This is a genomic window from Bacillus sp. Marseille-P3661, assembly GCF_900240995.1.
Lineage (GTDB): Bacteria > Bacillota > Bacilli > Bacillales > Bacillaceae_J > OESV01.
The window spans coordinates 150101-207771 of the sequence record NZ_LT965958.1; the positions used below are offsets into that span (position 1 = coordinate 150101).

The following is a 57671-nucleotide window of genomic DNA, read 5'->3' on the forward strand; positions in this document are numbered from 1 at the left end:
AAGTTGCAATGTATAAATAAGATTATAGAAGCTTTATTCCCTTTGATCCAAGCAGAAGCATTGCTTTCTAATAAAATCGTTCTGCTGCAGTTAACAGATTGTCCTGAAATTTATTTAGACGAAAAAGAAATAAGGCAAATGGTTTTAAATATCGCACTAAATGGAATTGAAGCGATGTCCATTGGTGGAGAATTAATGATTAAAACGTACGATGAGCAGGATGCTGTTGTATTAGAAATAAAGGACCAAGGCAATGGGATTGAGCCAGAGGTACTTGAAAAAATTGGAACCCCATTCTTTACTACAAAAGATAAAGGAACAGGTATGGGATTAGCGGTGTGTTATAGTGTTGCAGCGCGACATAATGCAGATATCGATATTCAAACATCTCAAGAAGGTACGGCTTTTTATATTCGTTTTAAGAAAACAAAATAGTTTTTGAGTATATTATATAATCATAAGTAGTTTGGTAATGAACTCATTATTAATCATCATATTTTCTCATATAACCCAAAATTTATGTCACTAAGTCATATAAGAACCTAAAAAAATTGAACTGTACCCTATTGTTTGTTGTATAACGAACAAATTGGGGTGCAGTTTTTATTAGGCTAAATTTTATTTCTGTTCAATTACATACATATTCGTGTGCACAATAAAACAACTTAATGAAAGATAAGTGCTCCATGTCGTCAAAATAAATATATTCTGGGAAGATTTAACTAATAGATAATTAAACTGATTTTGGGAAAACTTTAAAAAAATAGTTGGTGGTGATTAGGTGAAAGAAGCATATCAAAAAAGATATTGCGAGCAGTGTAGAAAAGAAACTTTACACAAAGCAACCGAGTACTCTCTTGAGATCGAATATCGATGTAATGAGTGTAATCATCAAGAAGAGATGGTAAAAACATTTTTCTGAGTAGGGATTTTGAATGTATGGCAGTTAGTTGAAGGAAGGCAACTCTTGTGTTGACAATAGGCTTAGACATTCTATTGCAGGCAAGTGCAAGCCTTCTTTTATATTCTTGACAGCTTATGTATTTTTTCGTAGGGTAATTTCTTGCACTTTTCAGTAGCTACTAGTAGTAGGTATCCAAAATATGATAATGTGAAACTGAAATGTTATAATAATCCTATTGAGATATTTTTTACTAAGAAAAGTGACGGAATGCGGAGGAAGTATTTATGCGATTTACGAAGGCGATACCAAATATGTTCACATTAGGAAATCTATACTGTGGATTTCTGTCAATTGGCTTTGCAGCTAGCGGAGAATTTAAGAACGCAGCCATATTAATCCTAATTGGGATGATGTTAGACAGTATGGATGGCAGGTTGGCTAGAATGTTAAAGGCAGATAGTTCTTTAGGGAAAGAGCTTGATTCTTTAGCAGATATCGTTACATTTGGAATCGCGCCTTCATTTTTAGTTTATTATACGTACTTTTTTCAGTTTGGAGTCCTTGGCTTTGTCGTAGCTGGTTTATTTCCTTTGTTTGGTGCTTATCGATTGGCAAGATTTAATATTAGCTCCAATAAAACATCTTTGAGTTATTTTATTGGAGTTCCAATTACAGCGGCTGGTGGTATTTTAGCATTACTCACTCTATTTGGGGATCTAATACCTAATATAATTACAACTGTGGTTTTTACTGCATTATGCTTTTTAATGGTTAGTAAGTTAAGAATACCAAGCTTGAAGGAAGTGCCACTCCCTAAGTATGGGACCATTGTTACAATCTTTTTAGGCTGTCTACTTTACTTAATATACAAAGGTACATATGGTAGATTTCCTTATTTAATATACATTGCAACACCGCTGTATATTGCCTATTTATCCTATCGTTTTGTCAAAGGGAAAAATAATAAGGATATTGACTAGCACAGGTCAAAATATTTTTATAAGAAAAAATATTTTGTAATTAAAAAAAACGAGAAAAAAGTTTGCAGAACTGTTATAATTAATTGAAAATTGATGTATTTTAAAGTCGAAAGGGATGTATTAGTTGTGAATCAACTTGTAGAACTAATCAAAACTACTACTAAAAAACAAAAGCCAGATCCAACTTCATTAGGATTTGGTAAATATTTTACAGATTATATGTTTGTTATGGATTACGAAACAGGAAAAGGATGGCATAGTCCTAAAATCGTTCCTTATGAACCATTAAAATTAGATCCTTCAGTTTCCGTATTGCACTATGGTCAAGCCGTATTTGAAGGACTTAAAGCATATAGAACGCCTGATAACCGTATTCAATTATTTAGACCTGAACGAAATATTCAACGTCTAAATATGTCTTGTGAACGCATGTGTATTCCAAAACTAGATGAAGAATTAGTTTTGAATTCTATCAAGCAATTGGTTGAGCTAGAAAAAGAATGGATTCCTAATGCAGAAGGAACCGCCTTATATATTCGACCGTTTATCATTGCAACGGACAACTACCTGGGTGTTAAACCATCAAGCAGTTACAAGTTCCTAGTGATCCTGACACCAGTAGGTGCTTATTATTCAGGTCAACTTAACCCTGTAAAAATTTATGTAGAAACAGAGTATGTTCGCTCAGTAAAGGGCGGTGTAGGTTTAGCTAAGGTTGCAGGAAATTATGCGGCAAGCTTATACGCACAAGCAAAAGCATCAAAGTTAGGCTATGACCAAGTTTTATGGTTAGATGCGTTTGAAAAGAAGTATGTTGAAGAAGTTGGCAGTATGAACATCTTTTTTAAGATAAATGGTGAGGTAGTGACACCTAAATTAAACGGAAGTATTCTTGGCGGGATTACTAGAGAATCCGTTATCCAGCTGTTAAAGAGTTGGGATATTCCTGTTCGTGAAGAATCGATTTCAATTGAGGATGTATATAAAGCATACCATGTCGGACAATTAGAAGAAGTATTCGGAACGGGAACAGCTGCAGTTATTTCACCAGTGGGTGAACTAAATTGGGATGGAAATAACATAGTGATTAATGATTTCAAAACCGGAGATCTGGCTAAGGAAATATACCGAGTTATAACCGGGATCCAATACGGTATAGAACCAGATCCTTTTGAATGGATTACTGAATTGTAAAAATGAAGTGCCAAGTTATCTACTAGAATAAATACTAAAACCTGTAAAGGATCGTGGATTTTTCTAGAGTTTGCTCTATTTTCGCCACACTATTGTTTAAACAATAGTGTGGTTTTTTTGTGTGTCAATACATATAGAATTTAGATTTGAATGATTATGTTGTTCGAGGATAGCAGAAAGGAAGATTCATTTTGAAAAAAAGAAGATATGCATATACCGTTTTTCTTGGAGGATGCTGCTTTGGCGTGTTATCAACGTTTGTAAAATTAGCTTATGCTGCTGGACTTTCGACACAAATAGTTTCAGGAAGTCAATTTTTGTTTGGATCAGTACTATTATGGTTGGTATTTCTATTTTCGAAAAAGAAAAAGCTGAAAACTAGTGAGATGTTGCGATTAATGGCATCAGGTATTCCGATGGGATTGACGGGCATTTTCTACTATAAATCTTTACAGTCGCTTGAGGCATCATTAGCCATTATTTTTTTATTTCAATTTATTTGGGTTGGGTCATTTCTTGAATGGATAGTTTATAAAATACGACCGTCTAAAGAGAAGGTTTTTTCAATCCTTATTTGTCTGATCGGTTCAGTTATTGCGGCTGGATGGTTTGCTAAAGATGGACTAAATTTAACGTGGCATGGTTTAATTTGGGGTTTACTTGCAGCCATTAGCTTTTCTACATATATTTTCGTTAGTAGTTCAGTAGGTAGAAATGTACCGTCTATCCAAAGAAGTACACTTTTTTCAACGGGTGCTGCTTTAGTGGTTTTAGTGTTGTTTCCACCGACATTTTTGTTTGATTCTGTAGATTTACAAGCGATAGCACCGTACGGATTATTCTTGGCTATATTTGGAGTAGTGTTGCCACCCATTTTATTTTCGTTTGGTATGCCCCATGTTGGTGCCGGTTTAGGTGCGATCTTATCAGCAGCAGAATTGCCTGTTGCGGTCTTGCTGTCATCACTTGTTTTAGCAGAGAGTGTAGGTATCATTCAATGGGGTGGCGTGTTTCTCATTTTATTCGGAATTATCGCAGGGAATATTCGTTCTTTTAGAAGTAAATCATATAAAATTTCATCGTAATGATACTAATTTTGATTTTTCAAATGGATTTGCTTGTTCTAAACTTGAGAAAAAAACACATCGTACGCTAGAATTTTCTTCGTAACGATGTGTTTTTCAATTTCTGATTAATTAGCATATTCCCTGACACTACTATAGCTTTGGTTCACCCGGTGGCAATAATTTTTTTAATTCTAAACCCATATTGATAAAGTTCTGTTCTGTTTGTTGGCGCTTAGTGATATGATCTTGCTCTAGCCGTAACGTTTCTAATGAAGACTGAATTATGGTCGTTTGAGTTTGATTTAAAGATGTAAGAACTTGTCCATTTTTCTCTGCTGTTTTATCTACTATTAGCATTTGATTCTTCGTTTCGATCGCTTTTTTTTGCCTTAACATTGTCAGTGAACCAGCAATTTGATTTCGCCATACAGGGATCGATGTCAGAATGGCTGATTGGATACTTTCCATTAATGCGGTATTCGTATTTATTAATAAGCGCAGCTGTGGTCTATTTTGGAGAGATAATAGTCTACTTACCATTAAATCATGAAGACGTTTTTCAAGCAGCTGTACATACTCCTCCAAGTCTTTTATCTCCTGTTGATTGAACCATTCGCTTTTAGAATGCTCAGTCATTTCTAGCTTATCAACTTTTGTAGCGCAAAGACGATTTAGGATCATTTCACCAGCAGAAATATAATTGTTGAGTTCAGCAAGATACTCGTTGTTTTGCTGATATAAAAGCTCTAACAATTCGTTATCTTCTTGTAGCGTTTTGATTTGATAATTTAAATGTGCTGAAATCCTGTCTATTTGTGCGCCGAGTTTCTGGTATTTTGAAGAAACTTCATTGAAAGTACTGCTCTTCTTAAAAAAAAATGAAACTTTAAAATATTTCTTTTTAGGTGGTTGAAGGTCATCTGGATTAACAAGCTCTAACTTTTGAATGAGCTCATTTAATATCCTATTAAGGGCTCCTGAGTCTTTTTTTCGAATATGGTCAATGATTCTTTGAGAAAAAAGTGCTAGTTTTTCTTGAGCGGCAGTTCCAAATTCAAGAATAGTGAGCGGATCGGCGATATTCAGTTGGGTTACTAGATCGATAACTTTTTGATAGTCAGCCTCAGGCAATGATTCAGTTTGAAGGGAGGCTAGTGAATCATTGACATTTAAATGGCTAGACTTTGGAACGTTATTCATCTCTTGTTAATCCTTTCATTTGGCAATAGTGGTTGTTCTTGTTTAAAGGTTTGTTTAGCAACATCTAGTCCCATTTTTAAGGTATGAATATCATTTGCTAAGACATTAAGCAAATCTGTTTCGAGTGACTGAACCAATTTATCTAGAGTTTGTTCTGTTTCCTTTAATGATTCACGTATGATAGGGTCGTTAACAGGCTGTTTAACGAGTAGAATATATCGTTCTGACAACTCAACAATTGTATCTAAATGGTAAAAGAAAAAACGGTCAGCTTGAAAAAATCGTTTCGGTTCTTTTTTGACGATTTGATAAATTTGGTAGACCATTCGTTGGAGCTTGGCCATTTTCTTGACAGCACTAATGGAACGAATACCTAAAAGCGCTTTATTAAATCGTTTTATTTTAGTACTTGCCTCTTTTAAGTTTTGCTGGATATACTTATATTCTTTTTTAGTTAGCTGATTTTGTTTAATTGTCGCATTTTGATCGCGCCATTTTAACATATATTGCGTGGTAATCCCAGCTAAAGCGCCCAATCCAATCGAGATTAAAAATGATTGCTCAAAACCAAACCAAGCGGTTGCTCCGGTAAGGATTGTTATATTTGTAGCTATAAACCCACGGAAAATAAATTTTAAGATGGATTTCATATCAATCGTCTCCCATAATTATTTACTACCTCTATTATACGGTAAAAACTTTAAATAGGTTTCAACTGAAAAAATTGTAAACTGAGATGGTACCATTATAGCCAAGATTACGGTTTTCCATTGTTAAAATGTCGTTTGGATGGACTGTTAAAAAAGTACTATTTTTCAGTAAGTCGTTTAATTGTAAGAAAAATCCTGTTATTATACGGTCGTGTGAAACTTTTTCGATTTTACTTCGTAAGTATTGTCAAAGGGCAATGGGTGATAGAACTATTCTATACATTTTGCTCAAATCTAACTTAGGAGTGGTGCTTACTATGTTAAACCTCATATGGCTGATCTTAGTTGGAATTTTACTGCTTATTTTAATTGTTGGCGGAGCGATTGGTTTTATTGTTTTTAAAAAAAGATATAAAACAGCTAGCTCCAATCAAGCGTTAATCATTACTGGACCGAAACTAGGAAATCCTGATCAAGACCCTCGGATTTTTGAAGATGAAAATGGTCGTAGCTTAAAAATTATTCGCGGTGGCGGTGTGCGACTGAAGCTATTTCAAACATGTACTCCAATTGATTTAAACTCCTTTCAAATCAAATTAACAACTCCCAAAGTGTACACTTCACAAGGTGTTCCCGTTGTTGCCGATGCTGTTACATCCGTAAAAATTGCTGATAGTTTAATAGGAATTGCAAATTATGCAGAACAATTTTTAGGAAAAAAACAAAATGAAATTGAGGATGAGGTGTCAAAGGTTCTAGGCACAAATCTTCGCGCAATCTTATCAAAATTAACAGTTGAAGAGATTAATAATGATCGAGAATCATTTAATCAACAAGTGCAAGATATTGCGCAAAAGGAATTAGATAATATGGGCTTTAAAATCACTTCTTTTGGTTTAGATGATTTGCGTGATGCTGATGAAGAAAATGGCTATCTTGACAATTTAGGGCGGCCGCGGATTGCTGAGATCCGCAAAAAAGCAGAAATGGCTGAATCAGATGCTGAAAAAGAAACACGAATGTACAAAGCAAAGAATGATCAAGAGGCACAGGATGAAGAGAATAAACGATTGACAGCCATTGCTCAATCAAAAAAGGAGCGAGATATTAAAGAAGCGCAAATTAAAGAAGAAACTGAAAGAGCTCGCGCAAAATCAGAGCAATCCTACGAATTGGAGAAGGCTCGACTTGCTCAACAAGTGAAGGAAGAAGAAATGAAAATTCAGTTTATCGAGCGGCAGCGTCAGGTTGAATTAGAGCTTGAAGAACAAAAGCGACGTAAAACACAAGCAGATGCTAATGCATATGACATTAAAGCCAAAGCTGAGGCAGAGGCTGATAAGGCAAGAATTGATGGTGAAACGAAAGCACTCATCGAAAAGCAGAAGGGTCTTGCTGAGGCGGCTGTTATTCGTGAACGTGGTCTTGCCGAAGCGGAGGCAAAGCAGTTAATGGCTGAAGCGATGGAAAAATACGGTCAGGCAGCGATTCTTGAAATGTTTATTGATATGCTGCCAAAATATGCTCGTGAGGTTGCGCTTCCATTATCAAAAATTGAAGGAATGAAAGTAATTGATATGGGCGGTTCAGAGTCTGGAGGCGCTACGAAAATTACGAATAATGTGACTAAGACAATGGTGGGTATACAAGAGAGTTTAAAGGAAACAACAGGTATGGATGTCAAGGCCATGTTGGAGAGCTTTGTATCAAGAGGTAATGTCAATAACTTTGGAAATAGCAAGGATACCTATGAACCTGGAAATTCTAATGAAGATACCTCGACTGATCACAAAGAATCAAACCAGGAAAACGTTGAAACTGTAAAAGGGTCAACAATAGACACAACGGAATAGACTAGGATAATAAGGCATCACTAACAGTTTGTTAAGTGGTGCTTTTGTATTAATATTTAAAAAATTGTTGATATTTACCAAAGTAACTTATATAATTTAAATTGTTAATTTAATAGCATTAACTAGGGGTGTCCAATGAGTTGGGCTGAGAGAGAAACACAATGAAGTTTCTTGACCCTTCGGACCTGATCTGGATCATACCAGCGTGGGGAAGTTAGATTTTTATATTTGTAAAATAACTACTTCTACATATTAAAGCCGGGTCCATCCAACATAGTTGGATCCCGGCTTTTTTTGTACTTCTCCCTTTGCTTGCCGTCAGATCTCGTCTTTTTACAAAATAAAAAGGAGAGATTTTTTTATGAGCACATCGTCTTTGAATCAAGAAAGTATCACTATTCAATCAAGTTTCCCAGGTAGTAAGAAGGTTTATGTAGAGGGTTCACGACCAGACATTCGTGTTCCAATGCGTGAAATTGAGTTGAGCCCGACATCTAGCACAGTTGGTGAAGAACCAAATCCACCTGTAACCGTTTATGATACGAGTGGACCTTATACGGATGCAACTTATAAGGTGGATATTCAAAAAGGACTTCCAGCTATTCGCAGTTCATGGATCCATGAACGTGGTAACGTAGAAGAATATGAAGGGCGTATGATTAAGCCTGAGGATAATGGAATCAAAGATCCTTCCAAGCATGTGAATGTTGTAACTTTTCCTGGTTTATCTCGTAAACCTCTTCGTGCTAAAAATGGCCAGAATGTCACCCAACTTCATTATGCGAAGAAAGGTATCATCACTCCTGAGATGGAATTCATTGCCATCCGTGAAAATTTGTCAGCTGATTTCGTAAGAGACGAGGTTGCAAAGGGTCGTGCTATAATTCCATCCAATATTAATCATCCTGAAATTGAACCGATGATTATTGGCCGAAATTTTCATGTGAAGATTAATGCTAACATTGGGAATTCAGCGGTTTCTTCATCGATTGAAGAGGAAGTAGAAAAGATGACATGGGCTACTCGTTGGGGAGCAGATACTATTATGGATTTATCTACTGGTAAAAACATCCACACTACACGCGAGTGGATTATCCGCAATTCACCTGTACCAGTTGGAACAGTACCGTTATACCAAGCTCTTGAAAAAGTAGATGGAGTAGCGGAAAACTTAACATGGGAAGTTTATCGAGATACTCTTATTGAACAAGCTGAGCAGGGTGTTGATTATTTCACAATTCACGCTGGTGTGCGACTACGATATATTCCGCTTACAGCAAATCGGGTTACTGGAATTGTTTCAAGAGGCGGATCGATTATGGCGCAATGGTGCTTATATCATCATCAAGAAAATTTCTTATACACGCATTTTGAAGAGATTTGCGAAATTATGAAAACATATGATATTGCCTTTTCACTTGGTGATGGGCTGCGCCCAGGTTCGATTGCTGATGCAAATGATGAAGCGCAATTTGCAGAACTTGACACACTTGGCGAGCTTACAAAAATAGCTTGGGAACATGATGTGCAAGTAATGGTTGAGGGTCCTGGTCATGTACCGATGCACTTAATAAAAGAAAATATGGATAAGCAGCTAGAAACTTGTCAGGAAGCTCCTTTTTATACATTAGGCCCACTTACAACAGATATCGCACCGGGTTATGACCATATCACGTCGGCAATTGGTGCAGCAATGATTGGGTGGTATGGCACCGCAATGTTATGCTATGTAACACCAAAGGAGCATTTAGGACTTCCCAATAAAAATGATGTTCGTGAAGGGGTTATTACTTATAAAATTGCTGCTCACGCTGCTGATCTTGCAAAAGGCCATCCCGGTGCACAAAAGCGTGATGATGCATTATCCAAAGCCAGGTTTGAGTTTAGATGGAGAGATCAATTCAATTTATCACTTGACCCTGAGCGTGCAATTGAATATCATGATGAAACATTACCTGCAGAAGGAGCAAAAACAGCGCATTTCTGTTCAATGTGTGGGCCAAAGTTTTGTTCAATGAGGATTTCACACGATATTCGCAATTATTCTAAAGAAAATAACTTCTCTACAAACAGTGAAATTGAAAAAGGTTTAGAGGACAAGGCGCAAGAGTTTCGAAAATCTGGTGGCAGTATTTATCAATAATTAGTTGGCAGTTAATAAAAGGTTGTGGTAGCAACCGATGAAGAGGAAAGTTGATCGCAAAATCAGTGGCAAACCTCTTCATCGAGCCGATGAAAGAGGAAAGGTGATCGCAAAATCAGTGGAAAACTTCTTCATAAGGCAGATGAAGAGGAAAGTTGATCGCAAAATCAGTGCTAAACCTCTTCATAAGGCAGATGAAGAGGAAAGTTGATCGCAAAATCAGTGGCAAACCTCTTCATCGAGCCGATGAAGAGGAAAGGTGATCGCAAAAAAACAGTGGAAAACTTCTTCATAAGGCAGATGAAGAGGAAAGGTGATCGCAAAATCAGTGCCAAACCTCTTCATAAGACAAATGAAGAGGAAACTCAAGTCTAAAAGCATCGCCAAACCCCTTCATAAGGCAGATGAAGAGGAAACTTAAGTCTAAAAGCATCGCCAAACCTCTTCATAAGGCAAATGAAGAGGAAACTCAAGTCTAAAAGCATCGCCAAACCTCTTCATAAGGCAAATGAAGAGGAAACACAAGTCTAAAATCAGTGCCAAACCCCTTCATAAGGCAAATGAAGAGGAAACTTAAGTCTAAAAGCATTGCCAAACCCCTTCATAAGGCAAATGAAGAGGAAACTTAAGTCTAAAAGCATCGCCAAACCTCTTCATAAGGCAAATGAAGAGGAAAGACAAGTCCAAAAGTAGTGCCAAACCCCTTCATAAGGCAAATGAAGAGGAAAGACAAGTCCAAAATCATTGCCAAACCTCTTCATAAGGCAGATGAAGAGGAAAGTTGATCGCAAAATCATTGCCAAACCTCTTCATAAGGCAAATGAAGAGGAAACTCAAGTCTAAAAGCATCGCCAAACCCCTTCATAAGGCCGATGAAGAGGAAACTTAAGTCTAAAAGCATCGCCAAACCTCTTCATAAGGCAAATGAAGAGGAAAGACAAGTCCAAAAGTAGTGCCAAACCCCTTCATAAGGCAAATGAAGAGGAAACACAAGTCCAAAATCAGTGCCAAACCTCTTCATAAGGCAAATGAAGAGGAAACTTAAGTCTAAAAGCATTGCCAAACCTCTTCATAAGGCAAATGAAGAGGAAAAGTCAAAAATCAGTGCCAAACCTCTTCATAAAGATGATAAAACAGCGATATTAATTACAATAAATTGACAAATCAACTCCAGAATATTAACGGTTTCTTTACCTAATAATACGTTATGTGTATTAAATAGGAGGAGGAACTTTATATGTCAGAACAAACATTATACGAAAAAGTTGGCGGAAAAGAAGCAATAGGAAAAGTAGTTGATTATTTTTACGATGAGTTGGTGTTAAAGGATCCGACTGTAAATCATTTCTTTGAAAATACCGATATGGCAAAACAGCGAGATCATCAAACAAAATTTATCAGCTTTGCTTTAGGTGGTCCTAATCAATATTCAGGCGCTTCAATGGCCAAAGCACACGAGGGAATGAATTTGCAACCTGAGCATTTTAGCGCTATCGTTAAGCATCTTCATGATGCGTTAGCGCACTTTGGTGTAAGCGAGGCGGATATTGATACAGCTTTATCTAAAGTGGCATCTTTAAAAGATGATATTATTTATAAATAAAAACATATTTGCGGCGATTTGATGGGTAACAGTCTCTTGAAAAAGAAATTTGCATAGCAAAACGCATGGGAAGCATTCAAAATGAATTCCCATGCGTTTTTTGTTATACGAAAGAAAATGTAATGGTTGTCATTTTTTCAAGTAGGTTATCAGAAGTATACTTGCTGTGATCCATTTTCCAGAGGGATAAAAACAATTTTAATAAAACAATTTTAGAACGAATACAATGTAGTAAGTTAAACTCTAAAAATTTTTCGACCGTGGAAGTGAGGTGTTACAGTTGTTTCTGAAACCTTTTGAAACAAAGCAGATGCTGGAGGCTATTTTAAGCAGTCTTGATGAAGCCATTCATGTTGTAAATTCTGAAGGTGTGACGATTTTTTACAATGAAGTAGCAGCGAAACATGATGGAGTAGGGATAGACGAAGTACTTGGAAAACATGTCCTCGATGTATTTCCTTCTTTAGTTCGTGAAACTAGTACACTTCTTAAGGTAATGGAAACAGGTAAACCAATTTTTCAACAGCCACAAACATATAAAAACAGTAAAGGGCAACTTATTGATACAGTGAATACGACTTTACCAATTAGAGCAGGGGAGCAAATAATTGGTGCGGTTGAGATCGCGAAGGATCTAACAACAGTTAAGCAACTTTCACAAAAGCTTATTGATCTACAACAAAAAGTAGATAAAAAAACGAATAAGCCGATCTCAATGTCTGGTGCAAAGTATGTGTTAAATGATATTATTACATCGTGTGAAAAAATGGAAAAGGTTAAAATACACGCAGAAAAAGCAGCTCAATCCTCAGCACCTGTTTTAGTATTCGGTGAGACCGGGACGGGAAAGGAGCTTGTCGTACAATCTATTCATAATGGCTCTTCTCGTAAAGATGAACCGTTTATTGCTCAAAACTGTGCAGCATTGCCATCTTCTTTGCTAGAAAGTATATTATTTGGAACAAAGAAAGGAAGTTTTACGGGTGCAATTGATCGACCGGGTTTGTTTGAACTAGCACATGGGGGAACATTGTTTCTCGATGAAATCAATTCAATGCCGTTAGAGATTCAGGCCAAGCTTCTTCGTGTTCTCGAAGATGGAGTAATTCGGAGAGTTGGAGGTACAAATAGCTACGTGATAGATGTTAGGGTTATCGTTGCTATGAATGAACATCCTTTAAAATGCATCGAAAATAATATGCTGCGTTCAGATTTATTTTATCGATTAAATGTGTTTTTTATAGAAATTCCTCCATTACGACAACGAAAAAAAGATATACCTCTACTAATAGATCATTTTATTAAAAAGTATAACTACAAATACAACAAACTAATTAGTGCAATGGATGACGATGTTCTAGCGTTATTGGAATCTCATAATTGGCTCGGCAATGTCCGTGAATTAGAGCATGTTATCGAGTATGCCGTAAATATGACCGATGGTGACCGAATTTCAATGTCCAATGTACCACTAGCGCTAAGAGAATCCTCAATTTCTCCCAAAGAGCAATCTGGTAAACGTCCACTTCGTTTATATCTAGAGAAAACAGAAAAGAAATTGATAGAGCATGCTTTAAATGAAAGTGACGGAAAAATTGCGCAAGCTGCTAAAATCCTTGATATTCCTCGCCAAACACTCCAATATAAACTAAATAAATATAATATAATGAAAGAAACTGATTAACGATAAGGAGCTTACATCATGAAAGAACGATATGAATTAAAGGTAATGAAAGCTAGTCATTATGAGGCGCAGTTCTACTTTGATTATTTTAATGAACGATTACGAATTGTTGATTACCGTGGAAATGTATCATTGATCATGGAAGAAGCAAAAAAAGCGAGCAAACACCATTCGTTTACAAAATTAATTTTTCATGCAAGGCCTGAACACTGGCAGCAATTACTAAGTAAGGGCTTTGTTTTAGAAGCTGTTTTTAAAGGTTTTTTTAATGGAACAGATTGTTATGCAATGTCCTATTATACCGACTTAAATCGCCGTACTAGCAAGTATTGGGTTGAGGAGGATCACATCATCGCATCTTTATCCACTACTAGCAAACCACAAGCGACTCAGAATTCTCAGGATTCCTATCAATTTAGACTTGCAAATGTAAACGATGCTAAAGAATTAGCAGAGCTATACAAACAAGTATTTGCCATATATCCAACGCCAATGAACGACCCTAATTATATTGAGAAAGTCATCGCTGAAGGAAGTCTTTTTTTTGTATCAGAGCATGAGAAAAAGATTGTCAGTGCTGCATCAGCAGATGTGAATAAAGGCTATCATCATGCTGAAATGACAGATTGCGCTACATTGCCAGATCACAGGAAATACGGCTTGATGAAAAAATTACTCCAACTTTTAGAAAGAGAACTGCTGAATTCGGGCATTTATTGTGCCTTTTCAATTGCAAGAGCATTATCACCTGGAATGAATGCAGCATTTTATCAATTAGGGTATAAATATACAGGGCGAATGATCAACAATTGTTATATATTCGATAAAATGGAAGATATGAATGTTTGGGTCAAGGACTTATCGAATATGGAATAGTCCTGCATGCTAGAAGAACCATTTATAAAATTTTTTATAACCATTCATTTAATAAACCCGCCGAATTTTGATTGGGCATGCCAAGATTTCGGCATCCACAAAAGTAAAGGGAGAAGTGAATCGGTGCCGAAAATTCAGCATTTTGATGACTGCAATGCAGCTTAAATGAAGAAGATAGCTCCTTATAATGTTGGCACAAAATTTGCATTTATAGATTACAAATATATATAGCCAATTATATAAGGAGGAGCTATCATGTTATTTGATTTATATAAGCCAAAACGACATTGGAATGATATAGAGCTTTGGAAAGATGTCACAGAAGAGCAATGGAACGATTGGATTTGGCAACTAACAAATACCATTCGAACACTTGATGATTTAAAGAAGGTTATTAACTTAACTCCAGAAGAAGAAGAAGGCGTAAAAATCTCTACAAAAACGATACCACTGAATATAACCCCCTACTATGCATCATTAATGAACCCAGATGATCCTAGATGTCCGATTCGAATGCAGTCCGTACCGATTGGAAAAGAAATTTATAAAACAAAATATGACTTGGAAGATCCACTTCACGAGGATGAAGATTCACCCGTTCCAGGCTTAACACATCGCTATCCCGATCGCGTGCTGTTTTTAGTAACGAATCAATGCTCAATGTATTGTCGCTATTGTACACGCCGTCGTTTCTCAGGTCAAATTGGCATGGGTGTGCCCAAAAAGCAACTAGATGGAGCAATTGAATATATTAAAAATACACCTGAAGTCCGCGATGTCTTAATATCTGGCGGTGATGGCTTACTCATTAATGATACGATTTTAGAATATATTTTGAAAAATTTAAGAGCAATCCCACACGTTGAAATCATTCGAATTGGAACAAGAGCTCCTGTAGTATTTCCACAACGAATTACTGAAAATCTATGCAATATCTTAAAAAAATATCATCCAGTATGGCTTAACACTCATTTTAATACATCAATGGAAATAACTGAAGATTCGAAACGGGCTTGTGAAATGCTGGTGAATGCCGGTGTTCCAGTCGGAAACCAAGCGGTTATACTAGCAGGCATTAACGACAGCGTTCCAATTATGAAAAAGCTGATGCATGATCTTGTTAAGATCCGTGTTCGACCTTATTACATTTATCAATGTGATTTATCTGAAGGAATTGGTCATTTCCGTGCTCCAATTTCGAAAGGCTTAGAAATTATCGAAGGGTTGCGAGGTCACACCTCGGGTTATGCAGTTCCAACCTTTGTTTGCGACGCACCAGGTGGTGGCGGGAAGATTGCCCTTCAACCAAATTACTTGATTTCCCAAAGCCCATCCAAAGTGGTACTGCGGAATTTTGAAGGAGTGATTACAACATACCCTGAGCCGGAAAATTATGTGCCAGGCCGTGCTGATGAGTATTTTAAAGAAGTTTATCCAGACTTTGAAAATAAACATTCAAGAACTGGAATTGCTTCATTAATAAATGATGAGCAATTTAATCTTGTACCACGTTCACTGCAGCGTATTGATCGTCGTGAAAGCTATCAAAGTAATCCAGAGCATACAAGTTTAAAAGACAAACGTGAAAAAAGAGATCAATTAAAAGAAAAAAAATATCAAACACAGCTACAGAAAATGCAGTCTCACACCGAAGACAAATCGGAAGAAAACCAATAATAACTAGATGTTGAAGCGACTTTATTATTTTTTTGAAGGGAGCAAAAACATTGAATTGTGAATGGTGTCTAGAGCCTCATGCAAAGGAATTACGAATGACTGTTTATTGGGAATTACCTGATGGTACTCGTGCTATCGAAATTCATGGTACACCAGGTATCAAATGCACATCATGTGGGATGGAGTATCAAAAAGAGTCGGTTATTGAGCAGTTAGAGGATCAACTGTTATTAATTGATACTTCTAAAATTGGAAAAAGTATTTCATTTAATCAATTAATGGATCAACCTAAATTATTAAAAAGAAATTATTTTAAATTTGATTAAGTAGTGCTGTATTTCGCAAGGGATAGTGGGAATGCTGTTCCTTGCGAGTTAGAAGGAGAGTTGGTGTCCATGAACCAAAAGCCATCATTATTAATAAAACCAATGATGAATGACTTTTATCCAACTGCTGTGAAAGGACATGGCGTCTATATTATGGATGATACCGGAAAAAAGTATCTCGACGGTTCATCAGGAGCGATTACTGCATCGATTGGTCATACCGTTCCTGAAATTATAACAGCTATGAAGGAACAAGCTGATAAAATTTCATTTGTCTACCGCTCTCAATTTACAACAGAACCTGCTGAGAAATTAGCGGCAAAGCTAAGTGAACTAGTTCATGATAACCAGAATTTTTGGTCTTTTTTTGTGAATAGTGGCTCTGAGGCAACTGAAACAGCGATGAAAATTGTGATTCAACATTGGCAGGAGCAAGGGAATTATCGTAAAAATATCGTTCTGTCACGGTGGATGAGTTATCACGGCATTACAATTGGTGCTTTGTCGCTTTCGGGGCATATCGGCAGAAGAGAACGGTTTGTTCCTTTATTGGAAGATTATCCAAGTGTATCAGCTCCATACTGTTATCGCTGTCCATTTAAGCAAACGTATCCCAATTGTGGTCTAATGTGTGCAAATGAATTAGAAATAGCGATCCGCAGGGTAGGTGCCGAAAATATAGCAGCTTTTATAGCTGAACCTATTGTCGGTGCAGCGGGAGGTGTTATTGTTCCTCCAGCTCATTATTATCAACAGATAAAAGAGATTTGTGAGAAACATCAAATTCTCTTTATTGCAGATGAAGTAATGACAGGGATCGGACGTACAGGAAAAATGTTTGCAATGGAGCATTGGGGTGTGGTACCCGATGTGATTGCACTTGGAAAAGGAATGAGTGCAGGTTATACACCAATAGCGGCTGTGCTTGTAAGCGACAAAGTAATCGCACCCATTCTCCAAGGCTCAAAATCTATTATGAGCGGTCATACGTTTAGTGCAAATCCGCAGTCGGCTGCTGTTGCGCTTGCCGTTCTTGAATTTATTGAAAAAGAAAATCTTGTTGAAAAGTCAGCACAAAATGGTCTTTATTTGCTAGAAAAACTAAAGCAACTAGCTGCAAACTATCCGATCATCGGTGATGTTCGTGGAAAGGGTCTAATGATCGGCATTGAATTCGTTAAAAACCGAATTACAAAACAAACCTTTTCTAGAAATATCGGACTTACGAATGCTGTCATTAAAAAAGCAAGAGATAAAGGGTTACTAGTCTATCCAGCTTCAGCTGGAAATGATGGAATGGACGGTGATGCTATTATCATTGCCCCTCCGTTAGTGATTACAAAAAAAGAAATAGATATGTTGCTTGAATTACTTGAGGAAACGGTCTCTGAAATCCAGCAGGTATTAGAAGTGAATGAGGAGTTACATTAATGCATGCTAGGGGTGAAAAGAGTGGGGAAGTCAATAAATAAAGTACGAACACTTGAGGAAGCACTTACGCATATAAACAGTGGCTGTACGTTAATGTTTGGGGGATTCGGAGGGGTAGGCTCTCCCCCAACTTTAATAAAGGGAATGCTTGAAAAAGGTGTACACCAATTAACATTGATTGGAAATGATACAGGTTTTCCGAATATTGGAATCGGGAAAATTGTTAGCCAAGGAAGAGCTATAAAAATCATTACCTCTCATATAGGATCTAATCCAATTGCTGGCCAGTTAATGGTAGAGGGGAAATTAGATGTCGAGTTTTCCCCACAAGGAACGTTAATGGAACGAATCCGCGCTGGCGGCGTTGGACTTGGTGGTATTTTAGTAGATATCGGGCTTGATAGTATTATAGAAAATGGGAAACAAAGAATAACGATTGGAGAAAAGGACTATCTCCTTGAAACACCGTTAACTGCTGATGTTGCAATCGTTTATGCGAAAAAAGCTGATCATTTTGGCAATTTAATTTACGAAACAAGTGCACGAAATACGAATCCATTAGTTGCCATGGCCGGGAAGTTTACAATTGCCGAGGTAGAAGAAATTGTTGAGAATGGAGAGCTTGACCCTGAGAGCATCATAACACCGGGCATTTATGTTGACATGGTCATCCAAAGTGAAGGAGTAGATTGGAAATGGGCATGGGAGTAGATATCCGAAACCGCATCGCGAAAAGGGCAGCAAAGGAAATTGAAGATGGGATGATCGTGAATTTAGGAATCGGCATACCCTCACTTGTTGCAAACCATCTCTCTAAAGATATTTCTGTCATGTTCCACGCTGAAAACGGAATTTTGGGGATGGGGAAATCGCCAGAAAAAGGAAAGGAAGATCCAACTTTATGTAATGCAGGTGGATTTCCAGTTACGATCGAACCAGCCGCATCATATTTTGATAGTGCGTTAGCCTTTGGAATGATTCGCGGTGGCTATGTGGATTTAACCATATTAGGCGGGCTTGAAGTTAGTGAAAAAGGCGATCTAGCAAATTGGATTGTTCCTGGTAAAAGAGTACCTGGAATAGGCGGGGCAATGGAGCTTGCCAATAAAGCCAAAAAAGTGATTGTCCTTATGAGCCATGTTAATAAAATTGGGGAATCGAAAATATTAACACAATGTACATTACCTTTAACAGCTAAGAATTGTGTGAATATGATCATTACCGATATGGCAGTCATTGAGGTTACCCAAAATGGATTAATTTTAAAAGAAGTGATGGCACCCTTTACACCTGAAGAGGTTATCGGTAAAACCGGAGCAACTTTGAAAATTATAGATGACATTATTACGGTTCATTAATTAACTTCGTGGTTTGAACTATCACTCTTTTAGTGGCAGAGGAGGCATGGTTATATGTCAGAAAAAAGAAAAGAATTTCAGCAGCGCATTCATAAATGGCTAAATGAGAACCGAAAATCAGGCACCGAAATATTACAAAAACTAGTTCAAGCACGAAGTACTCAAGGCAATGAAAAGCGTGCCCAGGAAATCATTATCCAAATATTAAAGGGTATGGGTCTGGTCGTAGATATATGGGATCCGAACGGTGAAGAGCTGATGCAACATCGTGATTTTGCATCTGCACGAACTGATTTTAACGGAAGTCCTAACGTTGTGGGTGTGTTAAAAGGATGTGGAGAGGGTCGCTCAATTATCCTAAATGGTCATATCGATGTAGTTCCAGAAGGTGATCTAGAGCAATGGGATGATGATCCATATAGCGGGAAAATTAGCGATGGTAAAATGTATGGCCGTGGCGTGACCGATATGAAGGGCGGCAATGTTTCGCTCCTATTAGCGATTCAGGCCATTCAAGCTTTAGAAGTGAAGCTGAAGGGCGATATTATTTTTCAAAGTGTGATTGAAGAGGAAAGCGGTGGTTCTGGTACACTCGCGACTATCGTTAAAGGGTATAAAGCAGATGCGGCTATTATACCAGAACCAACAGATATGAAAATATTTCCTAAACAACAGGGATCGATATGGTTTCGCTTATTTGTGAAAGGCCGTTCTGCACATGGTGGGACCAGATATGAAGGCGTAAGTGCAATTGAAAAAACGTTGCTGGTTATTGAGCACATCCTAAAGCTTGAAGAAATAAGAAATGAACGAATTACTGACCCATTATATGAAAACATACCCATTCCGATTCCAATCAATATTGGAAAAATGGAAGGTGGGGATTGGCCTTCATCTGTTGCTGATTTAGTTATACTTGAGGGTCGTATGGGGATATCTCCTGAGGAAACCATCAATCAAGCAAAGGAAGAAATGCAAAATTGGCTAGATTCGCTGCAGGAATTGGACCCTTGGTTTAAAAATCACCCTGTAAAGATAGAATGGTTCGGTGCTCGTTGGTTACCAGGTGCAATTGATTTAGAACATCAATTATTACAGACCCTAATCCAACGATATGGAGATGTAATAAATGAACCGCCTATCATCGAGGCGTCTCCATGGGGAACCGATGGCGGACTATTAACAAAGGCAGGAAATACACCAAGTATCGTGTTCGGTCCAGGTGTAACTAAGATGGCTCACTTTCCAAATGAATATATTGAGATTAATAAAGTATTTCAAGTAGCAGAAATTATAGCGTTAACACTTATTGATTGGTGTGGATTATACGAAGGCAGTGAAAGCAGTGAGTGATTATAGTAGCAAAGAGAGGGACTCACAATGTCTATGAAAAGTCAAAAATCAATTCACTTAAAAACAACGATTCCGGGCCCAAAAGCGCAGGAATTACTACAACGAAGGATTCAAAACGTACCGCGCGGACCGTTTAATACGTCACTTTCTTTTACAGCAAAAGGTGAAGGAGCATTAGTGACAGATGTTGACGGTAATACATTAATTGACCTGGCAGGGGGAATTGGATCAATTAATGTCGGGCATTGCCCACCATCTGTTGTAAATGCTGTTAAACAACAATTAGATCACTATATACATTCTTGTTTTCATGTCATGATGTATGAACCATATATTGCGTTAGCAGAAAAATTGAATGAAATAACACCTGGATCGCACAGCAAAAAGACGTTTTTTTTAAACAGCGGTGCAGAAGCAGTTGAAAATGCGATTAAAATTGCTCGTAAATATACCGGCAGAAAAGCAATTATCTCCTTTGAACGTGGTTTTCATGGAAGAACATACATGGCGATGTCTTTAACAAGTAAAGTCAAGCCTTATAAATATGGATTTGGACCATTTGCTCCGGATACGTATAAAATGCCCTATCCTTATTATTATCGCTCCCCGAACGGGATGTCATCGGAAGAATTAGATCAAGAAATTATTAAAGAAATGAATGACTTTTTCTTAAGAGAAGTTCCTGCTGAAGAAGTTGCCGCGATCATACTTGAGCCTGTACAAGGTGAAGGCGGCTTTGTGATTCCGTCGAAATCCTTTATTAAGGGCATAAAGAAAATATGTGATGAAAACGGAATTTTATTTATTGCAGATGAAGTTCAAACAGGTTTCGGCAGAACCGGAAAAATGTTTGCTATGGAACATTTTGATGTTGTTCCGGATATCATGACGATGTCAAAATCAATCGCAGCTGGAATTCCGATCAGTGCAGTGACTGGACGTTCAGAAATCATGGATGCGCCTAATCCAGGTGAAATCGGCGGTACGTTCGGCGGAAGTCCTTTAGGCTGTGTGGCGGCTCTAGAGGTTATTAAACTAATGGAACAGCAGAAACTGCCTGATCGAGCTGTTGAAATCGGTGAACAAATTGTCCATCGTTTCAGAAAACTACAAGAAAAGGTAGCTGAAATCGGAGATGTTCGTACACTTGGAGCTATGACTGCGATTGAATTTGTAAAGGATCGCAGTACAAAAGAGCCACATAAAGAGCTCGTCTCCAAGATTATTTCAGAAGTTAACAAGCAGGGTGTAATCTTAATGAGTGCGGGGCTATATGGCAACGTTATACGAATATTAAGTCCATTGGTTATTACAGATGATCAATTGAATGAAGGCTTAGATGTGATTGAAAAAGTTATTCAAGAGCAGATATAATGTGCTTTAAGAAATCTACAAATATATTAAAAGGCTATCCATTTACTATGATATGGATAGCCTTTTATTCATTGTTAGCCCTGTTGATTTAAATCGCGCGGATGAAGAGGAAAGGTGGGTCCGAATAGATGCAGAAAACCTCTTCATCGTTCGTATGAAGAGGTTTTCCACACCACGCTCATTAATGCATGTTGAATCATAGCAAAATTTAACCAATGCTTTTCTCTTTAAAATGCTGGTCATTATTTTCCATATTTAAATGCTTAAGCAATGTTGCACAGATGTCACCGACTAAATCAGCGCTATACAATGACCCTATTAATTCAAAACAATCTTTTGACTCATTATAAATGGCTATGTGCTTTGGTTGCCATTGCTCTCCTGAATGTGTTCGCTGTAAAATCATTTTATATAGTTGAAATTTTTTCGGCTCATGTAAATTCCGATAACAAACTTCAAGTGTATGAGTTGTTTTATTTGTCATATAAATATCTTCTAAGGGCGGGCATAAAGTCATACAATCACCTTTTTAAATCATTTTTGTTCAGTATGGCCACCAGTGAATTGACTTTATACCTGTATTTCACTTATTTAATTGAGAATGGAGCTTTTGTCTATGAAAAGAAAGTTTGTAAATCTATTATTTTTTGCATATATGACCCTGTTATTTTACTTGCTGTTTTTTTCTAGCTATCGTCAATCTGTCCAAGGCGTTTTCGATTATAATTTAATACCATTTACGTCAATATTGAGAGATTTCAATTTTAGTCAAGGCTTTTCACTTAGATTTCTTACAAATAATTTAATAGGGAATATACTTGCGTTTATTCCTTTTGGATTTTTCATGCCTTTATTATTTCATAAAATAAACACTTATTTAAAAATTGTAATTAGTTCAGCTGTTTTTTCCTTGTCGATCGAATGTATGCAGATTAGCTTTCGGTTAGGGGCTTTTGATATAGATGATATTATTCTGAATACAATTGGTGGAATGCTTGGTTTTTGTTGTTGGGAGGATATATAGAAAATTCTTATATAGATACCGAGCTTAGTTGCTGGACGGGACAGTACCTTTCAGCGTCTTTTAATAAAATTATTAAAATGGGTCTTTTGGATGTAACATTGATCAAGCACACTTCGACAGATCTATGTAATACATTAATTTTAAAGGGGATACAAAATATGAAAAATTGGAAAATGCTTTTCGCAGTTGGTTTTTTAAGTGTGTTGTTAACGGGATGTAATGCACAGTCTAGCGAGGTTGTAGATGAGACTATACAGGAACAAGACCTTAGTGAAGAGGGCAGTTCAGTGCGAGCCGACGAAAAAAACGGCACTGAAGAACAATCAGCTGGCCTGAGAATATATGTAAATCAAACAGATGCTTGGAAAGTTGACCTTCCTGAGACATGGGCAAATGTGAAAATAGTTGAACAATCAAGAAGTACCGATTTTATTTTTCCGTCTCAAAACGATCAACTAAATCAATCTTTGCTTTATATCACTTCTGTAACTGAACAGGATTGGGAAAAAGAGCAACAAGAAGGGCCTTTAGGAACAAGGAAGGAAATATTGAGAAGAGATGGTGATGTATTTATATTTCAAACACCACTTGATATGGTTTTAGAAGGTGAAGAAATCGCTAAATATGAGAAGATGGTCGTGGAAATTCCTCAAATTATAGAAAGCTTTCAGTTTGAATAAAGTTTCAGAAACTAACTTTTACCCTAAAATAATTAGGTAAAGGTTAGTTTTTTTATATTATTGGAACTTATCTAAATAGTAACTGAATCATATTTAAACTAGTTATGATGAGTAAAATTCCGCATTTTTTTAATAATTTTTTTAAAATGACACCCATAAACAGGAAACATATCCGAAATCTATAAATGGAGGATTTATTTTACATATATAGAGGAGGAAGAAACAATGAAAAAATGGGCAAAAAAATCTATACCATATGCACTTGCAGCAAGCATGGCTTTTTCAGTATTGCCAGGTGCCGCAGCTGCGGATAAACCGGGTAATGGTAACGGAAAAGGCAAAGGACCGTGGAAAGTTGAACAAAAGGTAAATATTATTGTGAAAAATAAGTGGAAACTAAAGGATGTTGAAAGCCATTGGGCAAGAGAAGATATTTATAAAATGTCATCTTTAGGTTTGATTAAGGGATATGAAAACTTAACTTATCAGCCTAATAAGCCGGTGACTCAAGCCGAAGCCATTTCTTTACTTGTTAGAATTCTAGAAGAATACGACGGGGACATTAAACTAGATTCTAAGAGCACAGTTAATTTAAACGATGTTCCTGAATGGGCTAGAACTTCGATTGCATCTGCAATAGCAGCAGGTTTAGTTGAAGATAATAAGAAGTTTCAAGCAAATAAACCAGCATCACGCTTATTTGTAACAAATTTACTTGTTAAATTAACAGGTACAAATATAGACAAAGAGTGGTTAGACGCGGATCCTTTATTTAAGGACGTTGATAGTTTAAGTGATAGAGAGAAAGCAGCGCTTGCGTTTGCAACTTTAACAAAGCTAGTTAGTGGTTATAGTGATAAGACATTCCAACCCAATAAACCTGTAACTCGTGCTGAGATGGCTGTATTCTTAAATCGCTTATTAGATTTAAAGGAGGACCTTGGGGAGCAAATTGCTCAAACAGGTAAAGGTACTATTCAATCTATTAACAAGGAAGAAGAAGAGCTTACAATCAAGCAGAAAGTATATGCAAATGGCTCATATCGCACTGTAGAAAAAACATATGAAATTGATGATGATGCAGCCATTTATATAAATGGAAAATCAGCGAGTTTATCAGGTTTAGCGGCTAACATGAGCGTTACCTTTACATTAGATGATGATGACGAAATCATTTATTTGACTGCTAAATCACAAGTTGAAAAAGAAGAAACATACAAGTATACAGGTGACATTACAAAGATTGATGGAAATATCGTTTGGGTTGAAGTTGGTCTTGTAAGTGTACCGTTAAACGTAACAAGCAATGTGAAAATTATTACATCAAATGGCCAGCTTGGAGAGTTAAAGGATCTAGAAGTAGACCAAGAAATTTCATTTAATTTAAATGATAATGGCGATGTAACCGTTATTTCTTTTGATGAAAAAAAATCAGAAGATGATGTAAAAGAATTAATTGCTAGTCTTGATGACCTAGAAAAACTAGATATGACGATAACAGGTGACGATGAATTCGAAGCGAACTTCTACTATGACAAGAAATCAGATAACGACTTATTTGTTGCAAGCGTTAAGTTAGAAGGGGAAACTGAATATTACGAAGTAGGAAAAACAGCTCTTCAATATATGGTAGATTTGTTTGGTAAACACCAAATAAATTTTGACGAAGATGATGTAGAACTTAATGAATTAAAACAAGATTTAATTAATGAGTACGATATTGAGGATGCTAACTTTGAAGGCAATGTAATCGTGAAGGGAACAACTTACGATATTGACAGTGAAGACATTGTTGATGAAGTAGTTAACGAGCTACTAGATGGATTAGGAAAGCTTGAAAAGTTAGATTTTGTTATTAACGGAGACGACGATGCAAAAGTTGATATTTACTTTGAACGTAAATCAAATGGTTCTTATGAAGCGACTGTTGAGCTTGTGAATGAAACCAATACATTTAAGTTTGAAGGTGAAAATGCTTTGCGTTTCTTAGTTGAACTAATTGAAAGTGAAAACATCAACTTTACAACAGACAGTGAATCAGAAGTAATCGAACTTATCGATGACATTATTGAAAAATATGATATCGAGGATCCTGAAACTGATGGAATTGTTGTAATCGACGACACTAGCTTCGATCTAAACGAGATTTTATAAAATAGGGTAACAATGAAAAAGGGCGTTGATCATGGTGGATCAACACCCTTTTTATGTGGTTTATTAATGAGTGATTGGCTTTATTGCTAAAAATAAAAGAAAACAGCAAGTTAACGAAAACGTTCTTCTTTTTGAGGATTAGCCGTCATTGAGTAACCTCTTTCCTCCCAATAACCAGCACTATCTTCTTTCATAAATTCAATACCTGATATCCACTTCGTTCCTTTCCAAAGGTAAAAGGAAGCGGGAGGAATAAAACGTAATGGAAAGCCTTGCTTAGGGGAGATGTCTTGCCAGTCATGTTTTGAATCTTTCCAACGATAAACAAAAAGAGCGTCATCTCCCAGTAAAGGTTCCAATGGTAAATTAGCACTATACCCATATGGATCGCTATTCAAGTAACCATAGAGTTTAATGAACTTGACGTCTTCCTCTAGCTGTATTAATTTTAAAAATTCACGGAACGGAATGCCTTCAAAAGTGGTACCAAATTTCGACCATGTTGTAACACAGTGCATATCTATAGTTGAAATCTTTTTAGGCAGGGCCATAACTTCTTCAAATGATAAAGTTTTTTCTTCTTTAATATGACCAAATAATTTAAAATTCCAATTTTCTGGTTGAAACTTATAAACTTCTCCTTCATGAAGGATGGGCCATTTTTCTGTTTCAAACTGACCAGGAGGTAATGTATGATTCAATTGATTCATCCTTTCTGAACAAAATACCTGTTTATTTATAGAAATATATGTAGACATCCATAATACTACTTAAAAATGCAAAAAGGCAACCAATTGGTTTATAGCCATTATTTTTCTTAGAAAAATGACAGGAAGGACCGATGCTCACTACTTACAATTTATAGCATGGTATGATAATATTTAATAATCTGAAATATAATAAACCATGTGGTTTAATTTTAAAAATGGTCTCGAAGGAGCTCATTTTTTTGTGGACACACATGGTTGGCAAAAGGAGTGACGAGATGGAACATAAAACAATAGAGCGATTATGGACAAAATCCTTTATTTTGTTAGTTTTAGGGAATTTATTTTTGTTTATGTCGTTTCAAATGCTCATTCCTACAATACCACCGTATATCAAATCGATTGGGGCATCAGGTTTAGAAATCGGATTAGTAACCACCTTATTCTCAATTGGCGCGGTGATCAGTCGACCGCTAATTGGTTATTTACTAGAATACAAGTCTCGAAAACCGTTGGTGTTAATTGGTGCCATAACACTTTTTGGAATTACAATTTTATATGCTATATCTCAAATTATTTTCTTATTATTAGCGTTAAGGTTGCTGCACGGTCTTGCTTGGGGATGGTCCACAACAGTTAACGGAACGGCTGCTGTTGATATTGTTCCGAATAAGAGACTTGGTGAGGGAATGGGGTATTTCGGATTATCTGTAACGATTGGCATGATTATTGCTCCGAGCTTAGGTATTTTTTTATTTAAAGTGACTTCATTTCATAATCTCATTTATATATCCTCAATTTTAGGTTTTATCGCAGTGATCTTATTATCGATCGTTCACTACCAGACACCGGATGCAATCAAAAATGTAAGGAAAGACGAATTAAAGTTTTCTTATTTGGGTTCGATGATTGAAAAAACAAGCTGGTATCCTGCATTAATTACAATGATTAGTACATTCGCCTACGGAACAATAGTTACGTTTATTGTAATATTCGGTGAGGAGCGAGGCATTGATAAAATTTATTTATTTTATTTATGTAACGCAATTGTAGCTACGTTATGTAGACCTTTTGCTGGCCGTTGGTTTGATCGTAAAGGTCCAAAAGTGTTAGTCATTTTTTGTACCATTGCAACATTTGTTGGCATGTGGGTTCTATCCTTTGCTCATTCTAACTTGATGATTGGAGCTGCCGGTGTGTTATTCGGAGTTGGTTTCGGGACGTTACTACCAACTTTGCAATCTTGGACACTGTCACTTACGCCAGCTAATCGCCGTGGTGTAGCAAATGGTATGTATTTTTCTTGTATTGATTTTGGGATTGGTTTAAGTGGTCTCATTTTTGGAATACTGGCTGAATACCTTGAAACAGGAATGCTATTTCAAATTTCAAGTCTATTCTTGATCTTTGCACTCGTAATGACTGTTTCGTCTGGAAAAAGCAAAAAGGAGCAGCTCAGAGAAGAAATTGTTTAACCTAGTTACATAAAAGAACACATACAACCCGTTAATATTTTTAACGGGTCTGTTTATGATTGTTGATGTTATCAGTAATTTGATTAAAGGTAGGATGAGGTATTTGGGATGTTGTTGTTGGATGTTCTGAGCGTGCAGCATAAGCGATGGTTGTTTGAAACTAGGGCTGCGGTTTGGATAAGGGGAGAATCCATTTCGAATGTGGCGGAGATTGAAATAGCTTGGGATTTTGTAAGGTGAGCTAGGAATAAGCGGATCCGAGGTCGAAAATTGTGCTAATTTGGACAGACGGACCAGGAGTAGAGCGAAACGAGTCAGAAACCGGTTCTGATTCTGACAGTTGGGCTATGAGTTGGGCGAACCGAGTCAGAATCGGGTTCTGGTTCTGACAGAAAAGCAGGTAGCAGAGCGAACCGAGTCAGAATCGGGTTCTGGTTCTGACAGAAAAGCAGGTAGCAGAGCGAACCGAGTCAGAACCCGGGTCTGGTTCTGACAGAAAAGCTGTGAGTAGAGCGAACCAAGTCAGAACCCGGGTCTGATTCTGACAGAAAAGCTGTGAGTAGAGCGAATCGAGTCAGAACCCGGGTCTGATTCTGACAGAAAAGCTGTGAGTAGAGCGAACCGAGTCAGAACCCGGGTCTGGTTCTGACAGAAAAGCTGTGAGTAGAGCGAACCGAGTCAGAACCCAGGTCTGATTCTGACAGAAAAGCTGTGAGTAGAGCGAACCGAGTCAGAATCGGGATCTAATTCTGACAGAAAAGCAGGTAGCAGAGCGAACCGAGTCAGAACCCGGGTCTGGTTCTGACAGAAAAGCTGTGAGTAGAGCGAATCGAGTCAGAATCGGGTTCTGGTTCTGACAGAAAAGCCAGGGGTTAGGCTAACCGAGTCAGAACCCGGGTCTGATTCTGACAGAAAAGCTGGTAGTAGAGCTAAATGAGTCCGAACTCGAACTTGGTTCTACCGAATCGAGTCCCAATCCGCATTTAAGCAAACAGTTTATATATTTTTGTTGTACTCTTGAAAATTTTCAACTACACTTTTAGATTATAAAACTAATTTTACAGTGGAGGAAACATGTCCATTCAAGTTCAAGATTTAAATAAGTCTTTTCGTATCCATGTTCGCCAGGAAGGATGGGCGGAAGCGGTACGTAGTTTGTTCAAACGTGAATATCAAACGGTTCATGCGGTGAAAGATGTATCCTTTACGATTAATACTGGTGAAATAGTGGGGTTTTTAGGACCAAATGGTGCAGGAAAAACTACCACAATTAAGATGTTAGCAGGATTGTTACATCCGTCATCAGGGAAAATTGATGTGAGTGGCTTTAAACCACAAGAGCAGAAGAATGAGTTCAAAAAAATTATGAGTCTGGTCATGGGACAAAAAAGTCAGTTGATTTGGGATATACCACCAATGGAAACGTTTCTTGTTAATAAAAGCGTATATGAAATTGAAGATAAAATGTTTCGTGAGACCTTAGACGAATTGGTTGAATTATTAGAATTGGGGCCTTTGCTTGGAAAACCGGTTCGTTCCTTAAGTCTAGGGCAACGGATGAAATGCGAATTAGCGGCTTCTTTATTACACCGACCATCCATTCTTTTTTTAGATGAACCTACAATTGGATTGGATGTAAATACACAAGAAAAAGTGCGCCAATTTATAGCCAAATATAATCGTGAACATAAAACAACGATTTTATTAACTTCGCATTATATGGGGGATGTCACAGCACTTTGTGATCGAGTTTTGATCATCAATCACGGTAAACTTCTTTATGACGGAGAGCTACGGGTTTTAACAGAAAGACTAACTCCATATAAACTATTAGAGGTTCGCCTTCCCTCCGTTTCTCATGTTTCGTGGGATTCATTTGGAGAAGTGGTATCATACGAGGATGGGAAATTGATACTTCGGGTTGCAAGGGACCGTGTACCAATTGTCTCATCTGAGTTGTTGGCTAACTTTGAAATTTCAGATCTAAATATTCAAGATCCACCGATGGAAGAAGTGATCACGTTAGCTTTCCAGGAGGAATACCATGCTAACTAAATATGTAGCGATTTTAAGGATGAAATATGTAGAGATGTTTGCATATCAGCTCTCGACGATGGTCTGGATGTTTGGCACGATGGTCCAACCTTTAATTACAATGATGGTCTGGATAAGTATTTATCCAGATCAGGGGCAATCCTTCATTTTGTATTTTATGGCCTTGATTATGGTTGAGCGTCTTACCAGTGCTTGGGATGTATGGGAGATGGATCGTCAAATTCGTGAAGGTACCTTTTCTTATCAAATTGTTCGCCCTTTTCATCCGATTCATTGGGCAATCGCTGAAAATATAGTCTATAAAGGATTGTTTTTAGTTGTACTTTTACCATGCTGGCTTGTCCTTTCTTTCTTTATGCCTGCACTTCAATTGCAATTATCGGTCGACCAATGGCTGCTTTTTCTAGCAGCGCTATTACTTGGGGCAATTATCCGTTTTACATTTAGTTTTATGTTTGGTATTTTAGGTTTTTGGATGACCAAAGTGACCGCGCTTTATGCGATGTTTGAAATGATTTCATTATTTCTATCAGGTAGGATCGCTCCGTTTTCGCTCTTACCGCCAGTTGTCCAACAAATTAGTAGTTTCTCACCTTATCGATATATGATCGGATTTCCTTTAGAAATTCTAACAGGGGACTATGATCGCCAGCTACTGCAGGCTGGATTTATTGGATCTTTCATTTGGGCTGTAGTTCTTATTGGAGCAATAAGTTGGTTATGGAAGGCTGGATTAAAGAAAAATCAAGCGGTGGGTGGCTAAGAATGAGACGATATTGGTGTATTTTTAAAGAATTTTTTCGAACTTGTTTGGTAGAGGAGCTTGAATATCGCAGCGAATTTATTGGTAATCTCCTTTCGAGTCTATTCGGCATTTTAGTTTCACTTTTGATGGTGCAAATATTCTTTTATCAAACAGACGAATTGGGTGGTTGGGCATATGCAGATGTCTTAATTCTGCTTGGTATTTACAATACCTTGCAAGGGTTGATTGATTTCGCTCTTCGCCCTAATATGCCAAGACTTCTTTTACATATTAGGATGGGGACTTTGGATTATGTTCTAACAAAACCGGTTGATAGTATGTTTTTCGTGAGTCTACGCCATCTCGTTTTCTGGCGGTTTATTGATGTCATGTTAGGGATTGGCTTAGTAATTTATGGTTTGGTGCAAAAGCATTACCTACCATCTATGCTTGATGTGGGATTCTTTTTCATTAGCATTATGGCTGCCTTAGTAATCATTTATTCGTTATGGATGTTGTTAATGACCACCGCCTTTTGGGTTATTCGGATGGATGATTTGTCTTTCTTATTCAACTCCTTTTTCGAAACGACTAGGTTCCCGATCACTATGTATAAAGGGTGGTTGCGTATGACATTAACGTATATTTTACCTGCAGCGTTTATTACATTTACTCCTGCAAGTTCGTTAATTGGGAAGTGGGATGGTCCATCAACCATTGCGTCGGTCATTGTAGCTATTGTTTTCTTTTGGTTGGCTCGCAGGTTCTGGAAGTTTGCACTATCAAATTATACGAGTGCGAGCAGTTAAAAACGTAGCCCAATTGGCTACGTTTTTTGATAAAATTATTTGATTGGTCCGTTATTAATTAGAGTTAACGGTTCATTGACTTTAAAGATTTTTGCACGGATGTCTTGAATACCAAAGCTTTTTAAACGTTCAGTATGCATAGCTGAATAGTTTTCAGCATTTTCTTTTGTTTCAAATAGATAAATGCCGCCGGCTTCATTAGCATTCTTATTTTCTGTCCAAATTTTCCAAATTAGTCCTAATTCTTCATTTATACTGTTTGCCAAGTCACTAAAAGCATTAGCCATTTCTTCTCCAAAAGGTCCATCCATTTTAAAATCAACTTGTAATACATAACTCATTTCCCTGTTCCTCCTACTGTTTTTATATTTTGGCAGTTTTTGTAATTATTGTTGCTATTTAATTCAATGTGTAGTGGTTGATTTTCCCTTTTATTTTTTTACAAAATACTTTTCACCAAGCAGTTCTTTTTCTTCGTATATGTCTGGAGTTAATTGTTTTTCAATAAAAGCTTGAAGTTCAGCTTTCTCCACATCATACATCACTTCTATTTCTTTTGCGAAAAGTAATTTTTCTGTTGCAAGCAAGCTAGAAAGAGCTGGTTGTAGTTTGGCCGTTAGTTCATCTTCATTTAAAATTTGAGATAAGCCTGAAACATAGGATTCCAGCGGACGGCTGCCGACCACTTTTATTCCTTTATTTTCTTGATTCACGATAACAATGGTTGGAAATCCTCTTACGCCAAGGTTTCTTGTTAGGGCGAAGTCTTCATTTAATAATTGCTGTCCGGTTTGGCCTTCTGCTTCTTTTACAATGAATTTTCCATCAAGTCCCATTTTATTGACGATGTCAATCATAACGGACTTCTCTTCAATATTTTGATTAAAAGCAAATAGGGCTTCTCTTGCACGACGTAGAAATTGTGCTGCTGTTTCATCATTATGGAGTTTTTGAATGACTTTATAAACACGCGATGGCGGATAGGATGATTGGACTGGGTTGTCAATCATCACACTTCCGTCAATTGGCATACGCGAATGTTCCCCAACTTCTCGCCAGTGACGGGCCACGTCTCTTGGACCTGAGATTCCGTTTGCAGGATCAACAGGTACGTCGCTCCATTTTTCTAGCAACCCTCCCATGACTGTATGGAAGTTGAAATAATGGCCGTATTGTTCTTTAAAACGGCGTAGCGTTGGTTCAAGTGCCCAGCAATGAGTTGGTTTATCATTTGATTTTCCTCGCTTTCTTAAAAATGTAATTGCAATAGCCTATAAATCAAGCTTTCTATTTGTTTACAATTTTAGTTTAGTTCATAATGAAACCAAACCATACCATTAATACGGAGGATGTGTTGTTTATCCAACACATTTTGAAAATTGTTGAATAAGGAGGAGGGGCTATAATTATGAGTGAAACAAAAACGGATCCTCGAATTCTGCGTACTCGTAAATTAATTATGGATGCTTTCATTGAACTTTCGAGTAAAAAGGAGTTCAAGGATATCACTGTTAAGGATATTACAAGCGAGGCCATGATTAATCGCGCGACGTTCTATTATCATTTTCAAGATATTTATGACCTGTTAGAGAAGGTATTATCGGAGGTATTACTCATTAATTTGGAGGGTGCCTCTTATAAAGAAAGTGAATTAAATGATGAAAGCTTGGTTAGCATCTTTATAGCGATAACCGATTTTCAAGGCTCGTTATCGAACCGCTGCTTTCGCGGATACGAGGATACTATTGCCCGTATCATTAGAGATCAGCTGGAATTAATTTTCTACAATATGTTAACCAAGCAGCATTTAAAGGGTGATGGACACGCACTAAAGGTTACGGCAGTCATGTTAAGCTGGGGACTTTACGGCGCTTCAGTTGAATGGAGAAGAACGAGCCAGTCGATGACCCCGAAGGAATTTATTAAAATAGCTATACCTTATATTAGGTATGGAATAGATGGTCTTTCTACTAAATAAACTATAGAGTAAAAGAAATAAGTTTTACTCATAACGTATAGCTTAAAAAAAGCTTGGCAGCATCTTTTACGATCAGCCAAGCTTTTTATATTTGTGCTAGTATTGGATGGATTTTTTTGTCCTTAAAACTAAAAAATTAACAATAATTTACATTTTTTACAACATGCAATTATCCTACGTTTATACAAACAACCAATACGCCTTCATTTTCAAGCTTATTTTGCAAAAACATGATTACCAATTGTAGTTACAACAGTTTGTTGTCTAACCCATTGATTGCTCGTTTTAGCAGGATTGTAAAATACTATGGACCCGCTGGTTGGATCTTTACCGTCAAGTGCGGCATTTACAGCTTTGATTGTTTCAGAACTCGGCTTTATATTGTATATTCTTTGATCCAGAACAGGAGAGTATTGATAATACTCTTTCCCATTATATGTATCTACCTGGAAAATCACACCTTTTAGTGTATTCGGCCAATCAGGACTTTTCACCCTATTAAGAACAGACGCTGCAACAGCCACCTTACCTTGATAGCTTTCTCCGCCCGCTTCTGCCTCCGTTAATAAATACAGCCAATTGATGTCTTCCTTACTGTAAAGACTTTTAGAATCTGTTTGAACATCAGGAATACCATCTGTATCAATACTTACTATAGAGGTATTCTTTTGATAAGAAACTCCCATACCTAATTTCTCTACAGTATATCGAAGAGGTATATATGTTCCGTCTAGCTTATTCGTTGTGGTTGTAGGAAGAACATCTTTTGACAGCTCTGAATTTGAGCTTGATGAATAGTAGGCCAAATTTGTGCCAGACGGTAGAGATAATTGAGTATCCTTGTTGTTTAAAAGAACCGCTTGATTCTCTGTATCCCACTCAACCTTAATATCCATATTTCTGAAAAATACAGCAGGCACAAGTAACTTTCCATCTTGATTGATATATGGTGTAGATATAATTTCGTTATTAACTTTGACCGTAAAGTTTGATTCGGCACTCGTTTGACTTACACCGGCAGTCAAAGTAGAAACGGTCACAAGCGTTGATAAAAGTACTTTTCGTAGTTTCAATGCTCTTTTTCCTCCATTTTCAAGTTTATTAAAAGCATAGTTTAATTAAATGTCAGTACAGGATCAAATTCAACTGTTAAATGTTTCCTAGTGTAGATGAATGCTCATATCTACCCATCTCAATAAATTAAATACTAGATTTCTAATAACTCAGTGAAAAGAATTAGAGCCTATTCTACTAGTAATATTTATTACATGCTTGGAAATTCGCTTATTTACGTAACTCATGTACTTATAAATAATGCATTGGACCTATCGCGGGTGGATGTTGTGACAACTTTTCGAACAATGAAAAGCCATCTCCCTTTTTTCCATTAGCTTACTATTTATATTTTGAATAGGTTTCATTGTAAAACAATAACAATTTTTGGAGATTGGAGTGGATCGAAGTGGTAAATTGTTGCCAAGATAATGAAACTATTATTATTAACGGATTATTAAACGAAGTAGAGGTTTTTGACTCGTGTTATGAGAAGATTGTTTATTTTGTACTAAAAGGTTATGAAATGAGTAGTAATACTGAATTCTTTCCGAGCATAAAAAGAATTGCAACAGTGTGTTTATTATCCGAAAGTACGGTAAGGCGTTCATTGCATAAATTAAGTCAAAAAGGTTTGGTCAAAATCATGCAGCGAAATAGTGTAGAAAAAGGTTTTGAAACGATTACATATATTCTCTCGGATTATAATGAAGTGAAAAAGAGCCAACAATTAAGTTATGAAAAGTCTACAGAAATGAAATCTGACAATCAGAGATTAGCAAACTGTGATGATGCTGGGGGATTTTTTAACAGGGAAAGTAGAAAGTCTATGTGCAAGGGGGCATCTGTCAGCGAGGAAACAGAAAAGTCTAGTAGGAAGAGTGCACCGGTCAGCGAGGAAACAGAAATGTCTAACGGCAATAGGGCATCTGTCAGTGAGGAAATAGAAATGTCTAGTAGGAATAGGACATCTGTCAGTGAGGAAATAGAAATGTCTAGTAGGAAGAGGGCACCTGTTAGTGAGGAAATAGAAAAGTCTAGTAGGAAGAGTGCACCTGTCAGCGAGGAAACAGAAATGACTAACGGCAATAGGGCATCTGTCAGTGAGGAAATAGAAGAGTCTAATAGGAAGAGGGCATCTGTCCGTCAGCTAGCTACGCTAACTGATCGTCATAATCATTCTTTCCTAGAGACAAATCAGGTACTATCAGACAGCCAAACTGAACCACCTATATTAAATAAATTTAATAATAAAGATATTAAAAACAAAAATATAAAAGATATACGTTATAAAGAATTTAACTATAAAAATAATGAAGATTTAACTATAAAGCTTAAAGGAGATCCTAGTATTCAATCAATCACTTTATACGAACGACATTATGGTCCAATAGCCCCATATACGATTAAAGAAATCAAAGAATGGATTACCGCTCTTTCAAAAGAGTTGGTTAATCATGCTATTGAAATGACCATTCAACGAAAAATTAAAAATTGGAATTATACAAAAGCAATTCTTAAAAACTGGTATTCTTTCGACATAAAAACGATGGATGATTTAGTAGCATATGAAAAAAGTAAACAACAGCAAAAAACTTACCAAAAAGTTAAAGATCCACTTGATGCATTGGAAGAATATAAACGTCGATGTGAATTAGAAGAAAGCAAGATGGAAGAGACTATTGACACGGCGAATAGCTACGATTATTACTAGGGAAGCTGTTAGTTATTAATCTGTGGCCACAATACGGTGTAACCATTATTTAATTGAATTCATACCTTTATCTTTGTGACAACTTTATGAACATTGAAAAGCTACCTCCCTTTTTGCAATCTTAGCTCTATTTATATAGTGAAGGGCGGTTGATAACTAGCCTAACTTACAAATGAATATTAAGGGAGGATTTTTGGGGAATTGTTGCAACAAAAGAGAACTATTTTTTCATGAACTGGTAGGTGATGTGGAGGTTTTCGATTATTCGAATGAGAAACTATTATATCTCGCATTAAAAGAATATGAGAGGAGCATCGAACAAGCATCTCCTAGTGTAAAAGTAATGCAAGGATATGCTTGCTATTTGGAATTACAGTGCCAAAACACTTCAAAAATTAAGGTCAAAAAAGTGTAATTAAGTTAGAGAAACAACAGTTTGAAACGATATTGTTAGTTTGATGTGAACATTCGGAATCTACAAAATACTGATGAGGAGAGATCATGAAGCCATGAACAAAGATCAATGCTATGACATTATTGAAACGATCGCTGGTGCATATCCTATGTTTGATATATCAAGTAGGATTGGCCAAAAACGAATAAACGTATGGATTCAACACCTTTCGAAGATGCCATATGAGCGTGTTATGAAAAAATTAGAGATGCACATTTCTGATTATAGATTTCCACCTGTGATTGCCGATATAGCAGTTGAAATGCCGAAGGAAAATACTTTTTTAATTCAGCTAAAGCAATGGGAAGAACAAGTGCGGGAGGAAAGAGAACGTGGGATGATAAAACCGGTTGACGAGTATCTTCCTAAGAATACAAAAGATGAGTACAAATACTTATTCGAGGGTGAGGCCGATGGGATCAACTAAATGGGTCAATCACGAAGCCGAGCAAGCGGTGCTAGGGGCCATTTTATTAGATGGCGGTCTAATACAAGAATGCATATTACAATCTAACCATTTTCCAGCAGGCATTCACCAAATGATATTCAAGGCTATGCGTGAGGTTGATGAGAAAAATCTAGCCATTGATGTAGTAACCGTTTCATCAGCTTTAGGTGATGTCATTCGTCAAGTAGGGGGAGTCACATATTTAAGTGCTTTAGCAGACTCTGTACCATCAACAGCTAATTTTAATGTTTATCAACAGCTTATCTTGGAAGCATATAAACTACGTGAAACACGTAATCTTGCCACGCAATTGGCAATGAATCCGGAACACATTACTGACTATTATCAACGCATTTCAGAAATTCAAGAAGTAATCTCTATTCAATCACGGACAATGAAACATATACTGGTGGAAATTTACCAAGATATGGAAACTGATATTGAGGGGATTTAAGGAGTTGACACAGGAATAGATGAATTTAATGACTATACCGGTGGATTGCAATCAGGTGATCTTATTATTATTGCAGCCAGACCATCTGTTGGAAAAACAGCTTTTGCCTTAAATCTAGCAAAGAGCCATTGTCAAAGCGGTGGATGTACTAGTTTTTTTAGTCTGGAGATGAATGATAAACAATTGTTGCAAAGAATGCTATCTGCGCAGTCAAATGTTAATGCTGCGAAGTGGAAAAATCCTAAGGCTTTTTTTACAGAAGAAGATTATCAGAAAGTTTCAAGAGGTATGGGGTATCTTGATAAATGGAATTTGTATATTGAGGATCAATCAGAACAGTCTGTTTTATCGATTCGTTCTGCTATCAGAAAAAATATGCGCCAGCATCCAAATTTAAAACACCTCGTTATTATAGATTATTTGCAGCTGATTCGATTAGAAGGAAAGGTTGATCGCCATGATTTAGCAATTGGACAAATAACAAAAGCTTTAAAAGCGATGGCACGTGAATTTAAGATTCCAATAGTTCTATTATCACAGCTTTCAAGAGGTGTAGAACAACGTAAGGATAAGCGCCCCATCATGTCGGATATTAGGGACTCCGGATGTGTAGAGCAGGATGCCGATATAGTCTGTTTTCTGTATCGGGATGATTATTATGAAAGAGAAACTGGGAATCGGAACGTTGTTGAAGCTATTATTGCCAAGCATCGGAATGGCCCAGTAGGTACTGTTAAGATGGGTTTTATAAAAGAGTATGGAAAGTTTATTAATCTTGAAAGGAAGACTGTCCATGTGTAAAAAGGATGTGATTGAACTACTAAAGGAGCATTATTTTCATACTGGAAGGGTAATGGATCTGAATTAATTTCAACAATCTTTCAATGAGGTAGCTACATATGAAGAACTTGTGCAATGTTTGATTTTGTTTGACGAATATTTAGATTTATGCCGGAAAGTAGTAAATATGAAGGAGTTGTGAACTGGCTGATCTTTATGAATGTGCACGGAGACAGGTAAATCAATTATCTGTCTCCATTCCATTTAATTCTATTTAGTCTTCTGCTTTATTTGCGAACGCCTCTGGGATCATCGTAAATCCTTCAATAACAGTATCTTCCTCCACTTCAATCATGAGGTATCGTTTTCCTTGAAAATGGACTTGTCTTACGTATTTTAAGTCTTGTGGACTGACAGCTATGTTCGCTAATTTCGTCTGGATTTTAATCGATTTTGTATTATATTTAGGCATGATGCTACTTGCTTTTAATTCATACTTTTCATCATCAATAACCTTTTGAAAAGCTGTGGCTACTTTTTCTTCATTTACTTCCTCAATTCCACTTGCTTTTAGAACGCGTTCGACGTCTTTGTAATCTAATTTAGGGACATCTGACTCTTCATATTCTTCCATTACACGGTGGATTTCTTCATATACATTAGCGAGTGTAGCTGTGTTTAATTTATCACCGGTTACGTCTTTGACAATTTCTTCAAAAACGGCTTTGTCGTCTTTGGCCGTCATTGTCTCTTCAGCATTTAATACTTCCTCGATGAAATCAAGATCAGGCTCATACGCTTTTCCTGAGGAATAGAGAATATGGTTAACATCAGCCGCGTTTTCACTAAAACAAGGAAATAAAAAACCTCCGACAGGCGCTTGTAGATTGATGACTGGATTAACGACAACATTGTACTTGAATTCCCTCTCGATATAATCAAAAAGCAGTTCTTTTTTTGGCTCCTGCGTTTTATTAATGCTGCAAAGAATAAAGGAGTGGGAATAAACAGTATCACGTACGTTTTCCTCTGTTTCATCACTTTTTTGTTTTGTAGGTTTAAAATATTCCCCTTTTATGAAAGTTACAACAAGATCCATTTCATATTGTTTGTCCTGTAGCATTTTTCCGACGATCTGCAGCATCTTTTCTCTAAAGTCTTCATTACTTCCTAATAAGCCTTGATGGAGGATAAGCTGACTGCTATTTTCTACGTCACGCTGAAACTTTAACTCAAATAACTTTTCATCTAATTGACCGGTTAATACTTTTTTGAAATTAGTCATAAACAGTTCTTGCTGGTCTTGATCTAACATTTCAAATGGTCTGCTTTCGTAATGATAAATTTCGCTTGATTCCTTCATTATGTATATGGTGAAAATCTCCCGTATTTTCATTAAATCGTTTTCTAATTTAAACTGTTTCCGAATATTTGCGATGTCTTTTTTATTCACGTATAGTTCCACTCCTAAGGCATTTATCTATGTTATTTACCCGCCAGCGAATAATGTCTTGGGTACGCTGCCGCAATCTTTAAAACATCTTTTTATTTTAACATTGTTTGTGTGTCAGTCGTAATGTAAAACCTATATAAATTAATTTTGTTCTGCTAGGGCACTAAGATGGAAGTGCTAGCTATTGCTTTTTGGTTAATAGCGAACTCAATGTCCGGAAAACTGGTGCCAGGAGCAGTTATTGTGCAAATAAGGGCTTCAATGTCCGCCAATTAAATGTAACCGGACATCTGTGCCGTTATTTGCGTTTCACAGAGGTATTTTTGAGTTTCACGGACATGTATGTCGCTATTACATCTAGTAGGAGCTACATGGTATTGATGTTTGGTAAATAGCGAACTCAATGTCCGGAAAACTGGTTCCATGTGCTCTTTTTGTGCAAATAAGGGTTTCTATGTCCGCCAATTAAATGTAACTGGAATAACCGGACATCTGTGCCGTTATTTGCGTTTCACAGAGGTTTTATTGAGTTTCACGGACATAAATGTCGCTATTACATCAAGTAGGAGCTACATGGTATTGATTTTTGGTTAATAGCGAACTCAATGTCCGGAAAACTGGTTCCATGTGCTCTTTTTGTGCAAATAAGGGTTTCTATGTCCGCCAATTAAATGTAATCGGGGTATCCGGACATCTGTCCGTTTCACATAGGAACTTTTGAGTTCCACAGATAACTACACTTTGTCATAAAAACAACTCAAACCATATTTTGAAACTTTAATGGAATTTAGTGAGTAAAAGCATAAAAGAATAACAACATCAAAGCGTTAATGGGCGTCATTGCTAGAAAATTCTATAAAGTTTATAATCTCTTTTAAAGAAAGGGGTAGAATACTGTGAATCAAGTAAAATATTATATATCGTTAGTTATAGGTACATTTATCATTGCATTATCTTTTACTTTATTACAAGGTCCGAATCAGATTGCTTCCGGAGGTTTAACAGGGGCAGCTCTTGTTCTTAGTTATATTTTTAACGTTCCATCAGCTATTGTATTATGGATTACCACTTTGCTTTTGTTATTTTTTTGTAGTTATTTTCTAGGAGTGGATGCAATTTTAAAAGCGGTTGTAGGATCTTTGTTAATTCCGTTTTTTGTATACTTTACTAGTGAACTACCGCCACTTACATATGATCCGCTATTAGCTTCTCTTTACGGTGGATTAGGGGTAGGCATTGGTTTAGGTATCGTTTTTCGAGCAGGTGGGAATACGGGTGGTTTTACATTAATTGCTCAAATTTTACACAAAACAAAATCTGTTAAACATAGTACATCGATTATTGTTATGGATGCAACGGTAATGATTGCAGGGGGGCTTATTTTTTTACCTGAAAAAGCATTGTATGCTTTAGTTGGGGCATTCGTAACGCGAAAAACGATGGAATTTATACAGGGTACGAATAAAGTGTCCAAGGTAGCCTACATTATCTCAAGTACTGAATATGAGAAAAGTTTAGCAGAGTCCGTTCTGCATGGATTAGACAGAGGTTTAACGAAAATGACAGGGGCAGGAGGTTATACCGATAGTGAAAGAGTAATTATGATGATTGTACTTGATCCAAGAAAAGTAAACGATCTACGATCAATGGTACTTGGAATTGATCCACATGCTTTTATCATACTATGTGAAGCAACCGAGGTGTTTGGTGAAGGTTTCACACCATCTTTTCTGCCTCCTCAAAGCAAAAAGTATCATTCACCAAGCACAGTCTAGAGGCATTCTAATAAAACGGTAGTAGATAACTAGTTTTGAATTTAATTTCATTTCTTTGTCGGACCACAATGGATTGTCCTTGTGGTCCTTCTAGGCTATTCTGAATCCTTCCAATATAGTGTGATACCATATTTATTGATGTTATATGTATTCATACTCTGAAAAAGTCGCTGCTTGACCATAATAGTTATTATTGTCGTCTATGATATTCCAGACGATTGCTTGTTTAATATAAAATCGCTTTCCAGTACTAGAAATGCGAATTCCTGTGTAATTGTTTACAAAGCCATTAGCAGTCACTTCTTCAAAAAATCTCGCTCTCTCAGCTCTCTCCATTGGTTCGGCGGTAAGTCGTGATGGTGTTTTTATAAAGTCCTCTTTATCCGTTTCCCATAATGTCAATGCTGCTTGATTACCAAAATTAAGGACAGGGTCAACTTCAGTTCCGTGCGACAAGATAATGGTTTCGCTATGATAAAGTTGGTCTAACAAGCTTTTATCCGCTTGTAACGGAATTAAATCATGTCCAATCCATTTCTTAAAACTTTCATTTAAACGTTTAGCATGTTCTTCTGTAAAGCCTTTCTCAGACTTGTTCAAGTTATCCACCCCTATAACTATACTTAAAATTAATACTTACTATCTATCTAATATATTACCAAAAATTTGGCTTCTATTGAAAAAAGATAAACAATCTTTAATTTGTTATAAATACTTCTATTCCATAAGAAAAGATAAGGTATATGATTAAAAAATTACATACATCTAAGTGTGTCTGGAAATAAATAAACAGAAAATATTTCCAAGAAATGAGGTCTAGGAATGGAAGAAAAAAATCATAAAGGAACTGGTGAACATTCAGATTCCCTGACAAACCGCCAAGGACACCCGATAACAGATAATCAAAATATTAGAACGGTCGGAAACCGTGGACCATCCACGCTTGAAAATTATGATTTTCTTGAAAAAATGTCTCATTTTGACCGCGAAAGAGTGCCGGAGCGGGTTGTTCATGCGCGTGGAGCCGGTGCGCATGGATACTTTGAAACGTATGGAAAAGTGGGCGATGAGCCGGTTGCAAAATACACCAGAGCAAAGCTGTTCCAGGAGCAGGGCAAGCGCACACCGGTTTTTGTTCGATTCTCAACGGTGGCGGGAGGTAACGAGTCACCTGAAACTGCTCGTGACCCACGAGGCTTTGCTGTTAAATTTTATACAGAAGATGGAAACTGGGACCTTGTTGGAAATAATCTAAAAATATTTTTTATCCGAGATGCGATGAAGTTTCCTGATATGATTCATGCATTTAAGCCAGACCCTGTTTCGAATATTAGTAATCCTGAACGAATGTTTGATTTTCTTTCGCAAACACCTGAAGCGACACATATGGTTACATTCCTATTTTCTCCTTGGGGAATTCCAGCGAATTATCGCCAGATGCAGGGCTCAGGTGTGAATACATATAAATGGGTTAATAAAGATGGAGAGGCTGTTTTAGTCAAATACCATTGGGAACCGCTTAAACAAGGAATCAAGAATCTTACTCAAAAGGAAGCGGAAGCAATCCAAGCTAAAAATGTAAGCCATGCGACACAAGATTTATATGAGGCGATTGAGCGCGGTGACTATCCTGAGTGGGAGCTATGCGTTCAAATCATGAGCGACGACTACCATCCTGAGTTAGATTTTGATCCATTAGATGATACAAAATTATGGCCAACAGACCAATTTCCGTTTTTAAAAGTAGGAAAAATGGTTTTAAACAAAAATCCTGAAAACTACTTTAATGAAGTGGAGCAATCAGCATTTGGAACTGGTGTACTGGTAGATGGTTTGGATTTTTCCGACGATAAAATGCTGCAAGGCAGAACTTTTTCATATTCAGATACGCAGCGATATCGCGTTGGCACGAATTATTTACAGCTGCCAATTAATGCACCTAAAAAGCGTGTTGCTACCAATCAACGTGGTGGCCAAATGTCCTATCATGTAGATGCAGCACCAAGTCAAAATCCACACGTTAATTATGAGCCTTCCGTTATAGGCGGCTTAAAGGAAGCCGAACAAGTTGGTAAAGTTCATGAACCACACTACAATGACAAATTAGTTCGCGAAAAGATTGATCGTCCAAATGATTTTGGGCAAGCTGGAGAAACGTATCGGAACCTTGAAGATTGGGAAAGGGAAGAGCTCATCAGCAACCTTGTAGACAATCTCAAAGTTTGTAGACCGGAAATCCAGAACAAAATGATTGAGTATTTTACAAATGCAGATGAGGAATATGGAAAACGGGTTAAAGAAGGAGTAACAAAAGCAATGCAAATGATGAAGGATAAAACAAATACAGGCACTGCAGAAGCAGATGAAACGACCAAGAAGGCCAAACATATGGGGCATGAATCAGATCGATATTAATGTCTAATGGCCGCACTTCAGCAAGTGCGGCCATTAGTAATATCCATGGTTTACGATCAAAAAGCACTATCAATTTTATTGGTTGTGAAAGTTGTTACGAAGACTAGTTTTACCATTGATTACAATGAGACCTTCACACTGAAAGGTAAAGCGTTACAGCTCAGTGGAGGGTCCCAATTATTGCATTAATGTTAAATACTAGAGTTAAACAAATTAATCGAGATTTGATGCTGCTGATTTATCTGCAATAATCGTAACGTGCTTATGTTTTTTTAAGATTGATGCTGGAAAGTTTTCAGAAGTTTCGCCTTTGATTAAGCGTGCTAATGCATTAGCTTTCTTTTCACCTGAAACTATCAAAAGAATTTCTTTACTTTCCATAATCGTATCAATGCCCATAGTAATCGCTTTTACTGGCACTTGTTCAATAGAAGAGAAGAATCTTGCATTGGCTTGACGTGTTGATTCATCTAACTCCACAATATGGGTTCTACTAGAAAAAGGAGTTCCTGGTTCATTAAATCCGATGTGCCCGTTAATTCCTAGGCCTAAAATTTGAACATCGATATGACCTGCAGTTTGAATTAGTTTCTCATAATCTGAGCATTCTTGTTGTAGGTTAGCTGCAACACCATTTGGTAAATGTACGCGGTCCATCGAAATATCTATATGTTTGAAAAACTTTTCCTTCATATACGTATGGTAACTGTTCGGGTTATCTTTTTCTAATCCTACATACTCATCTAAATTAAATGTAGTTATATTTTTAAAGGTTACTTTACCTTGATTGAATTTTTCTATTAAACACTTGTACAGCCCTTCTGGAGTTGAACCTGTGGCCAAACCAAATACGGGATTTTCTAATTGGTCGAGTTTTTTAGCTATGAATGAACAAGCCAGTTCACTCATAGCTGCATAATCGTTCGCGATAATTAATTTCATCTCAACCCTCCTTGCGCGCGATCTTATACATATACAGGCTGTCCACCTAGCATATAGTTTCTAGTGCTAAACCTTTGGCATGCATAGTCTCCGTAATTAATAGCTGATCTTCCTGCCAATATTATTATAGATAAGATGTAGTATTTCCGGAACGACGTGTATCCCGTACACAATAAATACGGACCGAAAATACAGCAACATTATCATGCTCGGGTTCTTAGTGGGTACCATCGTATTTGCAGTCAATATGATCGTCGATAAAACTATTTTCCATTCATGAATGGGCTACATAAAAAGTGAATGAAGTTTTACTGCGGACATAGGGTATGTTATTCACCAAAGTTAGAATTTATAGAGGTAAAGCGGACATAGATGATCTTATATGCAATAAAATCCTTTATTTAAGCAAGATTATCCAAAAATAAAGGATCAGAGGTCCTCTAAGCAATTCAAATACGCAATTTTTAATGAAATAGCGAACCATACGGCCGCTTGGATAGGTAGAAATAGAATAACTGCGTTTTTTATAAACAAGTGTTGATGACAAAAAAGGGCTTAAAGTAATGATAATTATTAAAAAGAGTTGGAAGTGGAATAAATTGAACGTTAATCATAAAGGAATATATATTCTGGTAATTACCGTTTTAGTGGCCTTGTTACCACCTTTCTTGAATTCAGATGCATATGAATCAGAGCAAATTCTCTCTGCAGAGATTAATCGACTACTACAGGAAGACCCGATATTAAAAGGAGCACTTGCAGGAATAAGCATACGTTCTGCTAGTACTGGGGATATCCTCTATGAACACAACGGTGACATAAGGATGAGGCCGGCTTCAAATATGAAACTTTTTACTGCAACAGCAGCCTTATCGGTTTTAGGAGAAACGCACCAATTTAAGACTGAAATCAGAACAAAAGGAACGAAAGAGGGAAATAGACTAAAGGGAAATCTATATTTAAAAGGGTTCGGGGATGCAACTCTTTTAAGAGAAGACCTTACTACCATGGCAATCGATATTGCAAAATCCGGTATCGAAGTCATTGTAGGGGACCTTATTGTTGATGACAGCTGGTACGACGATGTTCGTTTATCGCCTGATTTAGTTTGGAGTGATGAATCTTATTATTATGGAGCACAAATATCTGCACTTACAGTTTCTCCAAATAAAGAATTTGATGCTGGAACGATCCTAATGGAGATGTCTCCAGGTTCGAAAATAGGGGCGCCAGCAAAAATTCAAATATCCCACAAAACAAACTATGTGAATATCATCAATCAGACCGTGACATTATCTCATGATGGAGAAGCAGATCTCATCATTGATAGAAAACATGGCTCTAATACTATTATCGTGAAGGGTTTCCTTCCAATGGGAGCACCTGTTAAAAAAGAATGGATAGCTGTTTGGGAACCGACTCAATTTGTTATGGATCTTTTCAAGCAAGAATTAGCGAAACAAGGGATTCATATTTTAGGAGCTGCAAAGCTTGGTGAAACACCTAAAGGCACTAGTCTTCTTACAAGTCATCAATCAATGCCGTTAAGTGAATTTCTTATACCATTTATGAAACTTAGTAATAATATTCACGCTGAAGTCCTTGTGAAGGAAATGGGAAAATTGAGAAAAGGAGAAGGCAGTTGGGAAAAAGGATTGGAAGTAGTAAAGGAAGAGCTACCCAAATTTGGTGTAAATCTAGACTCATTCGTAATTAGAGACGGTTCTGGTATTTCTCATGTAAACTTAATTCCTGCAAATGAAATATCGAAACTATTGTTTCATATCCAAAAGGAAAAATGGTTCCCGGCATTCGTAAAATCGTTGCCAGTTGCTGGTAATAGTGAGAAAATGGTAGGTGGGAGCTTGAGAAAAAGAATGAAATCTTTAAATGTAAAAGCAAAAACAGGCACGCTTACAACTGTTACCTCCTTATCCGGATACGTGGCAACGAAAAAAGGAGAAACCCTTATTTTTTCCATTCTTTTAAATAATTTGCTTGATGAAGACAAAGGAAAAGTCGTAGAGGACAGGATCGTTGAAATATTGGCAAATTATTAGAGTAGGTGTAAGAGCTGTAAGTAAAAATGCAGCTCTTTTTCATGGTCATTTTCCTGAACATGGTAGAATGATTTTTAACTGATTTTTCTTATGTGCTAAACGTTAACTTTTTATGTACAAGGAGGCGAAAAGATCATAAAAATACTATTAAAAACTTTGGTTTATGTAAGCGAATGGGTTTTATTCTTTTATGTTTTTACCTTTATTTTAGTTTTCAATATGATTTATATTGCCAACATGGTTTTGATTGATATGCCTAGGGAAGAACCGATAACCATAATTACATCTTTAAGTAAGACATTGCTTATCATCATTGGTATAGGCATTGTCTGTTTCTTTTATATTAAGTATTTAATAGGGAACAGCGCATATAAAAAATTCAAAGAAGTTATTTGGGGAGTACTATTTGGGTTAAACGCCTTAAGTTCTATTGTTACGTTGTATGTGAGTGATAAATTTGGTTTTTCAAAGGATGAAAGAATTGTACTGATAGTGGCAATTATAATTAGTGTGATATTAACAATTCAGGTAATACAAAAATTTCGTAGAATAGAATAAATTTAATGATTACATTTTAAGTTATAAAGCATTTCTTTTCGGAATGCTTTTTATCTTTGTATAAAAAACTAATTTTCTATACAATAAAAATATAACAATATTAAATAAAAATTTATTGTAAAACAATAAATCGTGTGTTAAATTCAAATTGACAATAAATAAGTGAGGTGTTTTTTTATGAACAGAGGTTCAACATTATTTTTAAAGATTGCTGTTTTTATTATCGGAATTCCAGTTCTTGCTTTGTGCATATTTTTGTTGCCGCAAATAGCTACTGTAGCGATTGAAGAAGCAAAAAAAGGTTCAGAGTTGGCTTATATGGTATTTGCCATTTTAATTGTTATGTATGTATCGACCATACCGTTTTACTTAGCATTGTATCAAGCATTAAGCCTTTTAAGTTATATTGACAAAAACCAAGCTTTCTCAGAATTATCTGTAAGAGCTCTAAAGAAAATAAAAAACTGTGCGATCACAATCAGTGGCTTGTATGTAGTAGTCCTACCATTTATTTTTATCATAGCTGAGTGGGATGACGCACCTGGTCTCGCATTGATCGGAATGGTCATTATAGGTGCTTCTTTGGTAATCGCAGTGTTCGCTGCTGTTCTTCAAAGACTTTTACAAGAAGCGATTGATATAAAATCGGAAAATGACTTAATAGTCTGAGGTGATAACAATGGCAATTATTATTAATATTGATGTCATGCTTGCTAAAAGGAAAATGAGCGTAACAGAACTTTCGGAAAGAGTTGGAATCACAATGGCTAACCTTTCTATATTGAAAAATGGAAAGGCAAAAGCGATTCGAATTACAACTTTAGAGGCAATTTGTAAAGCTTTAGAGTGTCAGCCTGGAGATATTTTAGAATACAAAAGTGATGAAGACACTCATAAATAATAGACAAGCAATTTCACAAGGCGGGGGCGAGTGCTAAACAAGCACTCGCTTTTTGTATGAAAGGAATATAAATAACTAATTTATAATAGTAGTAATATGGACGTTTTGTATTGTAAACTACTTAAAAAAGGAGTAGAACATTATGGAGTCTAGAACGGGAAACCTTATTATTAGGAAATTAACGACAACTTTCGTTGCGACAACTATTTTTTCGCTAGTATTAGTTTTTTTTAGTATTATAGATGGTTTTGAATTGCCTTATAACAAAGGAAATCAATTCATCGGGTGGTTCTTCATATATCTAATGTATATTGGCGTAATTATCCTAATCTACGGAAATTTAGTTTCAACACTGATAGAGTATATGCAAAGAAAGTGGTTCCGCCAATATGATTGGCTATATGTATTCATTCTTGGCGTTTTTGGATTAGCGAACGGACTACTTTTTCCATCAGTGACATTTGCCCTGCTCGGAATGGTGGCTGCAATCCTATATGCCATCATTGATAAATGGCTATATCGAAGACATTTATCAAGCAAAAATATAAAAATGTTTTTTCTAATACCAATAGCATGTGTCGTACTATGTTGGGGCTATTTTCAATTAACTTCTCCGCCAATGCCGCCATTTACAAAAGAAGATGCTGTACACTTTGCAACTTCTGGGCAAGGTACAGTTATAGAGCACTTTCCTAAGGAAATTGGTATATGGGAAGGTACTATTGAAGGGTATGAAGTTAAAAGAGAAACGAATGTAAAAGAAATCGAAGATGAAATTTATATTGTTTCATTTACAGAGAATTGGAAAAAAGGTACTGAAAGGGGTACTTGGGAATTATCCTATAAAATTGAAAGAGGAAGTTTAACGGCTAATGGCGAAAAAGGCAGTATACCACCGTATTATAAAGGGGATTAACGAGTGCAAACACAATTCCTTATAGTGTAAGGAGGTTCTGCTTTAAGCTGGAACGCCATTTTAGTCATAAGGAAACATAATAGGGAAGTATTGAAAAAAGATTAATCCGTCATAAATAAAATTTCTGTCTTTTGTAAAAATACATTAACTTAAGGTAACACTATGCAAAAAAGGCGGGAAAAAAATGATTAAAAGAGCAATCATAAGCTTTTTTATGCTGTTTGTTTTATTATGTAATATTGCCGAAGCGGGTGCTAGTGACCAAGTTGTTTTATCACATGCTACTTCGGACGCAGAGTACGATCACATATTTTTAATGGCGGATAAAATAGAAGGAAATTGGATGGCTCACAAAAACTTTACCGTTCAAGTTGGAATTCCCCCTGAAGAATTGCTCTATCACTTTCCAGATTGGTATAATGATAAATTTACACCAGATTTAATTTATGAAGATATAAATGATGACACCTTTAAGGATATCATCGTTGTTTTGATTGCTGGTTCAGGTTCAGGAGTCTCCATGAAGGAGGTTCATGTATTAAATCAAATGCATAACCCAAATAGAAACTATGAAGAGGTGCCAGTTGAACCCATTAACGCTGCCGTAAAACGTCTGATAAAGATGGAAAGACATGGTGATCAAGTAACCATTTTAACTAAAAAAAAGAAATATGTAGTTGATATTGCAAAATTTAATTATCTGCCTGATACATACTTTACTAGCCCAAGTGTGGGGTCTGTAGAAGATTATTGGACGGAAAAGGGTACTTTGTATGGATCTACGACTGTTTTTATTACTCCAGCTGGTCAGATTGGACGTTTAAGAATTGAATATGATTGGGATGGAACAAAGTATATAGCTAAGACTATTACTTTTGATGAAACAGAGCCATTCACCTATCCAAGTAATAAACGCTAACCAACATAATCAAGGGATCATTAGGGTCATACCAAAAAAAGACGACTTAAGAAATTCAGTATTGAACTAAGTCGTCTTTTTTGTATTAGTTTTTAAGTATTATTAGTTCCCCTTACAATGTGTGGGGATGTTTTTTTACCATCTATAAACACCTTCGCATGTATTAGCCTTTGGTTCATAATAACAATGTTCTTTATATTGTCCTGAAATTGGTTGGTCGTACCATGTAGGTGGACATGGAGCATACGGATTAAAATACCAAAGAGCATACTTAGAAGGATGTTCTCTCCAATAGTCCAAGGTTTGTTTAGCTAATCTTTTTTCTACACTTCTTGCTCTGTTATAAAAAACATTTCCTTTTTGTACTGCTTCAAAAGAATAATTTCCCCCTTGGACTTGATAAATCACTTGAGGTATTGTTTTTAGGCCTTCAAAATCTAAACAATTAGCTTTTAATCGATTTACAATTACATTACCAACCATAAGCATTCCTATACGCCCTTCACCTTCAGCTTCAGCTCGCATCATCCTTGCCATTAAAGCAACGTCACTGTCGGTATACTTTACTCTCGGCACATTTATCACCTCTAAAAGAAGTGTATGAAAGAAACCAATAAAAATGTGGGCTTTATATAATTTCTCTGATTGTAAAAATAAGAAGAAGCGGCAATCTCGATTTTCTAGACCTTAGATTCTAAAAGACTTGGATCTTCATCTGAAACGCTTTCCTGGATAGGTGCCTTTTTATATCGACCTATAATACTACTAGCGATTGAAATACATAGAATGGATACAAGCGCTTTTTGCCATCCGACCATCGTTAGTGCAAATAAAATAATAAGGCTATCGCAGATGAAAATAATTAATCCTCTATTGAAACCAAACTTTTTATCTAGGTAAAGAGCAAGAATATGGATACCTCCTAATGAAGAACCATTGTTTAAAACTAAGGTTACTCCGATTCCTATGAGCAATCCGGCCAGTATTGAAACCGCGATCATATTAAGATTAAATGAAAGTAACCATGTATCTATCCATGAACGGATTAGTGTTATGAAGGTAATAGAAAGAAGGCTGGATATGGTGAACCATTTTCCAAGTTGTTGTAACGATATAAAGAAAAAAGGTAAATTTGCGATGAAAAACCAAAATCCCCATGAAAAATGACTCATATTGGAGAGTAACGATGCAATCCCTGCTGTACCTCCGAAGGTTAGAGACTGTAAAGAAAGAAATTTAAGTCCGAATGTTGTAAGAAGAAGTCCGAGTAAAACGAAGCAAAGTTTCTTAGTAAGACTCATTAATAACCTCCAATTATTTAGTTCTTAATTTCAGTAAACATCATAATCATGATGCTTTCAATAGATTAGGAAAATGTTCTACAAGTCCTAAATTTCACCGAATTCTCTCAACTCTATTAAAATATTAATCTCAAAATGGAGGTAGAGCCTATGAATTACATAACAATTACATATTAGGAAAGGTTTGCTATTTACAGAAAAGGGTGATGGATGCACATTGATTTTGGCAATAAATATCAACCGAAACAATGAAAGCCTGTATCGTAATTACCTTTGGAACTAAGGGATACAGGCTTTACATTTCACTGTTACGAACAGTACCATCGGTGACGATAGACTATAACATATCTTTTTAATAGCGCTGTTTAATGACTACTTTTCGCTTGACAAACACAGTCCTTTCAACAGGGTCCCAAACCACATTCCCATTCAGTTGCTCTATAACAAATCGTATCGGAACAAATGTAGTTCCATTGACGATTTCGGGCGCCACATCCATTTGCACCAATTTTCCATTCACCGTTAAGTCCTTACTTCTATCTTTTAATACCAATAAGCGATTTTGATCCGTTATAGTAATGGTCCTCCTTAAAGGATCCCAGTGAACATTTGCTCCTAATTGTTCGCTTATAAAACGCAGCGGAATTAATGTTCTGTTATTTTTTATAAATGGCGCTTCAAGCAAAGAAAATGTAGTACCATTAACGACAGCTAGTTTGTTGCCTATATTTAATAGAACTTCTTGTGTAGTTTCCACCGGCTCTAAGTTGGATTCACTAGAATTTTCTAGTGATGTTAATGTTGTGCCGGGATAATAATGCAATAATATATCTTGGTAACTTTTTCCCTTATCTGCCATCTGCTTAGCTCCCCATTGACTCATACCTGCACCATGGCCAAACCCACGCCCGGAAATAACATACGATTTGCCGTTGTAGTCGACACTGTCAATAAGATAACTTTTAATCAAACTAAGACCTAGCATCGATCGTATTCGTTGTGCGGTTGTATTTTCTAGTTTCACTTCATGAATTTGAAGTGAATTATCTTTGTTTCTAATAAATTCGTTTGTTATTGTATGCCGCAGGGCAAACTGTAGCGTTATATCTCCTTTTTGAACACGTTTTCCCGTTGTTCGTTGTTCTGCAAAGGAAAGAGCAGGAATTGCTATAAGTTTGATTTCACTGTTTGGATAACCATTTTTTTGCAACCAATTTTTAATATTGTTTGCTATATCTGGATTCCTCTCTTTGACATCGTTCCACCATTGCTCAGGGTTATGTAAATCGAATCCTGTTATATCGATTTGGGTTTGATCTACTGAAAAACTCCAAGGCGAGACAGGATCGTAGGGGTCCACCTTAACTGGTAAATATGGTAATGCGTTCCCTCCCCAAACATTTTCATTAGTCTCTGTAATTCCGCCATTTGAAGATGAAAAAACAGTTAATACCAAATCACCGTTATATTTTAAAATTTGACCATTTGTTTCATTTACGGCTCTTGTAGCATTTGGATGCCATGCATAACCTGAGTACACTTGGTAATTTGTACTGTCGTCTATTATTTTACCTTGGTGTGATAAGGCAAAAGTACGTGCTGCTACTGTTTGAGCTTTTAGAGCATCAAGGTCCCATGAAGCAGGCATCTCATGGGGGATGACTCCTTTTAAGTAATCTTCAATAGGCAATGTATTAATCGGACGAATAGAGGTACCTTCTGCAATGAATTGGATCACCCCTAAATAAGGCATATTATTAATAGAAATTTTTGTTTCATAGTTATATTCAATTGGTCTAAGTACTAATGATGTTCCTTCATCAAGGAGGAATTTATTTTCATATAATGCTAATTGTCCATTATTTAGTTGGATTTTATATTCATTGTTTTCATTCAGAACTCTTTCATTTAGTTGGTATTGCCCCGTAATAGTAAATATTAGTTCTTTTACATTTCCTAGATAATTCAATAATTTTACATTAATTAATGGGTAACTCGGGCTGAAAGTCCCGTTATTTATGTTTAAAAAGGGAGCAGTGGGGTTTTCCTCGAATTGATTTTCGATAAACTTTGGATAGATGACAACGATTAATAAAGTAAGGGTTATTAAACCCAATATGGATATAATGTGAAGACGTTTGATCATTACTCACCTCAATTGTAAAATTGTGATTCGTATCTATAATTTGTACAAAAGTCTTACTTTTATTTTGTTTTTTCAAAAATGCAAGGTGATTATCTGTGAAAAAATGAATAAATACTAAAATGGAAATTATTGAATGGAATTGATGATATGGAACAAACCGTAGATGCTCTAGATAAAATGATTTCAGTTAATAACCTAATTAATGAAATGAAGAGAGAAGATTTTGATACAGATGAGCTTAAAACAAAAGATGCGATCGCAGTTTGTAAAATGAAGTTATTTGGAGAATATCTCCTGAAAAAATGTTGGTAGGCGTTGTGATTAAATTTTCTTGTAATTTATGTTAGGGTTAAATTATAGAGACGTTGGGTTTATGATATTGTTACTCATTTTAAATTTAGATCAAGCATCAGACAAACAAGTAATCTTAATCTTAATAAAGAGTAAAGTTAATGTAGCTAATTACTTCTTTTTAAAAAATGGCTCAGCTTTAATACTTTTTTCACACTTTGGATATTCGGAGAATTATGGATATTAGTACAAGGCTAAAGAAAATGTTCCAAATCAACTAGAGGTAAAAAATCGGATCGGATTAAGGTTTCTTTTTCAGTTAACAGGAATACGAATTTAAAATAGAAACATAAATATAAAAACTTATAAACTACGAATTTCGTGTTGTTTCAAAAATTGGGATTGTGAGCTTGAAATTCATTTAAGAGACTGGAGTTGATAGTATGCACAAGAAAGTGGTATTAGCCGGAGGAACAGGATTCATTGGTACATATTTTAAAAATCAATTTAACCAGCTTGGTTATGAAGTGAAAATCATTTCAAGACAATCTCAGCATATTTCATGGGATGATAAAACATCCATACTCGAGGCATTAGAAGGTGCTGAATTGTTAATCAATCTTGCCGGTAAATCAGTTAATTGTCGATATAATCCGGAAAATAAAGAAAGTATTATGAATTCAAGAATTGAAACGACGAATGTGCTAGGAACATTACTAACCGAGTGTAAAAGCCCTCCAAAGGTATGGATGAATTCAAGTACAGCAACCATCTATCGCCACGCTGAAGATCGCCCGATGACAGAGACAGATGGAGAGATTGGTTCAGGATTTTCAGTTGAGGTTGCAAAGAACTGGGAGAATGCCTTCTTTTCGTTTCATTTACCTGAAACAAGACAAATTGCTTTGAGGATCGCCATTGTGTTAGGTAAAGGCGGAGGGGTGATGACGCCCTATCAAAATCTAGTGAAATTTGGACTTGGTGGTGTTCAAGGATCTGGACATCAAAAATTTAGTTGGATCCATGTTGAAGATTTATTCCAAATCGTTCTTTTTCTAAAGGAAAGAGAAGATTTAAATGGAGTATTCAATTGTTCAGCACCACACCCAGTTACAAATAAGGAACTGATGGAGAAATTACGAGCTGCAATGAATAGACCGTTTGGTGTTCCTGCACCTAAATGGATGCTTGAATTAGGTTCGATGTTCATAAAGACGGAAACAGAATTGGTGCTGAAAAGTCGTTGGGTAATCCCTGAACGTCTGGAACAGGAAGGCTACATATTTACTTTTAACACTCTAGATGAAACTTTACATGATATTCTTCATTAAATATAAGCTAGGAAGGAAGTGATATCATAGGAAATTGTAGTTGGAATCATAATCGTCTTTGTTATTTTGATTGTTGTTGGGATGGTCGTCGATAAACGTAAACCTACAAAGCTATCAAGAGAAAATATCCCGGCTAGCCTTGGTTTATTAAATGAAGTACCAGCCTTTCAGATTCAAAGTAAATTACATGAAACATTGGATCGAGATTATATTGAAAAGGTAAAGAAAAGACTTCTGGAGCACCATCCTAAAATGACAGAAGATGAGTTTGAATGGTGTTTTTTTGAATTGAAGCGGTATTTTCTATTAAATTCTATTATGAAACAAGTCCCGATGTTTAGTGAAGAGGTAGATGAAGTATGGCATGAACTGATTCTTTTTACACAACCGTATCATAATTTTACATCAAAGTTTTATGGTGGCATGCTACACCATATGCCAAACCTTAAGGGAGAAGGTGATCCTAATCAACGTGCTCTGTTTGATTGGGTCTATTCACAGCTTTTTCAAATTACGGAGTATAGCTGGAAAACGTGGGGTGACTTTTTTAGGCATCCACTGAACTCTGATTTACTGAGAGATTTTAAGAACGAAAATATGGATTACCTAAAAAAAACATATTTTAAAACGACTGAAGATAATTTAGAATTGGTTGAGTTTTTAATTCATAGATTAAAGAATCAATTAAAAGAATCCGAAGAGATTTATAAAAAGAATAAAAAAGGAGAGTTTTTAAGAGTTAACACATTTGGAAATCTGTCCGCTCTGTCTACAGTGCTAATATTCTATTCATATTTTTATTATGATGAATATTGGGAAATGGCCAAACTTTACACGTTTGCTAACGTAGCGAATCATACAAGCGGTTGTTCTGCAGCTGCTTTTTGTGGAACTGGAAGCAATGATGACAGTGGTGATTCTGGCGGTGGAAGTAGTTGTTCGAGCTGCTCTGGATGTGGAGGGAGTTCGTAGGATGCAGTAGAAACAAAGCATACTTTAAAACTATAAATTATTAGATCGGATGGTATAAACAATCAATCAGTGCAAATTAATGTTATATCATTACTGAAAAGTATGATATTCATAAAGGAGTAAAAATTAAAAAGTATTTTAAAATGCCACGCTTTTAAAAGTGTGGCATTATTTTTGAAATTAATATTGGGGATAATATGGATTAGTTCCAGGATATGGATAAGGGTACGGATATGGTGCTGGAACAGGATAAGGAGCTGGTACTGGGTATGGCGGCGGAGCAGCTGCTGCACCTAATGCCACACCTGTAAGTGTACCTAATGCAAATCCTCCCGGATAGTAGCCACCATGCCAATGCCCACCGTGTCCCCACGTTGGATGACCCCCACCATGATGATGCCAAGTAGCATGGCCACCTCCATGGCCCCAGGAAGCGTGACCACCACCACCGTGATGTTTTCTCAAATAATCATGATTAATATTCATCGTTTCGTTCGCACTCCTTCTAAATAAGATCCCTGTAGTATATGCCCACCAGTACAGAAATGACATTCAATTATTTCAGTGTTTTCATATGCAGATTATTGTGGCAAATTATAATATATCGGGAATTTAAGATATTAAGGAAGGGTATGGGAGTTCAATTTCTCAAAGTGATCTAAGGATGTTTACAAAACTGTACTTTGAAAGGTATGGTTCTTTTTATGTATATCTTTGGAATTAAAGTGAATAAAATACATGATTTTAATCTATAGAATAAAAGTGATATAATAGGAATTGAAGTTTGTTTAGAACTATATATTTAAAGTTTAGTTGGATATTAAATCACTTATGTATCCGTCTCTGTAGTAGAGTAAAACAAATCAGCTCTATCTAAAGAGCATAAAAGTGTCATATAATTATAAATAGCTTACAACTGTCATATTATAGTAAATAAATATTTTAATATCTTAACAAAAGTGATACACTAATAGAAGATTATTAAAAAATAGTGATACACTATTAAAAGTTTATTATTGTTGCAGAAATGGTGTGTGGCTAGGACGCGTCCTGGCTTGCTGTACGCCTAAGCAGGAGCGCCTACATCCTTTTTGCAAATTTAGTAGATAAGGATGATATAGATGAGCAACAGAGGAACTAATACAGACGTCATTTTAATTGGCGCCGGAATTATGAGTGCGACTTTAGGTACACTATTAAAAGAATTGGTACCAGAATGGGAAATTAAGGTGTTTGAGAAACTTGCAAAAGCTGGAGATGAAAGCTCTAACGAATGGAATAATGCCGGAACTGGACATGCAGCACTGTGTGAGCTTAACTACACAGTTGAAAAACCGGATGGATCAGTAGATATTACTAAAGCTATTAATATAAATGAACAGTTTCAGGTATCAATGCAGTTTTGGTCATATCTTGTAAACAGCAAGCTGATCCAAAATCCACAAAACTTTATCATGCCATTGCCACATATGAGTTTAGTGCAAGGCG

General features: G+C 36.4%; 52 protein-coding genes, 2 pseudogenes and 1 riboswitch (2 of these 55 running past the window's edge). Of the genes and pseudogenes, 40 read left to right on the plus strand and 14 right to left on the minus strand.

Annotation, left to right across the window (positions count from 1 at the left end; translation table 11 throughout):
• From C1724_RS23350 to C1724_RS23365, 4 genes are all read left to right on the plus strand, one after another.
• A protein-coding gene (locus C1724_RS23350; protein WP_258000513.1) for a PAS domain S-box protein crosses the window boundary here: on the plus strand, window positions 1-435 show its end. Its footprint begins 1542 nt before the window's first position; the window shows 435 of its 1977 coding nt (coding positions 1543-1977); its start codon lies beyond the left edge, outside the window; its stop codon occupies window positions 433-435.
• Between the two features lie 753 nt (window positions 436-1188).
• Window positions 1189-1884, plus strand: a complete 696-nt coding sequence (gene pssA, locus C1724_RS23355) for a CDP-diacylglycerol--serine O-phosphatidyltransferase (protein ID WP_102349163.1) — start codon at window positions 1189-1191, stop codon at window positions 1882-1884.
• Window positions 1885-2010: 126 nt separating this feature from the next.
• Entirely contained in the window at window positions 2011-3078 is a 1068-nt protein-coding gene (locus C1724_RS23360; protein WP_102349164.1) for a branched-chain amino acid aminotransferase, read from the plus strand.
• Window positions 3079-3269: 191 nt separating this feature from the next.
• Window positions 3270-4163, plus strand: coding sequence for an EamA family transporter (locus tag C1724_RS23365; RefSeq protein ID WP_102349165.1), 894 nt, complete (start codon window positions 3270-3272; stop codon window positions 4161-4163).
• 132 nt (window positions 4164-4295) lie between these two features.
• Here C1724_RS23365 and C1724_RS23370 read toward each other — a convergent pair whose 3' ends face one another.
• Together C1724_RS23370 and C1724_RS23375 are read right to left on the minus strand one after the other, a co-directional pair.
• Window positions 4296-5345, minus strand: a complete 1050-nt coding sequence (locus C1724_RS23370; RefSeq protein ID WP_102349166.1) for a toxic anion resistance protein — start codon at window positions 5343-5345, stop codon at window positions 4296-4298.
• Window positions 5342-5995, minus strand: a complete 654-nt coding sequence (locus tag C1724_RS23375) for a 5-bromo-4-chloroindolyl phosphate hydrolysis family protein (RefSeq protein ID WP_102349167.1) — start codon at window positions 5993-5995, stop codon at window positions 5342-5344. The genes C1724_RS23370 and C1724_RS23375 overlap by 4 nt, the downstream gene beginning before the upstream one ends.
• 317 nt (window positions 5996-6312) lie before the next feature.
• Between C1724_RS23375 and C1724_RS23380 the strand changes: the two genes are divergently transcribed.
• The 13 genes from C1724_RS23380 to gabT all read left to right on the plus strand — a co-directional run bounded on the left by C1724_RS23380 (window position 6313) and on the right by gabT (window position 21673).
• Complete coding sequence (locus tag C1724_RS23380; RefSeq protein ID WP_180994426.1) at window positions 6313-7848, plus strand: flotillin family protein; 1536 nt, start codon at window positions 6313-6315, stop codon at window positions 7846-7848.
• A gap of 114 nt (window positions 7849-7962) precedes the next feature.
• Window positions 7963-8077, plus strand: a riboswitch (TPP riboswitch).
• Between the two features lie 132 nt (window positions 8078-8209).
• Window positions 8210-9991: a phosphomethylpyrimidine synthase ThiC gene (gene thiC, locus C1724_RS23385; RefSeq protein WP_102349169.1), complete on the plus strand. Its 1782-nt coding sequence runs from the start codon at window positions 8210-8212 to the stop codon at window positions 9989-9991.
• A gap of 37 nt (window positions 9992-10028) precedes the next feature.
• Window positions 10029-10202 (plus strand): hypothetical protein, encoded by a 174-nt coding sequence (locus tag C1724_RS25845; RefSeq protein WP_180994427.1) that lies wholly within the window; start codon window positions 10029-10031, stop codon window positions 10200-10202.
• Between the two features lie 1026 nt (window positions 10203-11228).
• A complete protein-coding gene (locus tag C1724_RS23390; RefSeq protein WP_102349170.1) occupies window positions 11229-11594 on the plus strand; it encodes a group I truncated hemoglobin in 366 nt (121 codons plus the stop codon).
• 280 nt (window positions 11595-11874) lie between these two features.
• Complete coding sequence (locus C1724_RS23395; protein ID WP_374703485.1) at window positions 11875-13278, plus strand: sigma-54 interaction domain-containing protein; 1404 nt, start codon at window positions 11875-11877, stop codon at window positions 13276-13278.
• 18 nt (window positions 13279-13296) lie between these two features.
• Window positions 13297-14154 (plus strand): putative beta-lysine N-acetyltransferase, encoded by an 858-nt coding sequence (gene ablB, locus C1724_RS23400; RefSeq protein ID WP_102349171.1) that lies wholly within the window; start codon window positions 13297-13299, stop codon window positions 14152-14154.
• Between the two features lie 255 nt (window positions 14155-14409).
• Window positions 14410-15831, plus strand: coding sequence for a lysine 2,3-aminomutase (gene ablA, locus C1724_RS23405; protein WP_102349172.1), 1422 nt, complete (start codon window positions 14410-14412; stop codon window positions 15829-15831).
• 50 nt (window positions 15832-15881) lie between these two features.
• Window positions 15882-16157 carry a YokU family protein gene (locus C1724_RS23410; protein WP_102349173.1) on the plus strand — a complete coding sequence of 92 codons (276 nt, stop codon included), beginning with the start codon at window positions 15882-15884 and terminating at the stop codon, window positions 16155-16157.
• 69 nt (window positions 16158-16226) lie between these two features.
• Entirely contained in the window at window positions 16227-17588 is a 1362-nt protein-coding gene (locus tag C1724_RS23415) for an aspartate aminotransferase family protein (RefSeq protein ID WP_102349174.1), read from the plus strand.
• A 3-nt stretch (window positions 17589-17591) separates the two neighbouring features.
• Window positions 17592-18299 carry a CoA transferase subunit A gene (locus C1724_RS23420; protein WP_102349175.1) on the plus strand — a complete coding sequence of 236 codons (708 nt, stop codon included), beginning with the start codon at window positions 17592-17594 and terminating at the stop codon, window positions 18297-18299.
• Entirely contained in the window at window positions 18284-18946 is a 663-nt protein-coding gene (locus C1724_RS23425; RefSeq protein WP_102349176.1) for a 3-oxoacid CoA-transferase subunit B, read from the plus strand. Before C1724_RS23420 ends, C1724_RS23425 begins: the two co-directional genes overlap by 16 nt.
• 54 nt (window positions 18947-19000) lie before the next feature.
• Window positions 19001-20299 carry a peptidase gene (locus C1724_RS23430; protein WP_102349177.1) on the plus strand — a complete coding sequence of 433 codons (1299 nt, stop codon included), beginning with the start codon at window positions 19001-19003 and terminating at the stop codon, window positions 20297-20299.
• A 27-nt stretch (window positions 20300-20326) separates the two neighbouring features.
• The gene (gene gabT, locus C1724_RS23435) at window positions 20327-21673 is read left to right on the plus strand and encodes a 4-aminobutyrate--2-oxoglutarate transaminase (RefSeq protein ID WP_102349178.1); all 1347 of its coding nucleotides are present in this window, start codon (window positions 20327-20329) and stop codon (window positions 21671-21673) included.
• A 208-nt stretch (window positions 21674-21881) separates the two neighbouring features.
• Here gabT and C1724_RS23440 read toward each other — a convergent pair whose 3' ends face one another.
• Window positions 21882-22157, minus strand: a complete 276-nt coding sequence (locus C1724_RS23440; protein WP_142386590.1) for a hypothetical protein — start codon at window positions 22155-22157, stop codon at window positions 21882-21884.
• 132 nt (window positions 22158-22289) lie between these two features.
• On the opposite strand from C1724_RS23440, the gene C1724_RS23445 reads away from it, so the two are divergent.
• The 3 genes from C1724_RS23445 (at window position 22290) to C1724_RS23455 (ending at window position 25531) form a co-directional block, all read left to right on the plus strand.
• The gene (locus C1724_RS23445; RefSeq protein ID WP_180994428.1) at window positions 22290-22697 is read left to right on the plus strand and encodes a VanZ family protein; all 408 of its coding nucleotides are present in this window, start codon (window positions 22290-22292) and stop codon (window positions 22695-22697) included.
• Window positions 22698-22855: 158 nt separating this feature from the next.
• Window positions 22856-23377, plus strand: a complete 522-nt coding sequence (locus C1724_RS23450; RefSeq protein ID WP_102349181.1) for a hypothetical protein — start codon at window positions 22856-22858, stop codon at window positions 23375-23377.
• 225 nt (window positions 23378-23602) lie between these two features.
• Window positions 23603-25531: an S-layer homology domain-containing protein gene (locus C1724_RS23455; protein ID WP_102349182.1), complete on the plus strand. Its 1929-nt coding sequence runs from the start codon at window positions 23603-23605 to the stop codon at window positions 25529-25531.
• Between the two features lie 110 nt (window positions 25532-25641).
• Here the strand turns inward: C1724_RS23455 and C1724_RS23460 are convergent, their stop codons facing one another.
• Window positions 25642-26232, minus strand: a complete 591-nt coding sequence (locus tag C1724_RS23460) for a molybdopterin-dependent oxidoreductase (protein WP_102349183.1) — start codon at window positions 26230-26232, stop codon at window positions 25642-25644.
• Window positions 26233-26516: 284 nt separating this feature from the next.
• Between C1724_RS23460 and C1724_RS23465 the strand changes: the two genes are divergently transcribed.
• The 4 genes from C1724_RS23465 (at window position 26517) to C1724_RS23480 (ending at window position 31322) form a co-directional block, all read left to right on the plus strand.
• Window positions 26517-27713, plus strand: a complete 1197-nt coding sequence (locus C1724_RS23465) for an MFS transporter (RefSeq protein ID WP_102349184.1) — start codon at window positions 26517-26519, stop codon at window positions 27711-27713.
• A 1074-nt stretch (window positions 27714-28787) separates the two neighbouring features.
• Window positions 28788-29768: an ABC transporter ATP-binding protein gene (locus C1724_RS23470; protein ID WP_102349185.1), complete on the plus strand. Its 981-nt coding sequence runs from the start codon at window positions 28788-28790 to the stop codon at window positions 29766-29768.
• A complete protein-coding gene (locus C1724_RS23475; RefSeq protein WP_102349186.1) occupies window positions 29758-30531 on the plus strand; it encodes an ABC transporter permease in 774 nt (257 codons plus the stop codon). The genes C1724_RS23470 and C1724_RS23475 overlap by 11 nt, the downstream gene beginning before the upstream one ends.
• 2 nt (window positions 30532-30533) lie before the next feature.
• Complete coding sequence (locus tag C1724_RS23480; RefSeq protein ID WP_102349188.1) at window positions 30534-31322, plus strand: ABC transporter permease; 789 nt, start codon at window positions 30534-30536, stop codon at window positions 31320-31322.
• A gap of 35 nt (window positions 31323-31357) precedes the next feature.
• On the opposite strand, the gene C1724_RS23485 is transcribed toward C1724_RS23480, so the two are convergent.
• Window positions 31358-31663 carry a monooxygenase gene (locus C1724_RS23485; protein WP_102349190.1) on the minus strand — a complete coding sequence of 102 codons (306 nt, stop codon included), beginning with the start codon at window positions 31661-31663 and terminating at the stop codon, window positions 31358-31360.
• A gap of 90 nt (window positions 31664-31753) precedes the next feature.
• Window positions 31754-32542 (minus strand): annotated as a pseudogene (locus C1724_RS23490) (DsbA family protein); the annotation flags it as partial.
• A gap of 188 nt (window positions 32543-32730) precedes the next feature.
• On the opposite strand from C1724_RS23490, the gene C1724_RS23495 reads away from it, so the two are divergent.
• Complete coding sequence (locus C1724_RS23495) at window positions 32731-33300, plus strand: TetR/AcrR family transcriptional regulator (protein ID WP_102349194.1); 570 nt, start codon at window positions 32731-32733, stop codon at window positions 33298-33300.
• Window positions 33301-33515: 215 nt separating this feature from the next.
• On the opposite strand, the gene C1724_RS25925 is transcribed toward C1724_RS23495, so the two are convergent.
• Window positions 33516-34373: a cell wall hydrolase gene (locus C1724_RS25925; protein ID WP_219723293.1), complete on the minus strand. Its 858-nt coding sequence runs from the start codon at window positions 34371-34373 to the stop codon at window positions 33516-33518.
• Between the two features lie 389 nt (window positions 34374-34762).
• Here C1724_RS25925 and C1724_RS23505 point away from each other — a divergent pair, with 389 nt between their 5' ends.
• The 4 genes and pseudogenes from C1724_RS23505 to C1724_RS26300 all read left to right on the plus strand — a co-directional run.
• Window positions 34763-36067: a DnaD domain protein gene (locus C1724_RS23505; protein WP_102349196.1), complete on the plus strand. Its 1305-nt coding sequence runs from the start codon at window positions 34763-34765 to the stop codon at window positions 36065-36067.
• Between the two features lie 509 nt (window positions 36068-36576).
• On the plus strand, window positions 36577-36948 hold the full coding sequence (locus tag C1724_RS23515; protein WP_180994429.1) for a replicative helicase loader/inhibitor: 372 nt from the start codon (window positions 36577-36579) through the stop codon (window positions 36946-36948).
• On the plus strand, window positions 36935-37423 hold the full coding sequence (locus C1724_RS26295; RefSeq protein WP_308410518.1) for a DnaB-like helicase N-terminal domain-containing protein: 489 nt from the start codon (window positions 36935-36937) through the stop codon (window positions 37421-37423). The genes C1724_RS23515 and C1724_RS26295 overlap by 14 nt, the downstream gene beginning before the upstream one ends.
• A 12-nt stretch (window positions 37424-37435) precedes the next feature.
• Window positions 37436-38224, plus strand: a pseudogene (locus C1724_RS26300) (DnaB helicase C-terminal domain-containing protein); the annotation flags it as partial.
• A gap of 253 nt (window positions 38225-38477) precedes the next feature.
• On the opposite strand, the gene C1724_RS23525 reads toward C1724_RS26300, so the two are convergent.
• Window positions 38478-39656, minus strand: coding sequence for a DUF4317 domain-containing protein (locus tag C1724_RS23525; protein ID WP_102349202.1), 1179 nt, complete (start codon window positions 39654-39656; stop codon window positions 38478-38480).
• 896 nt (window positions 39657-40552) lie between these two features.
• On the opposite strand from C1724_RS23525, the gene C1724_RS23530 reads away from it, so the two are divergent.
• Entirely contained in the window at window positions 40553-41431 is an 879-nt protein-coding gene (locus C1724_RS23530; protein ID WP_102349204.1) for a YitT family protein, read from the plus strand.
• 141 nt (window positions 41432-41572) lie between these two features.
• Here C1724_RS23530 and C1724_RS23535 read toward each other — a convergent pair whose 3' ends face one another.
• Window positions 41573-42040: an MEKHLA domain-containing protein gene (locus tag C1724_RS23535; RefSeq protein ID WP_374703486.1), complete on the minus strand. Its 468-nt coding sequence runs from the start codon at window positions 42038-42040 to the stop codon at window positions 41573-41575.
• A gap of 213 nt (window positions 42041-42253) precedes the next feature.
• Between C1724_RS23535 and C1724_RS23540 the strand changes: the two genes are divergently transcribed.
• Window positions 42254-43846 carry a catalase gene (locus C1724_RS23540; RefSeq protein WP_102349208.1) on the plus strand — a complete coding sequence of 531 codons (1593 nt, stop codon included), beginning with the start codon at window positions 42254-42256 and terminating at the stop codon, window positions 43844-43846.
• Between the two features lie 213 nt (window positions 43847-44059).
• Here the strand turns inward: C1724_RS23540 and nagB are convergent, their stop codons facing one another.
• Window positions 44060-44788, minus strand: a complete 729-nt coding sequence (nagB, locus tag C1724_RS23545) for a glucosamine-6-phosphate deaminase (RefSeq protein WP_102349210.1) — start codon at window positions 44786-44788, stop codon at window positions 44060-44062.
• A gap of 563 nt (window positions 44789-45351) precedes the next feature.
• Between nagB and dacB the strand changes: the two genes are divergently transcribed.
• From dacB to C1724_RS23575, 5 genes are all read left to right on the plus strand, one after another.
• Window positions 45352-46848 (plus strand): D-alanyl-D-alanine carboxypeptidase/D-alanyl-D-alanine endopeptidase, encoded by a 1497-nt coding sequence (gene dacB, locus C1724_RS23550; protein WP_102349212.1) that lies wholly within the window; start codon window positions 45352-45354, stop codon window positions 46846-46848.
• A gap of 735 nt (window positions 46849-47583) precedes the next feature.
• Window positions 47584-48075, plus strand: coding sequence for a DUF2975 domain-containing protein (locus C1724_RS23560; protein ID WP_102349216.1), 492 nt, complete (start codon window positions 47584-47586; stop codon window positions 48073-48075).
• 10 nt (window positions 48076-48085) lie between these two features.
• Window positions 48086-48307, plus strand: coding sequence for a helix-turn-helix domain-containing protein (locus C1724_RS23565; protein ID WP_102349218.1), 222 nt, complete (start codon window positions 48086-48088; stop codon window positions 48305-48307).
• Window positions 48308-48449: 142 nt separating this feature from the next.
• On the plus strand, window positions 48450-49223 hold the full coding sequence (locus C1724_RS23570) for a hypothetical protein (RefSeq protein WP_102349220.1): 774 nt from the start codon (window positions 48450-48452) through the stop codon (window positions 49221-49223).
• A 184-nt stretch (window positions 49224-49407) separates the two neighbouring features.
• Window positions 49408-50142: a hypothetical protein gene (locus tag C1724_RS23575; RefSeq protein WP_102349222.1), complete on the plus strand. Its 735-nt coding sequence runs from the start codon at window positions 49408-49410 to the stop codon at window positions 50140-50142.
• Between the two features lie 135 nt (window positions 50143-50277).
• On the opposite strand, the gene C1724_RS23580 is transcribed toward C1724_RS23575, so the two are convergent.
• The 3 genes from C1724_RS23580 to C1724_RS23590 all read right to left on the minus strand — a co-directional run bounded on the left by C1724_RS23580 (window position 50278) and on the right by C1724_RS23590 (window position 53589).
• Window positions 50278-50718, minus strand: a complete 441-nt coding sequence (locus C1724_RS23580) for a cell wall hydrolase (RefSeq protein WP_102349224.1) — start codon at window positions 50716-50718, stop codon at window positions 50278-50280.
• Window positions 50719-50822: 104 nt separating this feature from the next.
• Window positions 50823-51443: a YitT family protein gene (locus C1724_RS23585; RefSeq protein ID WP_102349225.1), complete on the minus strand. Its 621-nt coding sequence runs from the start codon at window positions 51441-51443 to the stop codon at window positions 50823-50825.
• Between the two features lie 352 nt (window positions 51444-51795).
• Window positions 51796-53589 carry a SpoIID/LytB domain-containing protein gene (locus C1724_RS23590; RefSeq protein WP_102349227.1) on the minus strand — a complete coding sequence of 598 codons (1794 nt, stop codon included), beginning with the start codon at window positions 53587-53589 and terminating at the stop codon, window positions 51796-51798.
• Window positions 53590-53736: 147 nt separating this feature from the next.
• Here C1724_RS23590 and C1724_RS25855 point away from each other — a divergent pair, with 147 nt between their 5' ends.
• The 3 genes from C1724_RS25855 (at window position 53737) to C1724_RS23600 (ending at window position 56183) form a co-directional block, all read left to right on the plus strand.
• Window positions 53737-53901 (plus strand): hypothetical protein, encoded by a 165-nt coding sequence (locus C1724_RS25855; protein WP_180994430.1) that lies wholly within the window; start codon window positions 53737-53739, stop codon window positions 53899-53901.
• Between the two features lie 422 nt (window positions 53902-54323).
• Window positions 54324-55211 (plus strand): TIGR01777 family oxidoreductase, encoded by an 888-nt coding sequence (locus tag C1724_RS23595; protein ID WP_102349228.1) that lies wholly within the window; start codon window positions 54324-54326, stop codon window positions 55209-55211.
• Window positions 55212-55292: 81 nt separating this feature from the next.
• On the plus strand, window positions 55293-56183 hold the full coding sequence (locus C1724_RS23600; RefSeq protein ID WP_142386591.1) for a hypothetical protein: 891 nt from the start codon (window positions 55293-55295) through the stop codon (window positions 56181-56183).
• A gap of 180 nt (window positions 56184-56363) precedes the next feature.
• Here the strand turns inward: C1724_RS23600 and C1724_RS23605 are convergent, their stop codons facing one another.
• Window positions 56364-56669, minus strand: coding sequence for a hypothetical protein (locus C1724_RS23605; protein WP_102349232.1), 306 nt, complete (start codon window positions 56667-56669; stop codon window positions 56364-56366).
• A gap of 635 nt (window positions 56670-57304) precedes the next feature.
• Here C1724_RS23605 and C1724_RS23610 point away from each other — a divergent pair.
• Window positions 57305-57671, plus strand: the 5' portion of a protein-coding gene (locus tag C1724_RS23610; protein ID WP_102349234.1) for a malate:quinone oxidoreductase. The gene runs 1160 nt beyond the window's last position; only the first 367 of its 1527 coding nucleotides appear in the window; its start codon is at window positions 57305-57307; its stop codon lies off the right edge, out of view.

Bases quoted from the DNA above. Each gene is read 5' to 3' on its own strand.
- ablA (WP_102349172.1), top strand. From the start codon at position 14,410: ATGTTATTTGATTTATATAAGCCAAAACGACATTGGAATGATATAGAG.
- C1724_RS23590 (WP_102349227.1), bottom strand. From the start codon at position 53,589: ATGATCAAACGTCTTCACATTATATCCATATTGGGTTTAATAACCCTT.
- C1724_RS23480 (WP_102349188.1), top strand. From the start codon at position 30,534: ATGAGACGATATTGGTGTATTTTTAAAGAATTTTTTCGAACTTGTTTG.
- nagB (WP_102349210.1), bottom strand. From the start codon at position 44,788: ATGAAATTAATTATCGCGAACGATTATGCAGCTATGAGTGAACTGGCT.
- C1724_RS23445 (WP_180994428.1), top strand. From the start codon at position 22,290: ATGAAAAGAAAGTTTGTAAATCTATTATTTTTTGCATATATGACCCTG.
- C1724_RS23450 (WP_102349181.1), top strand. From the start codon at position 22,856: ATGAAAAATTGGAAAATGCTTTTCGCAGTTGGTTTTTTAAGTGTGTTG.
- C1724_RS23575 (WP_102349222.1), top strand. From the start codon at position 49,408: ATGATTAAAAGAGCAATCATAAGCTTTTTTATGCTGTTTGTTTTATTA.
- C1724_RS23560 (WP_102349216.1), top strand. From the start codon at position 47,584: ATGAACAGAGGTTCAACATTATTTTTAAAGATTGCTGTTTTTATTATC.
- C1724_RS23430 (WP_102349177.1), top strand. From the start codon at position 19,001: ATGTCAGAAAAAAGAAAAGAATTTCAGCAGCGCATTCATAAATGGCTA.
- C1724_RS23425 (WP_102349176.1), top strand. From the start codon at position 18,284: ATGGGCATGGGAGTAGATATCCGAAACCGCATCGCGAAAAGGGCAGCA.
- C1724_RS23420 (WP_102349175.1), top strand. From the start codon at position 17,592: ATGCTAGGGGTGAAAAGAGTGGGGAAGTCAATAAATAAAGTACGAACA.
- C1724_RS25855 (WP_180994430.1), top strand. From the start codon at position 53,737: ATGGAACAAACCGTAGATGCTCTAGATAAAATGATTTCAGTTAATAAC.
- C1724_RS23475 (WP_102349186.1), top strand. From the start codon at position 29,758: ATGCTAACTAAATATGTAGCGATTTTAAGGATGAAATATGTAGAGATG.
- C1724_RS23600 (WP_142386591.1), top strand. From the start codon at position 55,293: ATGGTCGTCGATAAACGTAAACCTACAAAGCTATCAAGAGAAAATATC.
- C1724_RS23605 (WP_102349232.1), bottom strand. From the start codon at position 56,669: ATGAATATTAATCATGATTATTTGAGAAAACATCACGGTGGTGGTGGT.
- C1724_RS23495 (WP_102349194.1), top strand. From the start codon at position 32,731: ATGAGTGAAACAAAAACGGATCCTCGAATTCTGCGTACTCGTAAATTA.
- pssA (WP_102349163.1), top strand. From the start codon at position 1,189: ATGCGATTTACGAAGGCGATACCAAATATGTTCACATTAGGAAATCTA.
- C1724_RS23370 (WP_102349166.1), bottom strand. From the start codon at position 5,345: ATGAATAACGTTCCAAAGTCTAGCCATTTAAATGTCAATGATTCACTA.
- C1724_RS23565 (WP_102349218.1), top strand. From the start codon at position 48,086: ATGGCAATTATTATTAATATTGATGTCATGCTTGCTAAAAGGAAAATG.
- gabT (WP_102349178.1), top strand. From the start codon at position 20,327: ATGTCTATGAAAAGTCAAAAATCAATTCACTTAAAAACAACGATTCCG.
- C1724_RS23585 (WP_102349225.1), bottom strand. From the start codon at position 51,443: ATGAGTCTTACTAAGAAACTTTGCTTCGTTTTACTCGGACTTCTTCTT.
- C1724_RS23470 (WP_102349185.1), top strand. From the start codon at position 28,788: ATGTCCATTCAAGTTCAAGATTTAAATAAGTCTTTTCGTATCCATGTT.
- C1724_RS25845 (WP_180994427.1), top strand. From the start codon at position 10,029: ATGAAGAGGAAAGTTGATCGCAAAATCAGTGGCAAACCTCTTCATCGA.
- C1724_RS23515 (WP_180994429.1), top strand. From the start codon at position 36,577: ATGAACAAAGATCAATGCTATGACATTATTGAAACGATCGCTGGTGCA.
- thiC (WP_102349169.1), top strand. From the start codon at position 8,210: ATGAGCACATCGTCTTTGAATCAAGAAAGTATCACTATTCAATCAAGT.
- C1724_RS23390 (WP_102349170.1), top strand. From the start codon at position 11,229: ATGTCAGAACAAACATTATACGAAAAAGTTGGCGGAAAAGAAGCAATA.
- C1724_RS23570 (WP_102349220.1), top strand. From the start codon at position 48,450: ATGGAGTCTAGAACGGGAAACCTTATTATTAGGAAATTAACGACAACT.
- C1724_RS23595 (WP_102349228.1), top strand. From the start codon at position 54,324: ATGCACAAGAAAGTGGTATTAGCCGGAGGAACAGGATTCATTGGTACA.
- ablB (WP_102349171.1), top strand. From the start codon at position 13,297: ATGAAAGAACGATATGAATTAAAGGTAATGAAAGCTAGTCATTATGAG.
- dacB (WP_102349212.1), top strand. From the start codon at position 45,352: ATGATAATTATTAAAAAGAGTTGGAAGTGGAATAAATTGAACGTTAAT.
- C1724_RS23455 (WP_102349182.1), top strand. From the start codon at position 23,603: ATGAAAAAATGGGCAAAAAAATCTATACCATATGCACTTGCAGCAAGC.
- C1724_RS23375 (WP_102349167.1), bottom strand. From the start codon at position 5,995: ATGAAATCCATCTTAAAATTTATTTTCCGTGGGTTTATAGCTACAAAT.
- C1724_RS23440 (WP_142386590.1), bottom strand. From the start codon at position 22,157: ATGACAAATAAAACAACTCATACACTTGAAGTTTGTTATCGGAATTTA.
- C1724_RS23540 (WP_102349208.1), top strand. From the start codon at position 42,254: ATGGAAGAAAAAAATCATAAAGGAACTGGTGAACATTCAGATTCCCTG.
- C1724_RS23380 (WP_180994426.1), top strand. From the start codon at position 6,313: ATGTTAAACCTCATATGGCTGATCTTAGTTGGAATTTTACTGCTTATT.
- C1724_RS23485 (WP_102349190.1), bottom strand. From the start codon at position 31,663: ATGAGTTATGTATTACAAGTTGATTTTAAAATGGATGGACCTTTTGGA.
- C1724_RS23465 (WP_102349184.1), top strand. From the start codon at position 26,517: ATGGAACATAAAACAATAGAGCGATTATGGACAAAATCCTTTATTTTG.
- C1724_RS23415 (WP_102349174.1), top strand. From the start codon at position 16,227: ATGAACCAAAAGCCATCATTATTAATAAAACCAATGATGAATGACTTT.
- C1724_RS26295 (WP_308410518.1), top strand. From the start codon at position 36,935: ATGGGATCAACTAAATGGGTCAATCACGAAGCCGAGCAAGCGGTGCTA.